The organism is Raoultella sp. T31 (assembly GCF_002806725.1).
Taxonomy (GTDB): Bacteria; Pseudomonadota; Gammaproteobacteria; order Enterobacterales; family Enterobacteriaceae; genus Klebsiella; species Klebsiella electrica.
Genome location: NZ_PIBO01000012.1, coordinates 1 through 57,671 on the forward strand (window position 1 = coordinate 1; position 57,671 = coordinate 57,671).

Genomic DNA, 57,671 nt, shown 5'->3' on the forward strand with positions numbered 1-57,671 from the left:
GTAGATCATGCCGGCATTCTGTTTCTGAATGGCGCAGGATTTCGGGTCAGGGTCAATGCTCCCCGATATTGGCGCATGGACATCCAACAGCGCCGGTCAGAAAGATCGTAACACGGACTATACCGAGAACAGCCGTCAGGCGATGGCGGATATGGCGCGGACCACTCTGGAAAACAGCATCAATATCCCGCCTACCCTCGATAAAAATCAGGGGGAGATCATCAATCTGATCACCGGACAGGATATTGATTTCTCCGGCATCTATACGCTGAGGATGAAAAATGACCACTAAAAATATCTCCCTGGACCGCTATAAACAGCGATTTTTTGGTGATTTTCTGGTGCTTCCCGGCCTGACAGAGATCGCCGTTAATCGCCCGGGTGAACTTTTCACCAAAATTAACGGTGTCTGGGAACAGCACGCCGTTCCGCTGGATTATGAGGGCTGTTCCAACTTCGCAAGATGCCTGGCAAAGCATCACGGCGACAATATCGAAGATATCAAGCCGGGGCTGTCGGCCACACTGGAATCCGGCGAACGCTGTCAGATCATCGTCCCCCCGGCCTGCGAGCGTGACACTGTGTCCATCACGCTGCGTAAACCTTCACAGGTCCAGATCCCGCATCAGGACTATATCGACGCCGGGTTTTATAACCGGGTGGCAGGCACGGAAAAAACGCTGACGCACGATGAGGAATTAGTGACCTTATATCACGCAAAAGATATTCCGCGCTTTATGGAGAAGTGCGTGGAGTACGGTAAAACCATCGCTGTGGCCGGGGAAACCAGTACCGGGAAAACCACCTATATGAAGATGCTGATGAGTTATATTCCCCGCAGCCTGCGTATCACTACCATTGAAGACAACCCGGAAATTACCTTCTTTATTCATAAAAACTACGTTCACCTTTTTTATCCGTCGGAATCGGCATATGAAAAAGGGGCAATTGTGACGTCCGCCATTCTCCTGCGCTGGAATTACCGCATGAATCCCGATCGCATATTATTAACCGAAGTGCGCGGTGGTGAAGCCTGGGATTTTCTTAAAATCACCGGCTCCGGCCATGAAGGCAGCATGACTTCTGTTCATGCCGGTTCGGCAAGGGAAGCGGTGGACGGGTTTATTACCCGCTGCTATGAAAATCCGCAATGCGCCCGACTCCCTTACACCTTTATGTTACGCAAGGTACTGGACAGTCTGGACGTTATCGTGAGTATCGACCTGGACGGTAATGTACGCCGGATGAATGATATTTATTTCCGGCCACTGCACCGCAGCACCTTTTTTGAGGAGATGAAAGCATGATGAAGGTTATCAATATGCTGCTCTTTTCGCTGGTACTTTCGGGCTGTTCTTCACCCCCGCTACCGGTTCCTGTTGAATGGGATAAACCGGGTCAGTCAGTCAATACCGGTTTACCGCAGTGGCGTGACAATCCGGTTATTATTCCTTCTCCGGTGGTTAAAGATACATGGTTATTATCCATTCACGCACGGAATTTTAATGAGACACGCTGGACGCCCGCCGTATTTTACGCAGTCGCCCACTCTGCGAGTATTGTTGTTGCTGCACCATCAGGCGCAGAATTCTTTACGGCAAAAAACTGGCTGCGCCGGTATGGCGCAAAAGGCGTTATTGCATATCAGCCGGTCTCTGGTTGCCTGACATGCAGCGACACCCGAATTTATTTCTCACATTAAATACTCCCACCCTCTGAAATTCACCTTACTGTAAGGTATTAACCATGAAATATTCCGCTATTGTGGCGGCAGTGCTGTGCATTGCTGCCGGAATGCCTGTTTATTCTTTCGCTGCTGACCCGTGCGAAGTGGTGCTTTGTATGTACGGGAAAGCAACCGGAAACAGTGGAGGAAGCGAATGCCATTCTGCTGAACTAGCTTTCTTTAATATCATTAAAAAGAATAAACACGGACTTTTACCCAATCATACGCTCAATGCCAGAAAAGCTTTCCTGGGGGAATGCGCCAGCGCTGACCCTGAGGCGGTGAATAAAATCCTGTCCAGATTTGGCAGAGTCAGATGATAATAAAACCCCGGCCATTATTTTAATAAACCCCCTGCATACTGAGCCGGAAACACTTACAGTTCACCCAATTCAGTCGACCAATACCGGAGGACGAATTCACGGGGCGATATGAGAGGGCGAACATCTCAGGGCGATACCTTCAATACTGCATATGCGATTGAGCAATAGATTTTGTAATCTCAACCACCGCAAACCGGAAAAAGGCGAGCAGTCCTTGTCGTAAAGATAACAAATATATGCCAAGTAGCCCGCCCATCCGAAATTTCGCTGAGGTTATTAGCTGCGTGCTGCCATGGCCTCAATTTCCACACCGGCATCTTTTGGCAGGCGTGCCACTTCCACGCAGGAACGTGCCGGGAAAGCGGCGTGATGTTCGCGGAAAAAGGCTTCATACACCGCGTTCACCTGCGAAAAATGATTGAAGTCTTTGACAAAAATGGTGGTTTTAACAATATCCGCCACCTGCAGACCACTGGCCTCGATAATGGCCTGCACATTTTCCAGCGACTGCCGGGTTTGCTGCGCAATGTCCGTCGCCATCTCGCCCGTCACAGGGTTTAACGGGATCTGACCGGAAGTGAACACCAGGGCGCCTAAATCTACCCCCTGAACATAAGGCCCAATAGCGGCAGGCGCCTGGGGCGTTGAAATTGCTGGCATAGACCAACCTTATTAAAAAGTAGCGTTATTTTTGACCGGAAAGCTCCGTTGTACGACGTACCGCAGCCAGAACACTGCTTTGCAGGCCAGCGGCGAAATCACTTTTATTCAACTCGTATAAGCCATTAATGCCGACACCCGCCGGAGAGTTATTAATATCCATCAACTGGCGCGGATGGCGTCCGGATAACTTAAGCATTTCAACCGCGCCGACCAGGTTTTCCCACACCACCTGCGTGGACTGCGTGCGGGTTAACCCGGCAAGAACACCGGCGTCAGCCAGCGCTTCGACAAAGTAATAGACATAATTGACGCCAGCGACAGCAAAACCGGTGAAGACGTCAATCAGCCGTTCTTCCAGCACCATCACCTTGCCGAAACTTTCGAGGAACGGCATGACGGAGGCGCTGTTGACATAAGCATTAAACGCCACGCCGCTGTAGCCCAGCCCGGTATCCGTCAGCGTATTCGGGATGATCCGCGTAATCGGGCGCGACTCGCCCAGCATCAAAGACAGCTGGGCCAGCGTTACGCCCGCAATAATAGAAATGACCGACGTCTGTGGCGCTGCGTGCTGCTTAATCAGTTGTGCGACACCAGCAATATCATCCTGCGGACGAACCCCGATCACGATGTGATCCGCTGCGGCCAGCGTCTCGGGCAAATCTTGTGTATTGCTCAACTGATAGCGCGCTTTCAGCGTTTCGATTCGCGCTGGATCAATATCCGATAAGCTGACCTCGTCCGGGTTTAATGCGCCGTGTTTTAAGGCGGCGCGCAGAATTGCTTCGGTCATTTGACCGGCTCCAATAAAGTGGATATGGCTCATAGTGAATCCTCGGAAGTAACAGAAACAGTGCCCAATGACCTCTCCACCAGTGATACCCAAAGACCGATGCCTGGCGCGATAAGTTGGTCATTAAAATCGTAATGCGGGTTATGTAATGTTGCGCCCGGCGTTGGGCCATCGGCCCCCAGCCACAGATACGCGCCCGGACAGGCTTCCAGAAAATAGGCGAAATCTTCTGCTGCCATTGATGGCGATAACTGCGTGTGAACCTGCGTGATCCCGGGGACGTGGCGTGCGGCATCCGCCAGAATTTTTGCCTGTTGCGCATGGTTGACAGTTACCGGGTAACCATATTCCCAGCGAATGCTGCCACTGACGCCAAACGGCCCGGTGAGTTGTTCAACATACTCCGCCATCAGGGTCTGGCAGCGCGCTCTGGCGGCCTGGCTCAGGCAACGCAGCGTGCCGGACAAGTGCATTGTCTGCGGAACGACATTTATTGCTTCTCCGGCCTGCAGTTGCGTCACGCTGATCACGGCGCTGTCCAGCGGTGAGAGGCGGCGTGTGGTGATCGTTTGCAATGCGGTAATCAGGTGCGCACCGGCCAGCACCGGATCGGCACCTTTTTCCGGCATCGCTGCATGGCATCCCACGCCAGTCAGCGTGATAAAAAAATTGTCCTGCGAAGCCATCATCGGGCCTGCGCTCACGGCCACTTCTCCCACCGGAAGCCCCGGCCAGTTGTGCAGCGCATAAACCGCAGAAACGGGAAAGCGCGTAAAGATCCCTTCTTCCACCATCAAACGCCCGCCGCCGGCATTCTCTTCCGCAGGCTGAAAAATAAAGTACACCGTACCGTTGAATGCCCTGGTCTGGCTGAGATAGCGCGCCGCACCCAGTAGAATGGCAGTATGTCCGTCATGTCCACAGGCGTGCATCGTGCCAGGCGAGGTTGAGCACCAGTCAACAACATTGTTTTCCTGGATGGGTAAGGCATCAATATCAGCGCGAAGGGCTATTGCCGGTCCCTCGCCATTGCGAAGAACACCAATCACGCCAGTGCCTGCGATGCCGGTATGCACTTCAAGATCATATTCGCGCAGCAGGCTGCTGATTTTCGCGGACGTATGAAACTCTTGTAAGCCAATCTCCGGGCGCGCGTGGATCTCACGTCGCCAGATAATCGCCTGTTGAATAATCTCTTCGGGAATGGAGCGCATATTTCCTCTACATTTTCCCGGCGCAATGCCGCAGCATAACGCTGTGAATGGATTACCGGAACGCGTAATGCCCTCTGGTAGCTGATTAAATTATCGTTGTGACCCTGACGGAAAGAGCGTCTCAGGGCTTGCCAAAATAGATCCTCGCAAGCCCTTCTTTTGTCACTTCAACCGCGTGCTCGGCACTCAATGAAATATGTTGCTCAATCAGTACCACGCCTTTTTCTATATCCCGCTGACGTAAAGCCGCGATAATTTCGACATGCTCGTCATAGGCATTGTTCCGGCGTACGGGGGTTTCGAGATCGATGCGCCGGAAAAAACGGCTTAGCGAATTCAGGCTGTCGAGCATTTCATAGAGCCGGCTGTTATGGGAAATACGGGCTATTTCCATGTGGAAACGCTCATCGATTTCCGCGATCTTCGCCCAGTCCTGTTCGGTTTGCGCCGGGCGATGCTGGCTCACTTCCTCCCAGATAGCCGTGGTCGCCGCGATCTCTTCATCGGTTGCCCGCAGGCAGGCGAAACGAAAGGTCGATTGCTCTATCACCATTCGCACTTCATACAGTTCGCGGACACCTTCCGGCGTCAGGTCGCGGGAGTAAAAACCCCGGTTGGGGACAAAGTTCATAAAGCCGTCTTTCGCCAGACGGTTCAGCGCTTCCCGCACCGGGGTACGCGAGACCCCCAGCTGTGCCGCAAGCTCAACTTCATTCACCCGTTCGCCGGGACGAAAGTGGTAATCAATCGCCAGGCCTTTCACTTTCTCGTAGACCTTTTCCACACTGTCAGCGCTACGGGATTTCTTTTTAATAGCAACCACATTATCCCCTTAATTTACCGCACACTCAGCACGAAAATAAAAATGCTGTACAGGTTATTTCACGTAATATTTTTATAGATAGCACAGCGAAAAAAACAACTCAACACAAAAGTGAATACACTTTCGTTTCATTTTAATGTTACTGATTTATAAGTTGTTTTATATTACTTGTTGTCGTTGGTTCTTTCCGCACCATTTTACGGCAGCGTTGCACCAAAATGACTCAAAGTGTATTCACTTTTGCACGCACATGTTTTTATCAACCACAGTAAAAAACGAAAATGAAAGTTTCATGATGCGATTTTCATTATTTTCGATTCCCTTGTATTTATTCGGGAATTTGCATTTGTCTCGCCTGAAATAAGCACCTGATGTCGGGAACATCCAGGCTCCCTGGCATCGTCTTTGCTTAATGCACAAGTGTATGCACTTATATATTCACTTTAGTGCGCGCTTATTGGCATTACCAGACAGGCTTGTGCACGTTTGCGCAGGCGACAAAACACCGGCCTCAGAAGCCGGCAACAGCAAACCGGAGAACCAACATGAAAAATCGTTTTGGGCAGGGCATAACGCTGTCAACACTGGCAGGTATGACGTTGTTAGGTCTGGCGCACACGGCGCAGGCCGATGTGAACATTGGCGCGATTTTGCCCTTAACCGGCACCAGCGCCAGCATTGGTGAAGATCAGCGTCGTGGTATGGAACTGGCGGTTGAACAGGTCAATGCCCAGGGCGGCGTTAATGGTCAGCCATTACATGTGATCGTGGAAGATTCCGCCGAAAGCCCGGTAACAGGCCTGAATGCCGTACGTAAGTTAACCCAGGTTAACCATGTCCCTTTAGTAATGGGCAGTTTTTCCTCCAGCGTCACCATCCCGATTGGGCAATATCTGGTGAAGAATAACCTGTTGCACATCAATATTTCCGGCACCAGCACCGATATCCGCAAAATCGGCGCTACCTCCTGGAGCGTTATTGGCCTGGATTCCCTTTCCGCGAGCTTCTCGGCACAAGATGTGCGCCAGCTCGGTTACAGCAAAGTGGCCTTTATCGCCCCGGATGGCGCTTACGGTCAGGGGATGGCGGAGCAATTCACCAAAGCGTTTGAAAAAGAGGGCGGCAAAGTGGTCGCCAAAGTGCTCTATACCAGCGGTCAGCCTTCTTATCGCCGCGAGCTGGAGCAAATCTCCCGCGCCCATCCGCAAGCCTATGTCTATACCAGTTACGGCCAGGATGCCATTGTGCTGAACCGCGAGGCCTGGGAGCTGGGTCTGAATAAAACGCCCTGGTATGGCATGTATTTAACCATGGCCATTGAAGGTTCCCCGGCGCAGTACACCAACGGACAGGTTGGTATGGAAGTCGCGGGTATTGACCAGAAAGCGGCGAGCGGCAATGGCGCAAATTATGCTGAGCTGTACCAGCAAAAATTCCATGAGAAACCTCGCTCCGTGTACGGCAGCTATGCCTGGGATAGCGTGATGCTGGCGGCGGCAGCGATTAATAAAGCGCACAGTGCCGATCCGGCAGCCATGATCACGGCAATGAAAACCGTTGCGCCTGGCTTTACGGGTATTACCGGCACATTAAATCTCGACGCCGATAACCAGCGTCAGTCCCAGCCGTACCTGAAAGTGAAAGCGTTTAATGGCGTACCGGTTCCCCGGTAACGAGCCGCTTTATTTTGCCAGTTCACGCTACATCATCGGGGAAAAACCATGCTGCAGTTTTTGATTGATACATTGATTCGCACCGCGGATTTATCGCTGGTCGCGCTGGGATTAAGCCTGGTTTACGGGCTGGTACGGTTCGCCAATATCGCCCATATGCAATATGCCATGGTCGGTTCATTTATTACCGCCGCCGGGCTGCGCCTTGGCATGCCGCTGTCACTGGCAATCTTGTTTTCGGCAATAGTCTGCGGCATGTTGTCCATGATGTTGCATCACTGGGTGTACCAGCCGCTGCTGAAAAGCGGCACCGCTAACGCCATGATTGGCTCGCTGGCGGTATCGATGGTGCTGATTGCACTGGTTCTCGGGGTTGAGGGATCGGCCCCGGTGAATTATTCCCTGCCAGTGGGGGCGCTCTTGCAGGTTGGCGACACCCGCATCTCTTCCGACGAACTCTGGAGCCTTGGCGTCACGATTTCGCTGGTGGTGATGTTCAGCCTGCTGCTGTTTCGCACGCCGCAAGGCCGCGCTATCCGTGCGCTGGCGAGTAACCGGGATCTGGCGGCAGCCTCCGGGTTAAATGCCAGTGCCATTATCCACACCGTCAACCTGGTGGCCGGAATGCTGGCCGCCGTGGGAGGCAGCATGCTGGCAATGAACGCCAGCGCATGGGTTAACCAGGGCAATGATCTGATGTTGCCGGTACTCGCCGCCGCCATTCTCGGCGGGTTGGGAAATCCAATGGGCGCCATTTTTGGCGCGCTCCTTATCGCTGTAACCGAAACCCTCGTGACCAACATCGACTGGAGCTGGCTGTTCGGCGGCGACTTATTGTTTATCCCGGTGACCTGGGTGAACGCCTCATCGTTTGTGATTCTGCTGCTGGCGCTGTTGTTGCGCCCTTATGGCCTGTTTAACCGGGAGGTCCGCCGTGTCTGAGTTTTTACTGCATATCCTTTGCCTTGCCGGGATCTATGCCATCGTCGCGCTTGCCCTGAATTTACAGGCAGGTTACGCCGGTTTGCTGAATTTCGGTCATATCGTGTTTGTCGGAACCGGCGCTTATGCCATTGGTCTGGGAAGCAATTTTGGCTTGCCGCTGTGGCTGGTGATCCCGGCCGGGTTACTGTGTGCCATTGTTATCAGCGCGCTGATGACGCTGCTGGGCCGTCAGCTCACGGCGGATTACTGGGGCATTGCCACGCTGGCGCTGGCTGAAATCATCCGCATTGCGGTCGTCAATGAAGACCATTTGACAGGTGGCGCGCAGGGGATTGGCGGGCTGTCCGCGCCCTGGTCAACCGGCGATACCATCACCGATACACGTATCTTCGCGGTCATTATCCTGCTCAGCGTCATCATCGCCACGCTCGCCAGCCTGCGGATCGGCGCCAGCCGGTTTGGCCGGGCGCTGCGCCTGATGCGCGAGCAACCTCAATTAGCGATTTGTATGGGCTATGCGCTGCCGTGGCTGAAATGCCGGGCGTTAATGAGCAGCGCGGTGATGTGCTGTCTGGCTGGCATGCTACTGGCCTGGTACACCGACTATGTCAGCCCGGATTATTTGCTCTCTTCGGAAACCTTTCTTATCTGGAGCATGGTGATGATCGGCGGTATTGGCAATGTGCGCGGCGTGCTGCTGGGCGTATTGCTGGTAGAAGGGCTGTATAACTTTATCCCCTTTGCAAAAGACTATTTCCACATCAGCTCAGACCTGACCGGCGCTCTGCGCCTGGGGTTGGTGGGGCTGGCTTTATTACTCTGTCTGCTCACCCGCCCAGGCGGCCTGTTACCGGAAAAATTAAGGACTTTATCATGAGCCGTTTGCTTGAAGTGGCTGATGTCAGCAAAGCCTTTGGCGGCAACCAGGTACTGACATCCGTATCATTTACGCTGGAGAAGGGCGAAATTCTTGGCCTGCTGGGGCCGAATGGTTCCGGTAAAAGCACACTGCTTAACACCATTTCCGGGTTTACCCGGCCGGATGGCGGCAGCATCACATTTGATGGCCGCTCCATTTCTTGTCAGCCCAGCCACCGGATCATCCAGGCGGGCATTGCGCGCACCTTCCAGCTACCGGTCATGCCGGAAAAGATGAGCGTTATGGAAGTCGTGATGACGGCGGGCACTCGCCAGCACGGGTTATTCAACGGTCTGCTGGGGCTGGCTTCCGGGCGCAAAGCCGAACAGGAAGACAGAGCCCGCGCCCGCGAATTACTGGATATCTTGTTATTAACCAAAGTGAAAGACCTGCCTGCTGCGGCGCTTTCCGGCGGACAGAAAAAATTACTGGGCATTGCCTGTGCGCTGATGGGTAAACCGACGCTCCTGATGCTGGATGAGCCCATGGCCGGCGTGCACCCGAAATTACGCCAGGAACTGGTGGAAACGCTGGTCAGCCTGAGCCGCCAGGGCATTTCACTTTTGGTCATCGAGCACGACATGCATTTTATCAACACTTTGTGCCAGCGCTGCATTGTGCTGGATCGCGGGCAGATTGTCGCCAGTTGCCGCCCGGACGAACTGGCGCAGAACCAGCAAGTGCTGGAAGCCTACCTCGGACACAGCACCGCAACATTGCAGGAGGCAGAATGATTACCCTCGAAAACGTAGTCGCCGGTTATACCCCGGGGATTGATATTCTGCATGGTATTTCATTGCACGTTGAACAGGCGGAAATCGTGACTCTGCTGGGGCCAAATGGCTGCGGCAAATCCACCTTGCTGAAATCGATTGCCGGTTTTGTCTCGCCGCGCGAAGGGCGGGTTGAAATCGATGGCCGGGAAACGGCAAAAATTCCGGTGCACCGGAAAATCCGTGAATGCGCACTCGGTTTTGTCCCGCAACTGGACAACGTCTTCAACAATCTGACCGTGGCAGAAAACCTGCAAACCGGGGGGCAGTTTTTACCGCCCGGCCAGCGTAAACAGCGGATGGCGCAACTGGCGGAACATTACCCGGTATTACATAAAAAGTGGCAATCGCCCGCGTCCGCGCTTTCCGGTGGCGAGCGACAAATCCTAGCGCTCGCCCGCGCACTGATGCCCGAACCTGCCGTTCTGCTGCTTGATGAACCCTCGGCCGGGCTGTCACCGAAAATGCTGACGGAAGTGTTTAGCGCCATACAAACCATTCGCCGCCAGGAAAAAGTGACCATTTTGATGGTCGAGCAGAATGCCATGGAGGCACTGCACATTTCAGACCGGGCTTACGTACTGGCGCAGGGGAAAGTGGCGATGGAGGGCAGTGCGCGGGATCTGCTGGATGACCCCCGTATGCGCGAGCTCTATTTTGGCGGTCGTGCCGCCTGACAGGATCAATAAAAAGAGCAGAAGGAATACACCATGCCGATTACCCCGGTTATCGATCACGCGGTGATTAATGTTGATGAAGAGCTGGATCAGGCCCAATCCCTGTTCCAGCGGATGGGATTTCAGCTCAGTACGCGGGGGCACCATTCGATGGGCTCCAGCAACCATCTGGCCATCTTTGCCGATAACTATCTGGAACTTTTAGGTTATGAACCTGCCAGGCAGACAGACTCGCGAGGTTTATGGAACGTTGCGCCAGGCCTTGCCGGACTGGTCTGGAAAACCCGTGATGCACATGCGGTATGGCGCCATCTACAGCAATACCAACTCGATGGCGAACCACCGACCCGCTTCTTCCGCCCGGTGATACTGCCGGACGGCAGTCAGACTGAGGCCCGGTTCTGTATCTCGCGGATCCGCGCCAGCGCCCTGGCATACGGCTTCAGTTTTTTCTGCGAACATCAGACGCCGCAAGCTGTCTGGCAGCCCGCCTGGCAAGTACATCCTAATGGCGTACAGGCGCTGTCCGCGTTCGTTATTGCCTCGCCTCAACCTGAAGAGACGCTGGCGCTGTATCGTCAGTTATTCAGTACAGAGGCCCGTGCGGAAGATAGCGGCGGCTATGTGCTTGATTCAGGAACGTGCTGCCTGCGTATTATCACGCATCAACAAGCCAGCCTGGAGTTTGCGCTGCCGCCTGTTGCTGCGCAGACACCAGCGAAAATGGTGGCGCTCTGCTTTCAGGTGGCCTCACTGGAGCGGCTCAGGCGCTGCCTTAGCCAGGGCGATATTCAGTGGTGCGAGCACGGTGATCAGGTACTAGTGATGCAGCAGCAGGTACAGTGGCTGGCGATGCGCTTCGAGGATAAATAGGGGGTAGAACGACAATTTACATAGTAAGAAAGGATTATTAACGCTGAGAAACTCCGGCATTCTGGTAGCATAGGTTATGATCATGGTGAGTACTCTGAAAAAATGACAAAGGCTGGTATGCCAAAAGCAACGTATTGCCTGAGAATGATGTCATTAAAGTATAAGTGCTCAAGTGCTAATGCATTCTACCAGATGGTGGTCATTCTGGTGGTCTTGACAGGAAGAAAACTCTCCTTTAGCCTAAATATTAGCCAGTTACTGGCAAAGGCGATCCCAGTCAGAGGAGCCAAATTTAAGAAGCCCGCTTAAGGAAACTTAAGCGGGCTTTTTGCTTTTCAGCATCCTGGCGTTAACTCAAAATAGCATCCAGCCTGGCAAGCACTTCATTTACAACAGCGTCAGGTATACGTTCCAGCCGCTTGCCGTTCCGGGCAGCCATATCAATGGTTCTGGGCTGGTCGCAGCGAATAACGCCAATCGTTTTTGTCCCTGCCCCTTCCAGTGAAACGGTGAAGCCTGCCGTGCGAGCAAAGTTTCCGCCGCTGGTGACGGGAACCACTACCGGAAGCCGGGTCAGCTTGTTAAACGATGCCAGTGAAACGATGAGCACCGGACGTTTACCGCATTGCTCGTGACCGGCAATCGGGTCCAGTGAAACCAGCCAGATTTCCCCTCGGTCCATTTACAGGATCTCCTTGCCCACCGCAGGCGCATCAATCCATTCCCGATCCTCTTCGCTCATTTCGGCGTGCGGATCGCACTGCGCCAGCAGTTCCTCAAGCGAATAACGGGGCCGTTTCTGGGGTTCAATAATCAGGCAGCCATTATCAATGGTCATACCCACTTCGCTGTCCGTCGACAGCTCCAGCGTTTTCAGCACGGCGGGAGGAACCGCCAGCATGATGGATCCACCGACCTTTTTCAGACGAGTTGTATACATAGGGCACCTCCAAATATTATATTTTAATATAACATTCATGGCGGGAGGTGCGCAATTATTCATCAGATTCATGGTGATTTCCTTTGCGTAATAAAGCATGCAGACAGCCTTAATCCATCAGAGGACTGAGCCGGCTGTTTTCAAAGGCGGCATTGCCGGTAAAACGGCAACCATCCAGATACAGCAGGCGCTTCTTTCAGATCATGAAGCATTTCGTCCAGGCAGGAGCTTAGTGCGTAACAAAGAAGGCCGATAATAGAAAACTGTTTTTGTGGCTCAAAGGATTATCGCGGATCGGATAAACAAAATGCGGCGCAGCTTCCGTATCCTGCTGCGCCGGAGGGATATCAGCAGTAGCGCGAAGGCCTGATTTTTTCAGGCGCAACACCTAACGCTTCGGCAATCAATCTTTCACCTTTGGGCCAGCGGCGGGTAAGCGCATTTGCCAGCATGGAAGATGCCAGCCCCGCCTGACGCGAAAGTGCTGGCAGCGAAGTTTGCCGGCGCCGTTCGGGCCAATACTCGCCAGCAGTTGCGATAGACCAGCCTGCTGCAAGATATCGGTTAACGCGCCGACGCCAGCAAAAGAGAGGCCCCCGGAAAGCGCCACAGACAGGCCGTGATGCCCGGCGTTGATCGATTCCGCATCGCCCTGCGCCGCCAACGTCTGCTGAGATGCCGTCAATGAGGAAGGCGATGTTTCTGATAACATCATAATAATCAGTTAATTATCGTCAGATAACCGGGTCAATGGCGGGCTGAGATTGCTTTTCCAGCTCACGTACCAGAGGGATCACTTCCCTTCCGAAAAACTCGACCTCCTCCTGGAAATGCAGGAAAGCCAGCAGCAGCAAATTGACGCCAGAATGTTTGAGCGCAATGATGCGCTCTGCGATCTGCTGTGGCGTGCCAATCAGGTTAGTTTTAAAGCCGTCGTTGTATTGCACCAAATCGTCAAAGGTGGATTTGGCCCAGTTGCCCTCACCCTCCGGCGATGCGCTGCCGGCGTTTTTCACTTCATGCTGGAACCCTTTCACCGCCTCCGGATTGGCGTTATCAATAATTTCCCGCAGCACCGCCTGCGCCTCTTTTTCGCTTTCACGCGCAATAACGAAGCCATTAACCCCGATCTTCACCTGATGCTGGTTTTGTGCCGCCTTACGCTGGATGTCATCCACCTGTGCTTTGATGCCTTCAGGCGTGTTACCGTTGGTGAAATACCAGTCTGAAACACGTGCGGCCATATCCCGCGCGGCACGCGAACTGCCGCCCTGGAAAATTTCCGGCAGCGCCTCCAGCGGCTTGGGCTTGAGGGAATAATCGCGAAAGCGATAGAAATCGCCGGCAAAGGTAAAGCTGTCTTCCCGCCAGATGCCCTGCAGACAACGGATGAACTCTTCTGAGCGCAGGTAGCGCTCTTCGTGGTCAAGCCAGGGTTCGCCGATGGCTTTAAACTCTCCGCGGAACCAACCGCTGACGATATTAACCGCGATGCGCGGGCCGTACAGGTGACTGATAGTAGCAATTTGTTTTGCCGCCAGGGTGGGATTCCAGGGGCCGGGAAGCAAAGCGGCGATCACTTTCAACTTTTCCGTCGATGCCAGCAGCGCCTGGGAAAAAGAGACCGACTCATGCTGGTTGTCGGCCCCATAGCCGGCCGTAAAACGGATCTGCGTAAGCGCATAGTCAAAACCGGCGCGTTCGGCAATTTGCGCCAGTTTACGGTTGTAATCGATATCCCAACTGGTGCGCTGCGGAATATTACTGATCACTAATCCGCCCGACACGTTCGGTACCCAATAGGCGAACTGCAGCGGACGATTAGCTGGCTCTGAAATGGACATAGGACGCTCCCGTCTTTTATTGATGCATTCTCATATCCGCCATACAGCAGGTGCAGGCGAGTTGCTTTAGCCGCGAATTATCATTTTTCTATATAACTTTTCCTGCTTTATAAAAATAAAAAGACAATTGTTGGTTATAACGGTATTAGCAGAATCTATGCCAAAACAGACTGTGAGATAATTTCTTTAGAATCTGAATGTTATAAAAAATCGAGGGACGTTCCTGCTGCATTTGCAACATACTTAGTTACCCATATGTTGCAAATACAACTGATATACACCTGGCTGGAAGATAAATTTTATCCCGATGCTAGCCTGGCCGAAAGAAGGTCTGTTGCGAAGCGGCGTGAGAACGGCAGATCTTGCACATCCGCTGCCGTCTCGTTTGACACAGTATATTTTCACGACGCGAATTATTCTCACTTACAGTGGGGAAAAATCTTATTCGTCGACATTATACCCGCGCAGCCAGAAATCAACCCAAAACCAAAAAAATATTATAAATCAATTAATTACAACAACATCACATCAAATCATAAGCATAATAAACAGCAATATAATATGTGCGTTTTGTCATAGAATTCGCTTTTTAACAGAAAAACAGATTGATAATTCGCGTCGCGAAAAATAAGGTATCCATGCTTTCTACATGGTTTATCCCGTTTGTTGTTGTCTCATTTTTTACTTTTTCGCGGCCTTCGTTCCGCATTTTTAAACGTCAAGAGGATGTTCACATGCCTACCGTTACAGGAAAACGTCGTCCCCCGCCGCTGGCCATTGACGGGCCAGGCTGGGCGGTTTTTCCGCAGACCAACGCAGAAGGTTTGTCTGCCGACTCCAGTATGAACGAGCAAGGCCGCGCCGATAATCATTAAGGAAAATGACATGAAATCATTAAAAACAGGCCTGTTGGCAACCGCAATTGCTGGGTTAATGAGCAGCGGCACGGCCCTTGCCAGCCAGCAAACCGTCGACCAAATCAGTCAACTCAAGTTTAACTATACCATCGTGGATAACCACGCGGCGCTGCAGGGCGTTGACTGCGCCAGGCTGGGTGCGGACTGGGCGTCCTGTAACAAGGCCACCATCAGGCTGACCAATGATGGCGAGGCGATTACGGGTAAAGACTGGGCGATTTACTTCTCCAGTATTCGCCGGATTCTGAGCGTGGATAATGCCCAGTTTAAGGTTACGCATATCATCGGCGACCTGCACAAACTGGAGCCGACTGATAAATTTACCGCATTCCCGGCGGGGCAAGCGGTGGATATCCCGATTATTAATGAATACTGGCAGCTGTTCATGAGCGATGTGATCCCGCGCTGGTACGTCACGGCCGCCGATGCGCAGCCCAAAGTGATAGCCAGCACCGATACGGAAGATCTCAATCAGATTGTCACGCCCATTAGCGGTGATTTGTGGAAAAGCACGCCAGCCGACAACAATGTCCTGATGACCGCCGAAGTCCGCTTTGAGAAAAACAGCGATGTGAAATTGCTGAATGCAGCGTCTCTACGCGGCCAGATTGTGCCAACGCCGCGGGTGGTTAACGTGCATAGCCGGGATGTTGATCTGAGCCACGGGGTTAAGCTGGATCTTTCTGCGCTGCCGCAGCCGTCAGCAGAGGCGATTACTGCGCGCTTCGCCCTGCTGGGGCTGAAAACCGATCAAGGTTACCCGGTACGTAGCGAGATTTCTGTGGCCTCTTTCCAGGGTCAGGACGCGGTACCGGGAGCTTATACCCTTAAGATTGACGAAAAAGGGGCGCAGGTAACAGGTTACGATCGGACCGGGGTATTCTACGGCCTTCAGTCCATTCTTTCGCTGCTCCCGGCAGAGGGGCCGATGAAGATAGCCGCTCTGGAAGCCAGAGATGCGCCGCGTTTCCAGTATCGCGGTTTATTTATCGACGTTGCGCGTAATTTTCACAGTAAAGCGGCTATTTTGCGGGCACTGGATCAGATGGCTGCGCTGAAGCTGAATAAATTCCATCTTCATCTGAGCGACGATGAAGGCTGGCGTATTGAGATCCCCGGCCTGCCTGAACTGACGGAAGTCGGAGGAAAGCGCTGCCATGATTTGACGGAAAAAACCTGCCTGCTGCCGCAACTGGGGTCAGGCCCGGATAGCAGCACGCACGGTAGCGGTTGGTTCAGTCGTGCGGATTACATTGAGATACTTAAGTATGCCAAAGCACGACAGATTGATGTCATCCCGGAAATTGATATGCCCGCGCATGCCCGGGCGGCAACGATATCGATGGAAGCGCGCTACGACCGTCTGATGAAAGAAGGTCAGGAGAAAGCAGCGAATGAATTCCGTCTGCTCGATCCTGACGATACTTCTGTCACCACCGGGGTTCAGTTCTACGATCGCACCGGTTACCTGAATCCGTGCCTGCCATCGTCTCTTCGTTTTGTCGATAAGGTGATTGGCGAAATCCAGAAAATGCACCAAGAAGCGGGACTGCCGCTGACGACCTGGCATTTTGGTGGCGATGAAGCGAAAAATATTTATCTGGGCGCCGGATACACCGATAAAAACAATCCGCAGGAAGGTAAAGGGCAGATTGACCAGCACAAACAGGATAAACCGTGGGCAAGGTCGCCGGTGTGCCAGGCAATGCTGAAAGACGGCAAAGTAGCCGATATTGAACATCTGCCGAGCTGGTTCGCCGTGGAGGTCAGCCAACTGGTCAACCAGCATGGTATTGAGAAGATGCAGGCCTGGCAGGATGGGCTGAAGCACGCTCAGGGCGCGGCCGATTTTGCCACCAAAAAAACGGTGGTCAATTTCTGGGACACGCTGTTCTGGGGCGGTGCGGCGTCGGTTAATGACTGGGCGAACAAAGGTTACGAAGTGGTCATTTCCAACCCGGATTATGTCTATCTGGATCACCCTTACGAAGTGAATCCTCAGGAGCCAGGCTTCTACTGGGCAACGCGCTTTAGCGATGAGCGTAAGATCTTCGGATTCACCCCAGATAACCTGCCACAGAATGCGGAAACGTCACTCGATCGTGACGGTAACCCGTTTGAAGGCAGGGCAGATACAAACTGGCCGGGAGCGTATGGCCTGTCGGCTCAGATATGGAGCGAAATCGTCCGTACCGACGAAGAAATGGAGTATCGCCTCTTCCCGCGGCTGTTCTCCGTTGCCGAACGCGCATGGCATCAGGCGCCATGGGAGCAGGATTACCAGAAAGGGAAAACCTATAAAGCGGGCGTGACGCATCATGTTGATGTGAAAGCGCAGAACAAAGACTGGACTCGCTTCGCGAATATCCTGGGCCACCGGGAGCTGGCCAAGATGGAAAAAGCCAGCATAGCGTTTCGTCTTCCGGTACCGGGGGCGAAAATCACCCAAGGCAAACTGGAAGCGAACACCAGTTTCCCAGGGATGGTTATTGAGTACTCCACCGATGGCGGCAACAGCTGGCAACGTTATGATGACAATGCGCGGCCACAGGTGCAGGGCAAAGTGAACGTACGTACCGTCAGCGCCGATGGTAAACGCTTTAGCCGTATCGATACCGTCATGTAACGGGTTAATAACCGGTGAGGATACTCACCGGTTTCTTATGGCCTGCGGGTAATCGATACATAAATTCCATAAAGCCTCAACATCCGCTCAAGACCCAATAAACGAATGACATCGGTCCATCAGGCGATATATTTTGCCACTGATAAAATAGTCCCCCCCCCCCCCGCTAAAGCCCGTTTAATACGCGATCAGCTAACGACTAGCTTTTATCCTGCACAATAAATTCACCTCCCGCACAAAATAAAAACCCGACCTCTCCCATATCATCCCCCTGAACTATTAAGCATCTGCTGCATCGTTAATCTTTGCCGTAACTTCAACAGCCAACGAAAACCGGTGAATGCCGGGCGATATGACCTTATCATTTGTGAAGCCAGCTGCGGAGCGCCCAGGATAAGATTTTTTCACATTTTCAAATGTGCACTTCATGTTTCATCAGATTAAATCACTACACAATTTCGGCCCTCAACACCAAGATACTCCGGCAAACTAGAAAGCGCTGTGCGTTTATTTTAGTTGCACTGATGTTGCAATTTAAACCGACTGTTGTTTTATGCGTTAACCCTTAGCATACGTATAAAACGAAGCGTTAATTCCAACATTAAATTTAAAGGAAGAAATTACACTCACCAACCTAATACATGTAGGTTGATTATTTTTCTAAAGGATATTTTGCAATGAAAAAAAGTTTGATGTTGATCCCTGTTACTGCGATGTCTCTCCTGATTAGTGCACACGTATCTGCTGCTCCTAATACAGTGACTTTCCTCGGAGAAGTCACCTCTCAAACCTGTACCGTGGCAATTAACGGCAACACAGTTAGCCCGGTCGTTCTGCTGGCTGCCGTTAATAGCTCTGAGCTTACTACTGCGGGTAGCGTTGCGAAACCGACCACTTTCGATATCAGCGTAAGCGGTTGTACTGCTAACCCTGCGGCAGCAACGACGATTTCCAGCCGCTTCGCGGGTAACAGCATCACTGCTGGCGGTAACCTGGGCAACGTAGCAACCGGGACGACTGCGGCAACGAATGCTGACATCCAGATTCTGGATACCGCTGCAGCACCTATCAACTTTACCACTCCCTTCACCGCATCAGGCGATCTGACTCTGCCGATCGGCGCAACCAATGCTTCGGCAACCTACACCGCGCAGTACGTCAGCGAAGCCGGCGCCGCCACCCCAGGCGCAGTGCAGGCCTCCATGCAGTACGCCGTTAGCTACAACTAATCAGGCGTTAAATCAGGGATTCAATATCTCTTAATCGATATTTAGATAAATTAAGACCAGGGATGGTCTTAATTTATTCTTTCCGGGTTGTCAGAAAATAATTTCCAACAGGTGGCTGATATGTCTCGCTTACAATGGCGTAGCATTTTCTTATTTATATTATCCCTCTATTTTTGTCAGTCAGCATTTGCCAGTGTGGTCATGACCGGCTCGCGGGTAATTTATCCCTCTGACGCCAAGTCCGTTGATCTAAAACTTAGAAATGATGATGATTTTCCTTATGTGATTCAGGCCTGGTTCGACAGCGGAGATCCCTCCTCTACGCCTGAAACAGGAAAGGCGCCCTTTATTGTCACACCGCCAACGTTTCGCATAGCGGCAAAAGAGGGGCAAGTATTACGCGTTTTCTTTACGCCAGATAAACCGTTGCCGCAGGACCGGGAGTCTGTTTTCTATTTCAACTTCCTGCAGGTCCCTCCGGCAAACATCGGCGGTGATAAAGGCAACAAAATCGTTTTGATGTTGAAAAACAGAATGAAAGTGTTTTATCGGCCAGCGGGTTTAAAAACCAACCCGAAAATGATTTTCGACTATCTGACGGTCAGCAACATATCAGCAAATAGCATCCGGGTTACTAATACGTCCCCCTACTACATCTCATTAAGCAAGGTTAGCGTCAACGGTGTTAACGCAAAGTATAAACCACCGATGATTGAGCCTTTTGCTGCAGTAGACATTGCGCTTAATGCCGGAAAGGTGACTGACCGGAGTGCTAAGGGAATAGAGATCGGTCTGGTTAATGATTATGGAGCAACGGTAAGCCATGTATATCCAATTCAAAAATAAGGAAGTTTATTTTCGTCTTGCATTAATAACCTGCATGATTAAAGCCTCTCTGTTTTCGCATTCGGCCTTTGCGGAAGAGTATCGTTTTGACAACAATTTACTCGCTGGTTCAGGGTTTGCTAAAGGTATCAGCCTGGAAAAATTCAACGATACTGAGGTTATCATTGCGCCGGGGCAGCAGAATTTAGACTTGGTACTCAATGGTATTAAAATCAAAAGCCAGGTCCCGGTTAAATTCCAGAAGGTCAATCCGACCGACAAAAGCGCGCAGCTGTGCCTTGATGCTGAGCTAATCAAACTGTTACAGCTAAAAATCCAGCCCGCCTCCCTTCCCAATGTCCAGTGTTTAACTTTAGCGGATATTACCCGGCAGGGAAGCTGGCGGATTAAGCCGTCAACGCTGTCGGTGGAATTTTCCATCCCACAAATTATGCTCAACCGACAGCCTCGCGACTATATCCCGGTTGCCGAATGGGATGCCGGGGCGCCGCTGCTATTTTTACGCCATAACACCAGCTACACCCGTAATATTCTGCGTAACATTAACTACAGCTATCTGTGGAGTATGATCAACGCCGGCGCAAATATGGGGATGTGGCAATTACGTCACCAGGCTAATCTGCGTTACATGCAGAGCAGCATTGCCGGCAGTGCCTATAAATGGAACTCGGTGAGAACCTGGGTACAGCGCCCGCTGCCCGCCATTTCCAGCGAGCTGATGGTCGGTGATACCTATACCGACAGCGCCATGTTTGGCTCTATCGCTTTTAATGGCGTCAAGCTGTATACCGATCAAAGCATGTGGCCACAGGGTAAACTGGGCTACGCGCCCGAGGTCCGTGGCGTGGCAAATACCAATGCCCGGGTTTTGATCCGCCAGGCGGGCAATATTATTTACGAAACGCAGGTTCCCCCAGGCCCCTTTCTGATCGACGACCTCTACAACACGCGCAGTCAGGGCGATATAGAGGTGCAGATCATTGAAGCCGATGGAAAATCGTCCTTCTTCGTTGTGCCTTACGCCGCCGTACCGGGCTCCATGCGTCCGGGCAATATGAGCTATCAGTTTGCCGCAGGTAAAGTCAGGAATTATTACTCCGTACAGAATGCCTTCACCGAAGGCGTATTGCAGTACGGGGTGAATAACCGTTTTACCGCCAACACCGGCGCGCGATTTGCTAACAATTATCAGGCATTGCTCGCCGGCGGCGTTTTCGCCTCTGAACTCGGTGCCTTATCGCTCAATACAACCTGGTCACATGCACAGGTGGAAAATAATCAGTCCAAAAGCGGCTGGCGAGCCGAGGCGTCATACAGCAAAACCTTCCCGAGCAACACCAATATAGTGCTGGCAGCTTACCGCTATTCCACCGCCGGGTACCGCGATCTCCAGGATGTTCTGGGCGTGCGGCGCCAGCAACAGCACGGTGATAATTATTACTCCGACACGCTTAAGCAACGTAACCGCTTCACCGCGACGTTAAGCCAGAACATGGACGACTACGGTACTCTCTCGCTCAGCGGCAGCAGCACCGACTATTACAACAACCGTTCGCGCATCACCGAGCTACAGCTGTCCTACAACAACATGTGGAAAAAACTCAGCTACAACATCAACGTCGGCAGGCAGCGTTCCAGCTGGAGTAACACAAATTATATCCACAGCGTCAATGACGCTGAATATGATTCCAGTCGTTATCAGAAATATACCGAGAACGTCATTTCCATCGGTTTTTCCATTCCGCTTGACTGGCGTGACTCTCGCTCGAACGTGTCGTTCGACATGACGAAGAACAAAAATACCCGAACGGCGATGACAACGCTTTCCGGTTCCGCAGGTGAAGAAAATGATTTCACCTATTCCTTGTACGCCAATCATGACAAGTACACCGAACTGGAACAGGGCCGAAGCCATACCATGCGCTGGGGCGTGAATGTGCAGGAGCGTACCCGCTCAGGAACAATGCGCGCCTCCTATGCTCACAGCGGTAAAGATCACCAGCTGGGGCTGGGAACCGCAGGTACCCTGGCGCTGCACAGCGGTGGCGTAACCTACGGTCCGTATGCCAGCGATACCTTTGCTCTGGTTGAAGCCAAAGGCGCCAGCGGCGCGCGAATTAACAATGCGCAGGGAGCCAGAATTGATGTCTTCGGCTATGGGATTGCGCCTTCTCTGGCGCCGTACCGCTACAACACCATCAGCATTGACGGTAATTCCCTGGACCAGAACGTCGAGCTGGAAGGCGGAAACGTACGCGTGGTCCCGGTGCGGGGTGCGGTGCCGAAAGTGGCATTCAATACTCTTGGCGGTACCCCTGCCCTGATCGCGGTCATGATGCCCGATGGCTCTCCGGTACCGATGGGCGCGGAGGTTCAGGACCGGGATGGGAAAAACCTCGGAATGGCCGGCCAGAATGGACAGGTCTACGCGCGCCTGCCTGATGCCTCCGGAACCTTATTTATTCGCTGGGACAACAAGCAAACCTGCCGCGTCAATTACCAGATGCCCGCGCGGAATCAAGCATCAGGCAATAACTTCATCCATTTAAATGGCATCTGCGTACAGTGAGATAACACATGAAATTTCCAGTCATTCAGTTAAAACACGGCCTGATTGCCATAGCCATGATGACCAGTGCTCCTTGGGCCCATGCAGTGTGTTACAAAGTTACGGGTATAGGTACATTAACTCAGCATATCCCCCAGGAAGTCGCCAATATGGGCTTCACTGCATCGCCCTGGGGGGGCGCATTTAATTCCGCCGCAGCACGGATTCAGTTTGGGGTGATCTCCATAGGAACCGGTACTATATCATTGGCACCACCCGGCACAGTATTGGCCAGCGCAAACCTGAATTTTATTGATTCCGCCTTGAGTACCCCCTACGCAGCCAACCAGATTGTATTCAAGTGTGCTGTAGAGGATGCGGACTCACTCTATGAAATGTACGCCCTACAGGGCGATTCCACTTTTTATGGCGAATATGCGGTTAATGATGTGGAGGATGGTTATGCCACGCCAGCAGCAAATATCGCCTATCGAATCACTAATACGAAAACCGGACAGCGTTACATCAATACCTGGCGAGAACGGAAGCTAGACAGCACTGATTATATTACCATGGGATCCTATATCTATATTCCAGCCTCTATGTTTGGCAATGCGATTTTTGAACTGATTAAAACCAATGATAATGGCTCTGGTGCAATAGCCTCACGTAATGCATTTAATAGTATTGCATCCCCACAGGGTTTCGTGGCGCTAAAAGGACCAGGAATGAATACCAATTTGGTGGTATCAGCAGCAGCAAAAGCAGCACCACCTTCCCCTCTCAACACATCTGCAGTATGGAGCATGAAAAATGGTAGTACCACGGTGATATATGGCAACACCTGTAAAGTCAAAGATTTTGACCAGACTGTGAAGCTGCCCCCTATAAGCGTGTCAGAACTCAGCTCCGGTAATACCAGCACCAATACTTTTAATGTCTCGCTGGAATGCGACGATGGTGCGCTCTCAGGGACAGATACGAACTTCGCTAAACCACCTGTCGCTATGGGTTTTCTGGTCACCCAGGCAAGCGCGCTTAGCTATGCACAATCGTTAGGCCTTAAGAATAGTTCCGGAGGCATCAGCCATTTGCTGGACGATAACTATGGTGTCAGCGGCGTCGCTTCTGGCGTCGGTATCAGGATTTATTCTTTAAGCGGGTCCGGCCCTCATTCCGTTCTGAATCTACTGTCCAGTAATGGGACTACGGGAACAGGTAACGCGGCCGGTTGGTATGGCTTTACCACTCTGCTTGACGACGTATCAGGCACGACTAGTAGCGGAGGGAAAACATATGGAGGGGCGTTCCTGGCCTCACTTGAGCATCTCCCGGGGCAATCGATAACAGCAGGGTCAGTCAGTGCGCAAGCTCAAATATTTGTCAGCCTTCAGTAGGTTTTTACAGACCACTGCGCTGCTGCTGAGTGCCAGTTATGCAGCAGCCGTGGTCAACAGCACGCAAAGCCGTCTGGTATTTAATGAAGATAGCGTTGCGGAGACGCTGGTGCTGGTAAATTCACACAGGGCACCGGCATTGGTTCAGGTCTGGATCGATGACAACGATCCTCTCGCTCTGCCGGAGAATATCAGCACCCCGTTGGTTGTGGTCCCGCCTGTCTTTAAGCTGGGGCCAGGAGAATCTCGCAACCTACGGGTCATGCTGTCCTCCCGCCAGGGACTACCAACCGATCGCGAACGTGTCTACTGGCTGAATATCTATCAATTTCCACCTAATACGGAATCTGATGGTGCAAAGGTTAATAAAGTTATATTGCCTCTGCGTATCCGCTTAAAGGTATTTGTTCGCCCACACGGGCTAAAAGCCCCAGAGGAAGAGCTCGGTAAGTCTCTTACATTTACTTTTAAAAATGACGGAAAACAAAACCAGACGATGACGATTACTAACCCAACCCCCTACAATATAACATTGGGGGGGCTTAGCCTGGGAGGTAACCCTTTGATACCAAAAATGATTGTACCTAAATCATCCATTGATATTGCGGTCCCACCGTCCAGTAACCGCCGACAGTTAAGCTGGTCAGTGATTGACGATTTCGGCGCCCAAAAAACGTACCAGCGACAATTATAAATATGCAAGCGTTCACCTCCGGTTGCTGACTCATATGACCGGAGGTAATCGCATATCCTGTAAACCGTTATTAAACCCAACATACCTGAAGCGACTGAAGAAAAGATCATGTTTACGACACTTAACATCGCATACTTTCATAAATATCATATGCTTTATGATTTAATTGCCTCATTTATTCAACGAGAAATGAAAGTCCATCACTTGCAGTTGCACCACCACCCTGATCCAGTATCGCTTTTAAACGCAATTAAAGGAAAAAGTATTGATCTGGTGATTATTAATTCAGCAAGTATTTTCGACGGTTTCTTTCGCGAAACGGAGATCAGAAAAATGCTTTCAGCTCTCTCGAAGAACAAACATATTACTACAATTTTTTTTGCTCAAAATTTGAAGCCGATGTTCCTGAAGAAAATATCGGAAACGGGAGTGAGTATTATGCTCAGTGCCCATGACTCACCGCATGAACTGATTGCCGCACTGATGAACAAACTCAAACTTGCCAGGCCCGAACCTTACATTTCATCCACCCTCGAGACGCAGTTACAACAGGTGAATGATGAACTGACAGCCAAAGAGTGGGAAGTCCTCAACCTGATAAATCAGGGATATTCTCTTTCAGAAATAGCATCCAAAAAATGCCGGGCAATGAGCACGGTCTCAACTCAGAAACATAAGGCGATGAATAAACTTAATCTCACTAATGAAAATGAGTTATTGCGTTTTTTACAACAAAACGCGTTTTTCAATTATTAATTATTCGGAACATCATGTTTAAAAAAATATTCATTGCGCTTGTCGGGGGATTGTTTTTTTCAGGTGATGTCTGCGCACTCTCTCTCCAGCAATCGCTTATTGCGGCCAATAACTATAATGCTGAAATTAATGCTGCGCGGAGCTTACATGACGCAGATGGTCAGAAAAAATATCAAGGATTCTCCGGGCTATTGCCAGTGGTCACGCTCAACGGCACCTGGAATAAAACGGATCAGCCAGATGCCACCTATTCCGCAGGGGTCACCCGCCATAATTACAGCCTTAATATCACGCAACCACTTTTTGATGTCGCCAAATACGCCACATGGCGCAAAAGCCTGGTTATTAGCGATCTGGCAGATGTTAACTATCTGATCGCCCAGCAACAGCTAATCAAAGATGTCATCACCGCATGGTATGAGGTCCTGTATCAGCGCAGCGTGCTGGAAACCAGTCTGAAAGCTCAGACTGCCTTTGATGCCCAGTTAAAACACTCTCAACAGGCGCTTAAACTGGGTGATGGCACACATATTGATGAAGCAGAAGCACAGGCTAACTATGATAAATCCACCGCTGATGTACTGTCCGCAGAAAACGATCTGCATGATGCCAACACGTTATTTCAACAATTAACCGGGCTGGATGCACAAAATATACCCGGACAAGACATGGACTGCCTCCGGTTCAGAGGCTCGCTCAATCCTGAACAACTTAAACAAATGGCCGCAACGAAGAATCTCGATGTCCTGGCGGCAATACAGGCCATAAACAGCAGTAAAGTCGATATCGTCGCTGCGACCGCTAACCACTTACCTGTCATCACTTTCCAGGCTGGCTACGGTAAAAACTGGAGCCGCGCAGAGAATAGTAATGCTCTCGATGACCTATTCGGAAGTACGGCGAAAACCGACAACACAACGTTCGGTGTCAATATTTCCATTCCGTTGTTTACCGGGGGCAACCATATTTCACAAAGCCTCGAAGCGGCCTACCGGTTTGAACAGAGCAAAGATTTATTAACCGATGCGCGCCGTAAAGCCGAACAGCAAACTATTCAGGCGGCGTTGGGGTTAAAAAACAGCGAGGCACGGATTAAAGCTTATCAACGCACCGTCAGCTCTTCGGCAAAACGCCTCTCATCAACGCGCTACGGGAGGGAAGTCGGGCAGCGCACGCTGATCGATGTCTTCAATGCGGAGAAGGAATATTATCAGTCTATTCAGTACCTTGCGCAAGCTCACAATAAATGGATCCAGTCAGTCATCCAGCTAACCGCCGCAACAGGCACTCTCGATTATGAAACCGTAAAAATCTTTAGCTGTGGCTCAGCGTGAACGGAAAATAACTCATGAATAACGATTTGTTTCGCAAAGAATCTCTTGATGCCAAAAAAACTAAAATACTGGGTTCTGTTGCTTTGTATTGCCCGCCTTTTCGCTGGCTTATCATCGTGATAATCAGCACGCTGGTCGCCATGATGATCGCGTTTTGTATTTTAGGCAGCTATACAAAACGCGAAACCGCCAGCGGAGTGCTGGTTCCCGAAGGCGGTATGATGAACATCACGACGATGACCTCAGGTATGGTCACCGCTCTTCCCGTCAGCGAAGGCGACAGTTTAAAAAAAGACGACCACGTCGCCACTGTTTCGTCAGAAATATCCACCCGATTTGGTCAGACACGTGAAATGATCGCTAGTCAACTTGAACTACAGAAACAGGGTCTCAACAATCAATTGGTTAACCTGGAACAGCTAAATAACGAGACGTTGACGTCGCTTAAAGAAAAAGAAATTCTGCTGCAGCAGCAAACCATTGAACTGAACACAATCTACCGCCAGAGAACGCAGCAAATTGCACTCGCGAATACACAGCTTAGCAAAATCAAAGCAATGCGTGCACAGGGTTACGCTTCGAATTCTCAGGTGGAACAACAGCAGAATCTCTCGTTAGATGCCAGCATTCGCTTGCAGGATGTCGTCCGCCAGCGCATCGATGTCGCGCAGCAACTGGCTCAAACTCGCCAGCTGCTGCGCGAGCAGCCGATTACCTATTATCAGAAAAAGAATGACATCCAGCAGAAACTTTCAGATATCACACAATCAGTGATGGAGAATGAATCACGACGTGCGATTGACTTGCGGGCCCCTGAAAAAGGTACCGTTAGCGCTGTGTTGGTCAAACAGGGACAAATCATCAGTTCCGGCCAAACTATCGCCCTTCTCCTGCCGGACAATGCCCGTTTACAGGCGAGAATTATGCTCAGTAGCCGGGCGATTGGCTTTATCACCCCCGGTCAACGGGTCGTTTTACGCTACCAGGCTTTCCCGTGGCAAAAGTTTGGTCAGCAATATGGCACGGTAACGGAGATATCTAGATCGGCACTTTCGCCGCAAGAAGTATCGAGCATCACAGGTGATAACCAATTTAAGGAGCCCATGTATCAGGTTAAGGTGACCCTCGATCACCAGTCCGTCCGAGCGTTTGACCGGCAGGTCAGCCTGAGAGCGGGTAGCAGCGTGGACGCCGACTTCATCGTGGACAAGCGGCATATCTACGAATGGGTTCTTGAGCCACTGAATGCCCTTAGCAAACAAACTTCATTATAAATTCAAAATGTTAATCAGGTTGAGCATGGACTTTTTACATAAACTAAATTTGTCGTTTCGCCATAAGTTGCCCGTACTGCGCCAGACCCAGGCAGCAGAATGCGGCCTTACCTGTCTCGGGATGATTGCCGGATATTTTGGTCACCATACTGATATGGTCAGCCTGAGACAACGCTTTCCAACCTCTCTGAAAGGCAGCACGCTTTCCGATATTATGTCAGTGGCGCAAAAAATGGGGATGAACTGCCGCGCCGTTCGGCTTGAGCTCGACGAACTGGGAAAACTACGTCCACCCTGTATATTGCACTGGGATCTGAATCATTTTGTGGTACTAAAAAGTGTCAGAGGTAACCAGATCATCATCCATGACCCCGCCCGTGGCGCACGTAAAGTGCCAATGGATGAAGTCTCACACTCCTTCACCGGTGTAGCGCTGGAGTTATTCCCGACCGCAACATTTGAACACAAAGATGAGAAACAAACGATCTCAATGCTGGGATTAATCCGTAATGTATCGGGTATCGGTACAGCCTTCGTCCAGGTCGCCCTTCTTTCGCTAGCGCTGGAGTTTTTCGGCATTGTTTCGCCATTTTATATGCAATGGGTTATCGACCAGGTGTTAATTTCCGCTGATCGCGATCTCTTGACACTACTCGGTGTGGCTTTTATTAGTATTACGCTTTTCCAGAACATTATCAGTGCTCTACGTTCCTGGGTCTCCACCTGGTTTTCCAGCATGCTCAGCGTGCAATGGTCCAGCAATCTCTGCACACATTTGCTGGGTCTACCTCTGAATTACTTTGAAGAGCGCCATGTCGGAGATATTCTGTCACGCTTCGGTTCAATGTCGGCAATTCAGAGCACTCTGACGGGCCGCTTTATCTCCTCTATTTTCGACGGTGTAATGTCTCTGGTTACTCTGGCAGTGATTTTCACTTACAACTCCAGCCTGACCTTTGCTGTCATCAGCCTGTTCCTGTTCTACGCGCTGATCCGTTGGGTTTCATTCCGCCCTTTTCGTCAAGCTAATGAAGACCAGTTAATGGCTTCAGCCATTGCACAGTCACAACTTCTCGAATCCATTCGCGGCGTCCAGGCGATAAAACTCAATAACAAGCAGGAATTGCGAGTTTCCACTTTTACTAACGAAACTGTAGAGTCCACGAATAAAGGCATCATCACGCAGAAACTATCTATTGGTTTTAATACATTACAATCCATCATTTCTGGAGCAGGAAAAATCATTCTGATCTGGTTGGCTGCCGTCCAGGTACTAGATGGTAACTTCACCAGCGGGATGTTAATTGCTTTTATCTCTTTTTCGGATCAGTTTATATCCCGTTCTTCAGGTTTCATTAACGCCTTGATTGAATTCAAAATGTTACGCTTACACGGTGAACGCATCTCAGATATTGTGCTGACTGAAAAAGAACAAAATATGGTAAGCCACGTGGCGTTGCCAGAAGAAGATGGGCCAATAAAGCTTGACATTCGCGACTTATATTTCCGGTATTCAGCTACAGATACCGCGATTTTTACCGGCTTCGATCTATCCATTCAGGCAGGTGAATCCGTAGCCATTATCGGCCCATCTGGCCAGGGAAAAACGACCCTGGCGAAGATTTTGTTGGGATTGCTTAAACCTGAAAAAGGCACGCTTTATGTCAATGATATCGATCACATCAAACTCGGTATGGTCCATTATCGCGATCTGATTGGCAGCGTGATGCAAAGCGATATTCTGTTCGCCGGTTCCATCATGGATAACATCAGTTTCTTTGATGCGGACCTTGACCAACGACATGTAGAAAAAGTAGCTCGTATCGCCCAGATCCATGAAGACATTATAGCAATGCCAATGGGTTACAACAGTATGGTCGGTGACATGGGGTCATCACTTTCTGGCGGACAAATCCAGCGCGTCATTCTGGCGCGGGCTCTGTACCGCAAACCGCGTCTACTCATCCTTGATGAAGCCACCAGCCATCTGGATGTAGCCAAAGAAAGTGCGATTAACGTAGCGATCAAACATATGGCAATGACGCGTATCATAATCGCCCATCGGCCGGAGACCATTTTAAGCGCTGACAGAATCATCCAGATATGCAACCACGGAGTCGTGGAGGTCTCTAGATCCGACTTTATCAGGCTGGTCAACACGTCACAACCATTACTCGGGGCAGTCTAAGCCTCAATTCTACACTCAATCAGGAGAAATCATGAATAACCGCTTAACCTGCCTGGAAGGCACACTTGATTTTGAAGAGGAAATCCATACGCAGTCTATCAATATCATCGCCTTTCGCCAGGGACAGGTGATTAATATTAATCGCGATAAACTATTACCTGGACAAACTTTTTCAGCACATATGTCATTGCAGTTAGATAAAGCGCAAAAGATTTTTAATCAGTTCAGCTTTGTTAAAATGGATGAGTTTAGAGGAGATGCTTTTTTTGCCGAAACCATACAAATCATTTTCACGTTTAACGCTGGTAATAATAAGAAAGTATGGCAGGTCACGTTTGCTACTTGTTCTAATGGTGGCGAAATCATGAACTTCACATCAGTTTATCCTGACGAAGAGAGCATGCACAGCGAAATAAGTAGGCTCTGGCATTGCGTACAGCACTTTGTGTTATCGACAAAAAAGCAGAACTGAAGAAATTTTAATTTTACTCCTTTTTGTTGGTTAATAGACAATTATCCAGAAAGGTAAAAATAGAAGTATTTCTATATACTTCACGATATCTAAAATGCAAAATTAACACCTCGGAAAGCATTGAGGTTTTCCTGCTTATCCGAGGATCATGGTCATTTTCACAAACTATTGTAAATGTATTAATTAAAGACAAAGGAAAAATAAATGCGTGAATTAAGCGTAATGGAAGTTGAAGCTGTTTCCGGGGCCGGTTTTTGGGACGCTATCTCCAGCTCTCTTTTAGCTGCAGCCGGTTTCGGGTCTGCTGGAGCAATCATTGGCGGCATGCACGGTGGTGATGGCGGCGGTATCCTGGGGGTTGGCACAATCGGTCAGGGTGTGGGGATGGTTGCCGGCGGTCTGATGGGTGTTGCCGCTGGTCTGGTAGGCGGGTTTATCGTTGGCTGGAATGATCCAAACGTCGTGACCAGTCTGGTGACTCAATTAGCCAGCCAGATTAGTAATAATCTGTTCTCTTAATAAGTCACATACTACCTCCTCTGAACTGCACCCCAAAAGTTGGCTACCCATCGAGTAAGGGTGCAGTTTCCTTCCCCCGCTGGAGTTATCCCCGCTAAAACCGACACGGTTAATTTATAACTCGCAGCGAACTTCTGTACTCTCTCGGGAACGACATTCTCAGCCCTTTACAGGGATGCAAGTTATTATATCTTCCATCCATTCCGTCAGCCATCCCATTGCTCTCCGGACTGCGTACTGGCGTCGAACACACGATGAACCCGAGTGAGGCGGCGTATTTCGGAGCCATCTCAGCACCAGCGCGTATCTGGCTTAAGTGTCACGACGTTGCCGGTATGACAGGACTCTGGTTTTTTGCGGCCTGATTTTGCCAGCAACAGGTTATTTGCCTGCATGATCCGATAAATGCGTTTGGGGTTAACCCGTCAGTTTTATTTCCTCAAAGCACGATTGAAGTGCGCAGTCACGAGACGACAGCCGTTTGTCGCCCGCTCGCAGAGGATAAATGGCACCAGTCGAACGCTATCATCTTTGCTATAGCGTGCAGCCCGGTGCTGGCGCTTCTCTAGCAACCGTTCATAAAGATTCGAACGCGATACACAGAGCACTTCGGCTATTCGGATGAGGGGGTATCGTCCGGTGGCAGCAATGGCATGCACGATATCAACTTTTTGCCTGTGCTATCTCAAGCGCGTCCCGAAGGATTTTGGCTTCCATCGTTTTGCGTCCCGGCATTTGTTCAAGCTGTTTGATTTTTTTCTCCAGCGCTTTGGCCTCAGAGACGCTGGCCACCTCGTCGCCAGCGGCGATCGCAGACTTCCCACCATCGTTCATGAGCCGTTTCCACGTAAAAGAAGACTGGGTATGATGCCATATTGCCGAGACGTTGTAGCCGGACTGCATGGCGGGCGCAACAAAACGGACTTTCTCTTCGGGAGTATAACGACGGCACTTTTGCTCGCCAGTGATCACTTCCATTCTTTACACAGGACATCCTAAAACTATTCAATTCACAATATGGCCCCTGCGAAATTAATTTTTAAACAGAATGATAAACAAACACCTGCAATCGAAGAAGAATATCTATTGTATAAAAGCCAGTTCACTCGTCATTCTTACATCATTATTCTTTTAGTTATAAACCACATTATTACAAATATATGTTGGAAGAGTTGAAACCATAAACAGATAGTTTTTATTTTTTTGTTTCTCAATTCGTATATGCATCTCCTTCCCAGGAAAAACAAAAAAATCAGGCTCATATTTACTCAACCAGTCATCACTAACATTGTCATCCGGAAATTTATTATTACTTTGCGAATTTAAAAAATAGACACCACCATGAATTTTCGTTGTAAACGATACTTTTCTGTTAAACTTTTTACCCGGTTCTGTTCGTGAGCGACCATTAATGCTAGCCATACCAAAGCCACCATCAAACATAAACCCCAGAGAAATCTCGATAGTTTCACTGGAATAATGTTGAGAAAAACTGGCTATACAAGAGAATTTTCCCGGCGTATCTTTACTCCATAACAGGTAAATAATAACTGTGATAGCAGCGGTTGCAAAAAAAAGTAAAAGTACTTTCAGCTTATGGCTCAATTTCACTTATTGATCCTCAAAAAAATAATCAGAAATACAGCTATTTGGTTCGTTCATCTGCCTGTCACAGCGAATAACGAAGGTTCTCGGCAGCATAGGAAAACGGGTAACATATACCCATGGATAATTTGTGCAGTTATCCAGGAACTGGCTGGCTCTTCTGAGAGCGATAGAACGCTCTTTATCAGTGGTGATGCCGTCCGAGAGATAGATGTGACAACCCTCGATGGTTCTCAGGAAATCGTAGTGAGAAAAGTACTGGTTTTGCCCTTCAGCATAACGACTCACCGCGATATATCCTGCCAGAAGAAGAATAATCGACAGCAGTGCGCCAACTATTATGCCTGGCAACCGGCGACGACATTCTGTTTTTCTCTCTGTGTCCTGCCGTTCCGGGAGGAGTACCTCTTCTTTATGGGTTATCAGCGCGTCGACATCATCCTCAGATGACGGCGGAGGTTGCGTTTTAAGTTTCTTATCCAGTTGAGTCTCAGCAAAAGAGAGACTGTGAGAAGGCATAGGGCTGGTTTCAACCTGCTGTTCAGAGGTTAATTTTTTAATATATACACCGCTGGCCAGTGTTAACCCCACTCGCGAAATCGTCACAACCAGCTCTTCATCAAGGCCCGTTTTTTTAAGGCCTTTACGCAGAATAGAAATATTTTGATAAAATGTATTAGTAGATACCTGCATACCACATTTTGTCCAGACAATATCCAGAAACTCTTGCTGGGTGACGATACTGCCAATCCTTTCAATAAGCAGCAATAAACACCGACTGGCCGGTGAATTTAAGATAATAACATTGTCATGATTATTAAGATCGCGCAACGTACTGGTTGCCGGATGAAACTCAACGGTTCCATTTATTATGTAACGGTTATGCATACGTTTACGTCAAAGCTCCGGGTAAAATTCAGGAATTGCAATAATCCGTTACGTACAACAATCCCGTCAGAGATTATTTTATTGTTCAGATAACGGATTACAGGACATCCTGATACAACATGACTCACGATGAACAGATGAAAACAATACCACTAACACTAATACAGTTATCATTAATACAAATTGCTATGCATTTACCCTGCGCTGTCATCTGACAAGCAAAAAATCACAGTGCAATACGCAATTACACTTCATCTGTCATTTGGCAAATAAAAAAACACAACAGATATTTCTCTTAATAAATATTAAAACAATCTCAGTATAATCACACCATCAACAGGCGGACTAACTGTTTTTAACCGACGGATACTCGATATTTGATAGGTAAAACAAATCATCAAGAATATAGTTATTGTTGTTATATTTCATATGGCAATTAATAGAATTATTAATTCAGATTTCATTAAGATAATTTTATAAATAATCATCATTAAGGTGATTGATTTTCATGCTTACTTTTACATGCATTGATCCAGATCAATGACCTGGCCATTACAGAACAAAACAAACCAATCAGGATTTTTTATCTTTCCTGAAAGCACCGCCCGCCGCTCTCACACGAAAGCGCCTCCCCATTCCTGAAAAAAATCGGGATATAAGGCGTCTGCCATCATGATTCCTCCCGGCGAAATAAGAATATTCCCTGCTTTGAAAGGGTATGCTGGCGAAGTCAGGTTTTGCTTGTATTTTTACTGCGATGGGTTTTGCTGCCGGTTTTCGTTTCGCTCACCGTTCAGCCCGTTAGCGACAGAGACGATACCGGACAGAGGAACCCTGTTTAAGAAGCCCACTTAAGGAAACTTAAGCGGGCTTCTTGCTCTTCTGCTTTGATCTCACATCAATGGGTGACAGCCGCGCGACGCTAGCTGCCGATATGGCCTGGCGTTCCGGCCTCGCTGATATTGACCGGCATTCCGGAGCGTCGTTCAAGGGCCTGTTCCGCCCGAAGCACATTGACGCCCGTTCCTTTTACAAACTCCTGCATGCCGGTGGTCATGGGTAACGGTACTTTTCTGTCAGATTCGTATTCTGCACGGTTACGCGACAGCGGCTCATGCACTTCAACCCAGCGGCTACCGTCCGGCTCTTCGGTAAACTTCACCGGCTGATCGATAATCTGCACGCGGGTGCCAACCGGGACATTGTCGAACAGATATTTGATATCGTCATTACGCAAGCGAATGCACCCCTGACTGACGCGCAGCCCGATACCAAAATTGGTATTGGTGCCATGAATCGCGTACAGCCTGCCGATATAAATCGCGTACAGTCCCATCGGATTATCCGGCCCGGCCGGAACAAACGCCGGCAGACTCTCGCCTCTGCGGGCATATTCACGCCGCGTATTGGCCGTTGGCGTCCAGGTCGGCGCTTCCTGCTTACGTTCTACGGCCGTGACCCAGTTGCGCGGCGTTTCACGCCCCGCCTGGCCGATGCCAATCGGCAAAACTTCAACGCTATTGCCTTCCGGCGGGTAGTAATAGAGGCGCATTTCCGCCACGTTGACCACAATGCCTTCGCGAACCGTGGCAGGCAAAATCAGCTGCTGCGGGATAACCAGCGTGCTGCCCGACCTCGGAAGAAAGACGTCAACGCCGGGGTTCGCTTCCAGCATGTTGCTCAGCCCCTGCCCGTATTGCGCCGCAAAGGTCTCCAGCGGTTGCGTATTGTTATGCGGTACGGTAATCAGCTGCGGGCTTCCCACCAGGCGGCTTCCTTCCGGCGGCAGCGGATAACTGACAGCCAGCGCACTCTGGCTTGAGAGAATAATGAAAAGAGAGCACAACCATTTCACACGCCGCACCATTTATTTCCCTTCCTCAGTCGCGACAATCGTGAGTGCATTATAGCGTTTTTCTCACCGCCTCGTGGCAGCGGAGCGCAGTTCCTTTATCCGCCACCGCGATAATATGTTAGATCTGATAATCAATCGCCACTTCTTCCGGTTCCATGGCCTGGCGTTTAATCTCATCCAGCGACAGTCCGGCATTGCACAACTCGATAAACCGCCAGACATAATTGCGCTGCAACTGCCCGCGTTTTAGCCCTAGCCAGACGGTATTGGCATCGAAAAGGTGCCGGGTTTCGAGGCGGGTAAAGGTGTCTGATTCCCGGGCATCGCCCGATTGCTCCGCCACCAGCCCGACGCCAAGCCCGAGCTCAACATAGGTTTTAATGACATCGGAGTCCTGTGCGCTAAGGACAATATCCGGCATCAGCCCTTTACGATTAAAGGCTTCATCAATACGCGAGCGTCCGGTGATGCCCTGTCGATAGGTAATCAATGGCCAGCGAGAAATGGCTTCCAGGGTTAAAGGGGTAGTTTGTACCAGCGGGTGGTCTTTCGGCACCAGCAGGCTGTGATGCCAGCGAAACCAGGGAAAGGCCACCAGCGTCGGATCGTTACTCAGGCGTTCACTGGCGATACCGATATCCGCGCCACCGTTATGCAACAGCGCTTCAATCTCCTGGGGGGTTCCCTGAATCAGCTCCAGCCGCACATCGGAAAAGAGCTCGCGGAAAGCTTTGATTACCGGCGGCAGACTATAGCGCGCCTGGGTATGAGTCGTCGCAATCGTGAGCACGCCGGACGCATCGTTGGTAAACAAGTCGGCCAGACGGCGGACATTGCTGGCTTCATTGAGGATACGTTCCGCAATGGATAAGAGCGCTTTTCCCGGCTCCGTCATCCCCAGCAGGCGCTTACCGCGGCGGATGAAGATCTCGATCCCCAGCTCTTCTTCCAGTTCACGAATATGACGACTCACGCCCGATTGCGATGTGTAAAGCATATTTGCGACTTCCGTCAGGTTGTAATCCTGACGGGCCGCCTCACGAATAATTTTTAGTTGCTGGAAATTCACCCTTTCCTCCGGGCTATCAGACATAACATATGCACTATTGTTAAAGTCTGTTGTCCTTACTAACAAATAATAAAAACCAGCAACTTATTTCTTTCAGGAATATAGATTAACTCACCAGCAACAATTCACGATTTTCCAGCGATGGACGACTCACCAGCGAAAGTAAAATCTCTTTCACCGCCTGCGCCTGCGGCGACAGGCTGCCTTTCGCCGACATGTTCAGAGATAAAGACAGGCTCATCGAAGGCGTACTGATCCGCGCCATCCAGCCGTTGGCCGCCCCGCACAGCGAACGCGCGGCGGATTCTGGCAGTACGGTGACGCCCATTCCGCTGGCGATCGCCGCAGTTAGCGTCGTAATGGATTCTATTTCGCCGATAATCTTCGCCGATAAACGACGCAGCGTGAAAGCTTCCGTCACGCGCGCACGGACTGCGCTGTAATCACGCGGCAGGAACAGGTTCATCTCCGCCACCGCGGTCAGATCGACGCTCTGGCCTGGGCAATCGCGGGTTCCGACCAGATAAAGATCTTCTTTCAGCAGAGGCTGGCTGATGATACCAGCGACCGGCGAGCGCTCGTAAAGCACGGCCATATCCAGCTGGCCGCTGAGCAGTTTATCGTTAAGGACTGTTCCGCTACTTTCCTGCAGGTAGACCATCACTTCAGGTAGCTCATTGCGCACCGTCTGCAGCAGCGGCATGGTAATGGCAGAAGCCGCGGTCCCCGGCGCAAGGCCAATCGAGACCTGGCCGCTGAGCGTATGACCCACGTTATTTACCGCCAGTTGCGCCTGCTCGCACTGGCGCAGGATGGTGCGCGCATGGGTATAGAGTATCTTCCCGGCTTCGGTCGGCGTCACGCCGCGCTTTGTCCGAATCAGCAGCTGCTGGTCCAGTTCGCCTTCCAGGGTCGCCACCTGCTGGCTCAGCGCCGGTTGTGCGATGTGCAAGACTTCAGCAGCCTGGGTCAGACTGCCGATATCGACGATTTTTACAAAATACTTCAGTCGTCTTAAGTTCATTTTGCCTCCTGTAAGGAAAGCCAGTACCAACGCTGGCTATTGAGTTACAGAGGTTTTGCAATTTGCTTGCCAGTTTTTTCGCATCAGTGCAAAGGCCGCGCCAGGCGGCGTGATAAGCGATTCTGATAGCAATGGAGGATTTATTTGCCCGGTAAGCGGATTACGCTATGCCCCATTAGAGGTATACCCGCACCATAACGGTGCGTATTGATGGAAAATCGCGCAAGGGCACCCCCGCTGCTGAAATTGTCAGCAATCAAACACATTACGGTGATTCTGTCTTTGACAAGGCCATGCGCCGCCGTTAATATGCGCCCCGTTCACACGATTCCTCTGTAGTTCAGTCGGTAGAACGGCGGACTGTTAATCCGTATGTCACTGGTTCGAGTCCAGTCAGAGGAGCCATATTTAAGAAGCCCGCTTAAGGAAACTTAAGCGGGCTTTTTGCTTTTCAGCCCGGAGGGCATCTCTGTACGATTTTGATTCGTCAGGTCAGTGTGGCAATTATTCCCGGTATATTTTTATTTTAGCTCCAGCATCGGGAAAAACGGGTAGTCAAATCCTGAACCAGGCGAGTTCGCTCCTCCCTGAGCCTCTTACCGACGCGAACATCCCTACTCTGCGGATTAAGGTCCTTAAAGTCCCCGATTCCCACGATCTGGATGTGGCTCACTCCGACATGACAAGATAGGGAGCAATGCTCGCTAATTTCTCCCGGGTTTCCGTCAGTTCGCGTTCCGGTGTAGATTGCGCGATGATTCCCGCCCCCGCCTGTATCCAGCAGCGCTGGCTATCCTGAAATACGGAACGCAGAACTAGCGCCGCATCGAAGCGCGTATCGTCCAGCAGCAGGATTGCGCCGGAATAGAGCTCTCGCGGCGTCTTCTCAATTTGCATAATCGCGTTCAGAGCAGCATTTTTAGGGATACCTGAGGCGGTAATCGACGGAAATAGCACGGTAAACGCATCCCAGGCATCCTTGTTTTCTGCAAGCTGACCGCTCACGCCAGACCCCAGATGCTGAACGCTGCCGCGCTGGCGAACCGACATTAAATCTTCAACCACCACGCTGCCCGGCTGGCAAACGACCTCCAGTTCTGCAATCGCTTCTTTGACAGAAAGTATGTGCTCAAGCACCTCTTTACTGTCGTGGAGCAACTCGACCTCTTTGGCCTTATTGTGTTCCGGGCTTCCCATACGATCGCGGGTGCCCGCAAGCGGTTCAGTGACCACTTTATTGCCCATCACTGACATCACCAGTTCCGGGCTAAAGCCCAGCGCCTCGCGCCCTTCCTGACGGAACATAAACGAACGCGTGGGCGTGTTTGCCTGCCGCCCGTATAACAGCGTGGCGGACATATCAATCCGTGATGGCAGGGGAATGGCGCGCGAGACAATCACTTTGACATACTCGCCACGGCGTATCTCCGCAACGGCGCGGGCAACTTGTTGTTTATACGCCTCACCATTGAGGGCGGTATCCACCGCCAGTGGTGCGTTCTGCGTCGTTGTACCAGCCTCTTTCACCCACTCGCACAGACGTCGGCACCCGTCAGCGGAGTCCGCATAAACGGTGACATTTCCCTTTTCAAAAATAAGTTCTTCACGGGGAACGGTTAACGTCAGCAGCGGCCACTCGCCGGCGTCGAAGGCAATCCCCCGCACATACGCCGCAAAGTTGAACCCAACCTGCCCATATACCCGACGCCCTTGCACCTGCGGATGCGCCATAAAACGACGCGCGCAGTCGACAATGGAGTCCACCGCCCATTTTTGCTCCCCGGCATCATCAATGAATGTCGCCTGCGTTCCGTCGGCATTAATGTGCAACCGTGCCAGGCATCCTTTACCTAAATACCAACAGGGTTGACGCTCGTAGACATAGCACTCTTCTTCTGCGAACTGGCGTAAGACGCCAGAAATCGTCGGCAGCCATTGTTCCTCTGGTAGCGCCAGGTGTAAAAATTCACTGATTTTCATCCCTTACCTCTCTGTGTTATTCCCGGTTCAATCAATTGCGCTGATCATCAGTTTGCTTGCCGAATGCAGCCGGATATGGGCAACCCACGCCGCCAGTAACGTGAATATCCCGGCAAACAGGAAGCAGGCCGCATAGCCAAAATGTTGGGCCACAATGCCGCCGACAACGCCAGCCAGAATGGCGATTGCCGCGTCAGTACATTGAAAGAGGGTGAAGTCGACGCCGGCCTGTAAGGGTGATGAAAGCGACATCAGCGTGGCATAAAGACAGACCAGCGCGCAGGCCAGCGAAATGGACTGGACAATGACCAGACACTGGAGGATCGGCAGCAGCAGATGACCCGGCGCCATCATCAGCGTCATCACCACCGCCAGCAGCGCGATCCCCTGGACGCCATAAGCCGTCAACAGCGCTCTGCCGGGTGAGGTATATTTCATCAGCAATCCGCCGGCCAGCGTTCCTGCTATGCCCGCTGCAATATTGCCGCCGCTGAACAGCGCGCCCAACGCGGACATGCTCAACCCATGATCCAACAACAGCGGCGCCAGAAGAGGCAACACAAACCGCATGCCTGAATTCAGCATCAATACCAGCAGTAAGCCCAGACGCGCCTGTCTTCGCCTTAGCGCATAACCTAACGCCGGAACATGCGGGACAGTCACCGTTCGCGTCGGCTCCGTAATGCGCCACAGCGGGAGTGACAACACCATAATCAGCAGCGCCATGATCAGCATGGCGACAGGCCAGCCGGATGCCGCCGACAGCATCAGGAACACCCCGCCACCGCACATCATCCCCAGATAGCTACCGCCAACCTGCACGCTGTTTCCCCAGCCGTAACCCGCGCGAGTCAGTTGATCGACGCAAAAGCCGTCGCTGGCGATATCAATGGTGGAGGCGACCGTACCTGCCACCATAAACAGAACAAATAACGCCACGATTTGCGTATCAGGAAATCCCCCTTCTCGCCCAAACCAGCCAATTGCGGCGGCAAGCGTCAGGATCGCCGCCAGCGCGACCTGACCACGCAGGATTAACAGGCGGGAACGGCGCTGCGGGCTATCGGGCGGAAGCCGCCAGCGTTCGATCCACGGCGCCCAAATAAACTTCAGCGCCCAGGGCAGCATGAACAGCGTTGTCGCACCGGCCAGCGCCAGCGATCCGCCAGCAACGCGGACCAGCGCGGGTAAGGACTGCATAGACAACGCCGATACCAGGCTTTGCGTCACATAGATGCCAGCAATCGCAAAAATCACCCGTCCGGTCGTCAACGGTTTCACCTGCGGCTGAACATCACTCATGCTCCGACTCCTCCATCGCGCAAACCCCTTCGTCGCGCCACGCGCGCGCGGCCATTTGCGCTTGCCACAGCGCCTGATAACGTCCATGACGGGAGAGCAATTGCGCGTGAGTGCCCTGTTCAACCACGTGCCCCTCTTCCATCACCAGGATGTTTCCCGCTCCGGCGATGGTGGATAAACGGTGGGCGATAATAATCACCGTCCGGTTGTGAACCAGGTTATCGATAGCTTTCTGTACCGCCAGTTCGCTTTCAATATCCAGCGCGGCGGTCGGTTCATCAAGAATGACGACCGGCGCATTTTTCAATAACGCTCGGGCAATGGAAATCCGCTGGCGCTCGCCGCCCGATAACTGCCCCCCCATCTCACCCATTGGCGTCAACCAACCTTGCGGAAGACGGGAAATAAACTCAAGGCACTGCGCCGCGCGAGCGGCTTCCTCCACCTCCTGCTGCGTCGCCTGTGGGCGCGCGATACGGATATTCGCCAGCAGCGTGTCATCAAACAGCCAGACATCCTGGAAAACAACAGAAATCAGGCTATTGAGCTGTTCTGGCCTCAGGCGGCGAATATCGACGCCGCCAATAGAAATCTGCCCTTGCTGCGGATCGGCATAGCGCATTAACAGTTTAGTGACCGTGGTTTTGCCTGCGCCGGAGGCACCCACCAGCGCGCTCATACTGGCTGCCGGGAACGTCAAAGAAACATTATTAAGCGCGTGACCGTCGCCTTCTTCGTAGCGATAGCTGACATGATCAAAACGGATATCGTAACGTTCCGGCAGCTCGCTTTGTTCTGTGACGGGAAGCGGCGCAATCGCCATAAACTGCTCAATCCGCTGGAGGGCGCTGGCGATCAGTTCCACGACCGAGGTGTAGCTGATAAACATCGCCATCGGTTCTGCGAAGCGCATAATCATCGCGACGGCGGCAATCAGGAAGGCGAGGTTCAGGGTCCCCGTCACCACCCAGACGATCCCGGATAACACCACCACCTGCAGACCCAGCTCGACGACGCTGGCGATCAACATCGTCGCGCCAGCGCTCTGACGGTGAGTGCGGGTCTGTACGTTTTCCAGCGCATCGAAATGCGCCAGCAGCGCCCGGCTTTTATCGGCATCGCTACCGCAGGTACGCAATACCATCATCCCCTGAGCAAATTCAACGATATCACCGCTCAGTTGCTGATGCGCTTTCCCCAGCATCTGCATCTGTCGCCGCATCGCCGGACGGCGCCAGTAATAAAACGGCACCAGCAGAGGGAAGACCAATAGCATCACCAGCCCCAGCCGCCAGTCTATCCACAAAGTCGCCAGCGACGCCGTCAATGGCGTAACAAGGGTGAGTAACAAAATATTGGCTATCGCAATAACATAATTAAGGTTTTCATCCACGCTGCCCAGCAGCAAAGCGTTCATTTCCCCTGCCCGTCCGCGCTGGAGTTTCTCCAGCGGCACGCGGCGTAATTGCTCGCCCAGGCGCAGACGTAACTCATGGGTAGCCTGCGCCAGATGGCCGCGGTATTCAAAGCCCAGGCCATACCAACGTAGCGCCAGCGTCACAATCGCGGCAACGCTGAAGGCCACTGCCCAGTTGAGAAGTGACGGTACATCCCCCCGTAACAGCGCATCAATGATCGGATAAAGACAGGCAAAGGCGATCCCCTGCATGAATGCCGCCAGCAATAGCGCCAGCATACTGCGCCGCAGCATCCCGGCCTGGCTGCCAACGCTGGAGATAAGCTGACGCCAGATGACGCGCCAGGCCAGGTTATCCGCAGGATTATTGTCTTTCATTTTCCACTCCCTCTTCCTGTACGCCACCCGGTACCCAACGCTGCGCCTGCTGATAGTGGTGCCAGAGCCGTTGATACAAGCCGCCCTGTTCCAGGAGTTGCGCATGGTTGCCCATTTCCCTGAGCCGCCCGTCGGAAAACAGCAATATCACATCAGCCTGAGTCACCATTGAGAGGCGATGCGCGACCATGATGACCGTCCGGCCGCGCATCGCCGCCGCCAGCGCCTTGATAAGCGCGGCTTCGTTTTCCGGGTCAGCAAACGCCGTCGCCTCATCGAGCACCAGGATGGGGCGGTCCTGCAAAAGCGCCCGGGCGATGGTGATGCGCTGTCGCTGACCGCCGGAGAGAAATACCCCGCGCTCCCCGACTCGCGTGTTGTACCCCTCTGGCAGTGCGCTAATAAATTCATGGGCCTGCGCCACCCTGGCCGCCGCGACCACCGCCTCCAGCGGCGTATCCGGCGCGCCCAGACGAATGTTATTGGCGATTGTGTCGGCAAAAAGGAAGTTGTCCTGAAACACAAAAGAGAGTTGCTTCATCAGGGTGTTCGTCTGCATATCGCGAAGATCCACGCCGCCAATACGGATATGGCCTTTGTCGGGATCGGCGTAACGCAGCAGCAAGCGTGCCACGGTGCTTTTCCCGGCGCCGCTTGGCCCGACCAGCGCCACAATTTGCCCGGCAGGTACATGAAAGCTCACCTCCTGCAACGCGGCATCAGCCCGCGCTTGCGGATAATGGAAGCTCACCTGCTCAAAGGTAATACTCGCCTCTTTCGGCTGTTGGTCAGATAGCGGCAGCGATAACTCCGGCATTGCGAGAACCTGATAAATACGCTGAATGCTTAAACGCGTTTGCGCGACCAGGTTATTGAGCATCATCATTGGCATCACGGCTTCGGCCATTCCGCTGCCGAGCAGTAAAACGGCCACCCACGCGATAAAGTCGAAACCGCCATAGTGCAACAGGCCGTATCCCGACCAGATCAGGACAAATAAGGTCGGGAGAGGATTCAGAATCGAGAATGAAAAACGTGCTGAAAAACCGGCTTTGCGATACCAGGTTTGGAGCACGCCAACCCACTCTTCAAGGGCATGTTGGTAGCGCAAAAAACTGCTGCTGCCGCTGTCAAACGTTCTCACTACGGGCATGGCCTGCACGAACTCAATAACCGCCGCGCTGACTTGCTCGCGCGCCTGATGATAACGCTGGGCCAAATCTTCCGAACGCTGGCGGGCGAGCACGAGAACAACCGAGCCAAACGCCAGTACCCCCAGCGTCGCGATAGCCAGCCGCCAGTCCAGCCAGAACAAGATAACGATAGTCGCCAGCGGCATGATGACCGCGCGGGCGTAGAGCGGCGTGCTGTCAGCCACAAAAATATGTAACGACTTCACATCATCCAGCATCACTTTCGCCACTGATCCGCTGCTCATTTGCTGTAACGCGCCAGGCGAAAGCTGCAATGCTTTACGGGCTAACCTGCTGCGCAGAATGTTCTCCAGATGAAAAGCCGCGTAATGAGAGATATTGAATGCCTGCAGGCGCAGGACAAAAGTCAATACCACGCAGCCAATCAGGCCACTCAGCGGCCAGACAGGAATCGCGTCAGGCGTCGCGCGGATGTCGCGCAGACTCCACGCCAGAAAAAGGAGCGCTCCCAGGCTGGTTAATGCCGCCAGCCCCGCCAGCGCCATCGCTAAAATAACCTTCCGGCGAACCGGTGTAATCACCTGCCAGAGCGGAAATCGGGATAGCGATTCAGTATTTGATGATTGAGATGACATGGGAATGGCTGAATTTCCTGATGAATTTTTACGCACACCAAAAACGACAATTCACAGTGGCGTTCTGATAATTAATGTGAATAATAACCATTATCAATTACTCATCTACCCCATTCGGTTCTATTTTTACCCTAAATAGTTCGAGTTGCAGGAAGGCGGCAAGCGAGGGAATCCCAGAAATTTATAGAAATCATTGACGGGGGGGCGGGACAAATCTGTCTGGAACAGAGTTGAATGCCGTGTCGCGGCGGCCCGTCAGGGTGAGGCTCATGAATGAGCCGAGTAACCCAATCAACGCACATGCAGCTTGAAGTATGACGGGTATATACCCGCATTGGACTAAGCCACAGGGAGATAACCAGGTCATGACGGAGTCACCACAAACGCAATCTGAAATCTCTATTCATCAGTTGGTAGTCGGGAAACCCGTAAAGGATGGCAATATTCCTGCCCAGTGTGAATTGCTACGCTGTTCGTTGCAGGAAGGGATGGATATTTTGCTCTGGAGGGGGAATTTTGCGCGGCCTGAGACGTTGCAGCTACATGACGATCTGGGCAGGATTAACTTCTCGTGCATTCTGGAAGGCACATCTCACTTTGCTATCCAGGGTCTCAGACGCCATACCGACTGGGAGCTTGCGCGTAATCGCCATTACATTACCCATACGCCCGGCTGCCGCGGTAGCGCCTCCTATTGTGGCCGCTTCGAGAGCATTACGCTCTCCTTCAGCCCTGAAACCCTCGCGCTGTGGGTGCCGGATATTAGCGCGGTCATTAAGAAGAAGATCGACTCCCACTGCTGCTGTCAGCAGCAGCGTTGTAATGCTGAAACCCACTTAACGGCTCAAGCCTTGCGTCACGCGCTGATGCGGATGCACAGCGGCTTCAGTCATGAACAAAAGCCGTCGACGCTTTGGCTACAGGGACAAAGTCTGGTGATGCTCAGTCTGGTGCTGGATGAACATCGCGAAGACACCGGTTGCCTTTCCTGCCACTTCAACCCAATGGAACGCCAGAAACTGCTGCGGGCGAAGGATCTGCTGCTGGCAGACCTGACGCAAGCACCGGGTGTCGCAGAGCTGGCCAGAGAGTCCGGTCTGAGCGTGCTCAAAATTAAGCGGGGGTTCCGCGTTCTGTTCAACAACAGCGTCTATGGTCTGTTTCAGGCAGAACGCATGCAGGAAGCCAGAAGACGCCTGGCCAATGGCAATACCTCGGTCATGACCGTGGCAGCCGATCTGGGCTATGCCAACGCCAGCCATTTCTCTGCCGCCTTCCAGAAACAGTTTGGTGTTACCCCTTCGACCTTTAAACGCGTGATGTAATCGGGGTTGTCTCCTCATCAATTCCTCCCTGACAGAGGCCCGGATATCCCATCCGGACCTCTGCGCTTTCTGCCTGCCGCCAACCCGAAACGGGCATAAATAAACCCGTTTCGGGTAGCACTCAATTGTTAATAATTATTATTCTCATGTAGACAATGCTTTTTGGTAAGACGTGCCATCAGGAGGAAGAATGATTTCTGGCGCACCCTCTCAGGATTCGCTGTTACCGGGCAACCGCCACACGGCTGATTACCAACAATTACGCGAGCGGCTCATGCAGGAGCTGAATTTAACGCCGCAGCAGTTACATGAAGAGAGCAATCTGATCCAGGCAGGCCTGGATTCAATCAGGTTGATGAGGTGGTTACACTGGTTCCGTAAAAAAGGCTATCGCCTTACCCTTCGCGAACTGTATGCCGCCCCCACGCTGGCCGCATGGCGCCAGTTAATGCGCAGCCGTAGTGTTGAAAAACCGGACGACGAAACACCGCCGGACGAAACCGCCTGGCCGAAGATGGCTGAAAGTACCCCCTTCCCTCTGACGCCGGTACAGCACGCCTACCTGACGGGCCGTATGCCGGGACAGACGCTTGGCGGCGTCGGGTGCCACCTGTATCAGGAGTTTGCAGGCCATTGTCTGACGGCGTCGCAGCTGGAGCAGGCCATCACGACCTTGCTGCAACGCCACCCGATGCTGCATATCGCCTTTCGCTCCGACGGGCAGCAGGTCTGGTTGCCGCAACCTTACTGGAACGGCGTCACCCTTCATGATTTACGCCATAATGATGCTGAAAGCCGCGAGGCCTATCTGCAAGCGCTACGCCAGCGCCTGAGCCACCGTCTTTTACGCGTGGAGATCGGCGAAACGTTTGATTTTCAGCTAACGCTCTTACCGGACAATCGCCACCGCCTCCATGTCAATATTGACCTGTTGATTATGGATGCCTCCAGCTTTACGCTTTTCTTCGATGAACTCAATGCACTGCTGGCCGGAGAATCGCTATCGGCTATCGACACCGGCTATGATTTCCGCTCGTATTTACTGCACCAGCAGAAGAGCAATCAACCGCTGAGTGACGAAGCGCGCGCCTACTGGCTGGCGAAAGCACCGACGCTTCCTCCCGCGCCTGTCTTGCCGCTGGCCTGCGAGCCCGCCACGCTACGTGAAGTCCGTAATACCCGGCGCCGCATGATTGTCCCGGCAAAACGTTGGCACGTCTTTAGCCAACGGGCTGGCGAATATGGCGTCACGCCGACAATGGCACTGGCGACCTGTTTTTCCGCCATTCTGGCTCGCTGGGGCGGCCTGACGCGTCTGCTGCTTAACATCACCTTATTCGACCGCCAGCCGCTGCACCCGGCGGTTGACGCAATGCTTGCCGACTTCACCAATATTCTTTTGCTGGATACCGCCTGCGACGGCGATACCGTCAGCAACCTGGCGCGGAAAAACCAGCTGACGTTTACTGAAGACTGGGAGCATCGCCACTGGTCCGGCGTCGAACTGCTCCGTGAACTCAAACGCCAGCAGCGCTACCCCCACGGCGCCCCGGTGGTATTTACCAGCAATCTGGGGCGTTCCCTCTACAGCAGTCGCGCAGAGTCACCGTTGGGCGAGCCTGAATGGGGCATCTCGCAAACGCCGCAGGTCTGGATAGATCATCTGGCGTTCGAGCATCAAGGCGAGGTCTGGCTGCAATGGGACAGCAACGACGCGCTGTTCCCTCCGGCCTTAGTCGAGACGTTGTTCGACGCCTACTGCCAGCTGATTAACCAGCTCTGCGATGACGAAACCGCCTGGCAAAAGCCGTTCGCCGATATGATGCCCGCCAGCCAGCGCGCGATACGCGAACGGGCCAACTCCACCGACGGCCCCATTCCCAAAGGCTTGCTGCATGAAGGCATTTTCCGTATCGCTCTGCAACAGCCGCAGGCGCTGGCGGTGACGGACATGCGTTATCAGTGGAGTTATCGTGAGCTGACAGACTACGCCCACCGTTGCGCGGGCAGGTTAATTGAGTGCGGGGTTCAGCCCGGCGACAATGTGGCTATCACGATGTCGAAAGGCGCGGGACAACTTGTTGCCGTTCTGGCCGTCCTGCTGGCCGGTGCGGTTTACGTTCCGGTTTCGCTGGACCAGCCCGCCGCCCGGCGCGAGAAAATCTACGCTGACGCCAGCGTCCGGCTGGTGCTCATTTGCCAGCACGACGCCGGCGTCTGGTCAGACGCGATACCCGTCCTTGCCTGGCAGCAGGCCATTGAGGCGAAGCCGATCGCCAACCCGGTGGCACGCGCCTCCACGCAACCGGCCTACATTATCTACACCTCCGGTTCTACCGGCACGCCGAAAGGCGTAGTCATTTCGCACCGGGGAGCGCTCAACACCTGTTGCGACATCAATACCCGCTATCAGGTTGGCCCCGGAGACAGGATGCTGGCGCTGTCCGCCCTGCATTTTGACTTATCGGTTTACGACATTTTTGGCGTGCTGAGCGCCGGTGGCGCGCTGGTTATGGTGATGGAAAATCAACGGCGCGATCCTCACGCATGGTGTGAGCTAATCCAACGCCATCATGTCACGCTCTGGAACAGCGTCCCGGCGCTGTTCGATATGCTGCTGACCTGGTGTGAAGGTTTCTCCGACGCCACGCCGGAAAATCTGCGCGCGGTGATGCTTTCCGGCGACTGGATCGGTCTTGCGCTCCCCGCCCGTTATCGGGCCTTCCGGCCGCAAGGACAATTTATCGCCATGGGCGGCGCCACCGAGGCGTCGATCTGGTCTAACGTCTGCGAGGTTAAGCAGGTCCCTGACCACTGGCGTGCCATCCCTTACGGTTTTCCTCTAACCAACCAACGCTACCGGGTGGTGGATGAACAGAACCGGGACTGCCCTGACTGGGTGTCAGGTGAATTATGGATTGGCGGCATCGGGGTCGCGGAAGGCTATTTCAACGATCCCCTGCGCAGCGAGCAGCAATTTTTGACGCTCTCCGGCGAGCGCTGGTATCGCACCGGCGATCTCGGCTGCTACTGGCCAGACGGCACAGTAGAGTTCCTCGGTCGTCGTGACAAGCAGGTCAAAGTCGGAGGATATCGCATCGAGCTGGGCGAAATAGAAAACGCGCTCAGCCAGCTGACGGGCGTGAAACAATCAACCGTGGTGGCGGTTGGCGAAAAAGAAAAGACGCTGGTGGCATATGTTGTTCCTCAAGACGAGGATTTTTGCGTTACCCATCATCGAGACCCGGCACTACCGCAGGCATGGCACGCGCTTGCGGGCGCATTGCCCTGCTGCACGCTCTCGCCAGAGATATCCGCCGAACAGGTCGCCGATTTCCTTCAGCATCGGCTGTTAAAACTGAAACCGGGTCAAACCCCTGGCGCCGATCCACTCTCCCTGATGAACGCACTCGCTATCCAGCCACGCTGGCAGGCCGTGGTGGAGCGCTGGTTAGCATTTCTCGTTACGCAACAGCGCCTGAAGCCCGTAGCTGAAGGGTATCAAGTCTGCGCTCATGAAGAACGCGAGGATGAACACCCGCATTTCAGCGGGCATGATGTCACCTTAGCGCAAATTCTTCGCGGCGCCCGCGACGAACTGTCATTACTGAACGATGCCCGGTGGTCGCCGGAAAATCTGGCCTTCGACCATCCGGCCAGCGCCCGGTATATTCAGGAACTGGCGACAATTTGCCAACGGCTTGCGCCACGTTTACAGCGCCCGGTACGCCTGCTTGAGGTGGGAACCCGCACTGGCCGCGCCGCAGAATCGCTGTTAACACAGCTTAATGCTGAACAGATTGAGTATGTCGGGCTTGAGCATAGCCAGGAGATGCTGCTGAACGCCCGGCAGAGGCTTTCTCCCTGGTCCGATGCCCGGCTGCTCCCCTGGAATACAGACACGCTGGCGGCGCACGCCCACTCGGCGGACATTATCTGGCTTAACAACGCTCTGCATCGTCTGTTGCCAGAAGACCCCGCTCTCCTGGCAACATTACAACAGCTTGCCGCCCCCGGCGCACTGCTCTACGTGATGGAGTTTCGTCAGTTAACGCCGTCTGCCCTGCTCAGCACGCTCCTGTTAACCGATGGGCAGCCGGAGGCTTTGCTGCATAACAGCGCCGACTGGGCGGCATTATTTACCGCCGCCGCTTTCAACTGCCAGCATGGCGATGAGGTCGCGGGGTTGCAACGCTTCCTCGTGCAATGTCCTGATAGCCAGGTGCGTCGCGATCCTCGTAAACTTCAGGCCGCCCTCGCCGAACGCTTGCCGGGGTGGATGGTGCCGCAACGAATTGTCTTCCTCGATGCCCTACCGCTGACGGCTAACGGGAAAATTGACTATCAGGCGCTGAAGCAGCGTCATACCCCGGAAGCGGAAAACCGGGCCGAGGCGGATTTACCTCGGGGCGACATTGAAAAACAGGTTGCCACCCTCTGGCAACAACTCTTATCGACTGGCCCCGTCACCAGAGAGACCGACTTCTTCCAACAAGGCGGCGATAGTTTGCTGGCTACCCGTCTGACCGGGCAACTCCGTCAGGCAGGTTACGAAGCGCAATTAAGCGACCTGTTTAATCAGCCCCGACTGGCAGATTTTGCCGCCACGCTGCGTAAAATCGACGTTCCTGTCGAACAACAATTTGTCCGCTCCCCTGAAGAACGCTACCAGCCCTTTGCGCTTACCGACGTGCAGCAGGCTTACCTGGTGGGGCGTCAGCCGGGCTTTGCCCTGGGCGGCGTCGGCTCTCACTTCTTTGTTGAATTTGAAATTGCCGAACTGGACATCACCCGGCTGGAGGCGGTCTGGAACCGATTAATCGCCCGCCACGATATGCTGCGCGCCGTTGTGCGTGATGGTCAACAGCAGGTTCTCGCACAGACGCCCCCTTGGGTAATACCCACGCACACCTTCCATACGCCTGAAGAGGCGTTGCGGGTACGGGAAAAACTGGCGCATCAGGTACTCAATCCCGAAGTCTGGCCGGTATTCGATCTCCAGGCCGGATTTGTGGACGGGATGCCCGCCCGCCTGTGGCTATGTCTGGATAACCTGCTGCTGGACGGGCTGAGCATGCAGATCCTGTTGGCGGAGCTGGAACACGGCTATCGCTACCCGCAACAGTTGCTTCCGCCGCTGCCCGTCACTTTCAGGGATTATCTGCAACAACCCTCGCTACAGTCGCCCAATCCAGATTCTCTGGCCTGGTGGCAGGCGCGGCTTGATGATATTCCTCCGGCGCCTGCGTTGCCGCTGCGCTGCTTGCCTCAGGAGGTTGAGGCGCCGCGCTTCACTCGCCTGAACGGTGCCATGGACAGTGCGCGCTGGCGTCGTCTGAAAAAACGGACGGCTGACGCACACCTCACCCCATCGGCCGTGCTGTTGTCCGTATGGTCAACGGTTCTCTCTGCATGGAGTGCGCAGCCTGACTTCACGCTTAACCTTACGCTTTTCGACAGACGACCACTGCACCCGCAAATCAACCAGATCCTCGGCGATTTCACCTCGCTGATGCTGCTGAGCTGGCATCCCGGCGAGAGCTGGTTGCACAGCGCGCAGTTACTGCAGCAGCAACTGAGCCAAAACCTCAGCCACCGCGATGTGTCGGCAATCCGCGTAATGCGTCAACTGGCGCAGCGGCAAAACGTGCCCGCCGTTTCGATGCCCGTCGTCTTTACCAGCGCGCTGGGCTTTGAACAGGATAACTTCCTTGCCCGGCGCAATCTGCTCAAGCCAGTCTGGGGTATTTCCCAGACGCCGCAGGTCTGGCTCGATCACCAGGTTTATGAGTCCGAAGGCGAACTGCGCTTCAACTGGGATTTTGTCGCTGCCCTGTTTCCTTCGGGCCAGGTGGAACGCCAGTTTGAACAGTATTGCGCATTGCTCAACCGGATGGCCGAGGATGAAAGCGCCTGGCAACGGCCGCTTGCCGCGCTGGTGCCCCCCGCTGAGCACGCGGGGCAACGCGCAGAGCGCCCACAGCGCGTATGCCCTGAGCACGCTCAGCCACACGGTGCGGCGGACGAGCGCACGGTCAGCCTGATTTGCGACGCCTTCCGCGAAGTGGTTGGCGTGCCTGTCACACCAGTTGAAAACTTCTTTGAGGCGGGCGCAACGTCGCTGAATCTGGTGCAACTGCACGTTTTATTACAGCGTCACGAATTTTCCACCCTGACGTTGCTGGATCTCTTCACCCACCCTTCTCCTGCCGCCCTGGCTGATTATCTGACCGGCATCGCCTCGGTGGAGAAAACCCAACGCCCTCGCCCTGTTCGCCGTCGTCAGCGACGGATATAGCGCGAAGCAAACTGATTTTCCCCGGAACGCTATCGTGCATGCATGGCGTTCCATTGACTTTGTGAATCTTAGGAAACGGGACCGATTATGGATAACTTGCGCTTCTCTTCTGCGCCGACAGCAGATTCCATTGATGCATCGATCGCTCAACACTTCCCGGACTGCGAACCTGTCGCGGTTATCGGCTATGCCTGCCATTTTCCTGAATCGCCGGATGGCGAAACGTTCTGGAAAAACCTGCTGGAAGGTCGTGAATGCAGCCGACGCTTTGCGCGCGAAGAGCTTCTGGCCGTCGGTCTGGAAGCCGCCACCGTTGACGATCCTCATTACGTCAATATCGGTACGGTTTTAGAAAATGCCGATTGCTTCGACGCCACTCTGTTTGGCTATTCACGACAGGAAGCGGAATCGATGGACCCGCAGCAGCGCCTGTTTTTACAGGCGGTCTGGCATGCGCTGGAGCATGCCGGTTATGCCCCCGGCGCCGTCCCGCATAAGACCGGTGTTTTCGCCTCTTCCCGGATGAGTACCTATCCCGGTCGTGAGGCGCTGAACGTGACTGAAGTCGCGCAGGTAAAGGGCCTGCAATCTCTGATGGGCAATGACAAGGACTATATTGCCACCCGCGCCGCCTACAAACTCAATTTGCACGGTCCGGCACTCTCAGTACAGACCGCCTGCTCCAGTTCGCTGGTTGCCGTGCATCTGGCTTGCGAAAGCCTGCGCGCAGGTGAATCCGATATGGCGGTTGCCGGCGGCGTGGCGCTCTCTTTTCCCCAGCAGGCGGGCTACCGCTACCAGCCCGGGATGATTTTTTCTCCCGATGGTCACTGTCGTCCTTTTGACGCCTCAGCGGAAGGTACATGGGCCGGTAACGGTCTGGGTTGCGTGGTTTTGCGTCGCCTGAGAGATGCGCTGCTGTCAGGCGATCCGATTATCTCGGTGATCCTCTCCAGCGCGGTTAACAACGACGGCAACAGAAAGGTCGGTTATACCGCCCCTTCCGTCGCAGGACAGCAGGCGGTCATCGAAGAGGCGTTAATGCTGGCGGCCATCGACGACAGGCAGATCGGTTACATTGAAACGCACGGCACCGGCACACCGCTGGGCGACGCGATTGAAATTGAAGCGCTACGCAACGTCTACGCGCCACGTCCGCAAGAGCAACGCTGTGCGCTGGGTTCCGTGAAAAGTAACATGGGCCACCTGGATACCGCAGCGGGTATTGCCGGATTGCTGAAAACCGTTCTGGCGGTAAGCCGCGGCCAAATTCCGCCAATGCTGCATTTTCACGCGCCCAACCCGGCGCTTAAGCTTGAAGAGAGCCCCTTTACCATACCGGTGTCGGCGCAGGCGTGGCAGGACGAAATACGCTATGCGGGCGTCTCCTCCTTTGGTATTGGTGGCACCAACTGCCATATGATCGTCGCCTCGCTGCCCGATGCGCTCAAAACGCGCCTCCCCAATGCCGATGGCGACAGAAAGAGCACCGCGCTACTACTCAGCGCCGCCAGCGACAGCGCGCTGCGGCAACTGGCGACCAATTATGCCAGGGCGCTGGCGCAAAATGCAGATGCCAACAATCTGGCCTTTACGGCCATGCACGCGCGCCGTCTCGATCTTCCCTTCCGCCTGGCGGTGCCATTAAACCGTGAAACCGCCGCTGCGCTCAGTGCCTGGGCTACTGATAAATCGGGGCCGCCTGTTTACAGCGGCCACGGCGCCAGCGGTAAGCAGACATGGCTGTTTACCGGGCAGGGTTCGCACTGGCGCACGATGGGTCAGGCAATGTACCGACATTCGACGGCGTTTGCCGACACGCTGGATCGCTGTTTTTCCGCCTGTAGCGAAATGCTCACGCCATCACTGCGGGAAGCGATGTTTAACCCCGACTCGACGCAGCTGGACAATATGGCCTGGGCCCAGCCGGCGATTGTCGCGTTTGAAATCGCAATGGCGGCGCACTGGCGCGCTGAAGGGCTAAAACCAGACTTCGCTATGGGTCATTCCGTCGGTGAATTTGCCGCTGCCGTCGTCTGCGGACACTATACGATTGAACAGGTCATGCCACTGGTTTGTCGCCGCGGCGCGCTCATGCAGCAGTGCGCGAGCGGCGCCATGGTGGCGGTATTTGCAAACGAAGACACGCTAATGCCGCTGGCACGCCGCTTTGAGCTGGATCTCGCCGCCAACAATGGCACGCAACATACGGTATTTTCCGGGCCGGAAGCCCGTCTCGCGGAATTTTGCGCCGCACTTTCTCAGCATGACATCAACTATCGTCGTCTGAGCGTAACCGGCGCCGCGCACTCCGCTTTACTGGAACCCATACTCGACCGCTTTCAGGAAGCCTGCGCGGGGCTGCTCGCTGAGCCGGGACAAATACCGCTTATCTCCACGCTCATCGCCGACGTCATCGATGAGTCAACGCTCAATCAGGCGGACTACTGGCGTCGACACATGCGCCAGCCGGTACGTTTTATCCAGAGTATTCAGGTGGCGCATGAACTCGGCGCCCGCATTTTTCTTGAGACAGGGCCTGATGCCCAGCTGGTTGCTTGCGGGCAGCGCGAATATCGCGATAACGCATACTGGATAGCCAGCGCCCGACGTAGCAAAGAGGCGAGCGATGTCCTCAATCAGGCCCTGCTCCAGCTTTACGCGGCCGGCGTCGCCTTACCGTGGGCCGACCTGCTGGCGGGCGATGGACAACGTATCGCTGCCCCCTGCTATCCGTTTGATACCGAGCGTTACTGGAAAGATCGTGCCTCCCCGGGCTGCGAGCCTGCCGACGCAGCGCTGTCCGCCGGGCTGGCGGTGGCGAGTCGCGCCGCGACAGCGCTCGATCTCCCCCGTCTGGAAGCGCTTAAACAGTGCGCCACGCGACTGCACGCCATCTACGTCGATCGGCTGGTTCAACGCTGTACCGGCGATGCCATTGAGCACGGCGTGGACGCCATGACCATTATACGCCGTGGACGTCTGCTGCCCCGCTACCAGCAGCTACTCCAGCGCCTGCTCAATAACTGCGTGGTCGACGGCGATTACCGCTGCGTCGACGGACGTTACACCCGCGCCCGTCCCATAGAGCATCAACAGCGGGAATCACTGCTGACGGAACTTGCCAGTTATTGTGAAGGTTTTCAGGCCATTCCCGATACCATCGCCCGTGCCGGCGATCGGTTATATGAAATGATGAGCGGCGCGGAAGAACCGGTGGCGATTATCTTCCCGCAAAGCGCCTCCGACGGCGTGGAGGTGTTGTACCAGGAGTTCAGCTTTGGCCGCTATTTCAACCAAATCGCCGCTGGGGTATTACGCGGTATCCTCCAGACGCGTCAGCCCCGCCAGCCATTGCGCATTCTTGAAGTCGGCGGCGGAACTGGCGGGACCACCGCATGGCTACTGCCGGAACTCAGAGGCGTTCCAGCGCTGGAGTACCATTTCACCGATATCTCCGCGCTGTTCACCCGCCGCGCGCAGCAGAAATTCGCCGACTATGACTTTGTGCATTACAACGAGCTGGATCTCGAAAAAGAGGCCCAATCTCAGGGTTTCCAGGCGCAGTCTTACGATCTTATCGTGGCGGCGAACGTGATTCATGCCACGCGCCATATTGGCCACACGCTCGACAATCTGCGCCCCCTGCTCAAACCGGGCGGACGCCTGCTGATGCGCGAAATCACCCAGCCAATGCGTCTGTTTGATTTCGTTTTCGGTCCGCTGGTCCTCCCGCTACAGGATATCGGCGCCCGCGAAGGTGAGTTATTCCTCACCACCGATCGGTGGCAACAACAGTGTCGCCGGGCCGGATTCAGCAAAGTGGCGTGGCTACCGCAGGATGGCAGCCCAACCGCCGGGATGAGCGAACATATCATTCTTGCCACGCTGCCGGGTCAGGCGGTTTGTGCAACCTCAGGCAGCGCGCCATCAGACCCGGTGTTGGGACAGGCGTTGACGGATAGCGCTGACTACCTCGCCGACTGGTCTGATTGTGCTGGTCAGCCTGAGCGGTTTAACGCCCGCTGGCAGGAGGCCTGGCGCCGGCTCTCACAGCGTCATGGCGATGATTTTCCCGGGGAACCGCCCCTCGTCACCGCCCCGGAATGGCTGGGGGACGTTCGTTTAAGCTGGCAAAACAACGCGTTTTCCCGCGGTCAGATGCGCGTTGAAGCCCGTCGTCCTGATGGCGAGTGGCTGCCGCTTTCACCCGCCGCGCCTCTTCCTGCCCCGCAAACGCATTATCAATGGCGCTGGACGCCCTGCAACGTCGCCAGCGTTGACCATCCTCTTACCTTCAGCTTCAGCGCCAATACGCTTGCGCGCGGCGACAAGCTGGCGCAATACGGCATCATCCACGATCCGCAAGCCTCTTTGCTCCTGATGGTTGTTGAGGAGAGCGAGGATACTCTGGCCTTAGCGGAGAAAGTGATGGAGGCACTTACCGCCAGCACAGCCGGTTTGATTGTGGTCACTCACCGCGCGTGGCGAGTCGAGGAAAATGAGGCGCTTTCTGCCTCCCATCATGCTCTATGGGCCTTGCTTCGTGTCGCGGCCAACGAACAGCCAGAACGGTTGATTGCCGCCATCGATCTCGCCGAAAACACCCCGGGAGAAACGCTGCATCGAGGGTTGAGCGCCGTCTCCCTCTCTCAGCGCTGGCTCGCCGCGCGGGGTAATACCCTCTGGCTCCCTTCACTGGCGCCCAATACGGGATGCGCCGCCGAATTACCGGCAAACGTGTTTGCTGGCGATAACCGCTGGCATCTGGTCACGGGAGCGTTTGGCGGATTAGGCCGTCTTGCCGTGAACTGGCTCAGAGAAAAAGGGGCGCGACACATCGCCCTGCTGGCGCCGCGCGTGGATGAATCATGGCTACGCGACATTGAGGGTGAGCAGACCCGCGTCTGCCGTTGTGATGTGGGCGATGCCGGACAACTGGCCACGGTTCTTGACGAACTGGCGGCCAACGGCGGCATTGCCGGGGCGATTCATGCCGCTGGCGTATTGGCTGATGCCCCCTTGCAGGAGCTTGATCACCCCCCGCTGGCCGCCGTTTTCGCGGTAAAAGCGCAGGCGGCAACCCAGCTATTGCAAACCCTGCGCAACCACGGCGGACGTTATCTTATTCTCTACTCCTCCGCTGCCGCCACCCTCGGCGCCTCGGGTCAAGGCGCCCATGCGCTGGCCTGCGGTTATCTCGACGGGCTGGCCCAACAGTTTTCCACCCTTGATGCGCCGAAAACGCTCTCTGTCGCCTGGGGCGCATGGGGGGAAAGCGGTCGGGCGGCCACGCCGGAAATGTTGGCGGCGCTCGCCAGCCGTGGCATGGGTGCGTTAAGCGATGCTGAAGGCTGCTGGCACCTGGAACAGGCGGTGATGCGCGGTACTCCGTGGCGGCTGGCGATGCGCGTTTTCATCGACAAAATGCCCCCGTTACAACAGGCTCTGTTTAACGTCGGTGCTACGGGAAAAACCGCGACGCCCGTCATCCCTCCTGCTGATGACAACGCCTTTAACGGCAGCCTGAGCGATGAAACGGCGGTGATGGCATGGCTGAAAAAGCGGATTGCGGTTCAGCTACGACTAAACGATCCGGCGTCATTGCTCCCTAACCAGGATCTGTTGCAACTGGGCATGGACTCGCTGCTCTTCCTTGAACTCAGTAGCGATATTCAGCACTACCTGGGCGTACGCATCAATGCGGAACGGGCATGGCAGGATCTGTCGCCTCATGGCCTCGCGCAGCTTATCT

43 protein-coding genes, 1 tRNA gene and 2 pseudogenes (1 of these 46 running past the window's edge) are annotated in these 57,671 nt (G+C 53.3%); 27 read left to right on the top strand and 19 right to left on the bottom strand.

Annotated elements, in window-relative coordinates; genetic code table 11:
• Positions 1-55: 55 nt before the first annotated feature.
• The 4 genes and pseudogenes from CWM52_RS10715 to CWM52_RS10730 form a co-directional block, all read left to right on the top strand.
• Positions 56-292 (top strand): annotated as a pseudogene (locus tag CWM52_RS10715) (TrbI/VirB10 family protein); the annotation flags it as partial.
• Positions 282-1,307 carry a P-type DNA transfer ATPase VirB11 gene (gene virB11, locus CWM52_RS10720; RefSeq protein ID WP_100684098.1) on the top strand — a complete coding sequence of 342 codons (1,026 nt, stop codon included), beginning with the start codon at positions 282-284 and terminating at the stop codon, positions 1,305-1,307. The pseudogene CWM52_RS10715 and the gene virB11, both read left to right, overlap by 11 nt.
• Positions 1,304-1,702, top strand: a complete 399-nt coding sequence (locus tag CWM52_RS10725; RefSeq protein ID WP_100684099.1) for a cag pathogenicity island Cag12 family protein — start codon at positions 1,304-1,306, stop codon at positions 1,700-1,702. The genes virB11 and CWM52_RS10725 overlap by 4 nt, the downstream gene beginning before the upstream one ends.
• A 44-nt stretch (positions 1,703-1,746) precedes the next feature.
• Complete coding sequence (locus CWM52_RS10730; protein WP_100684100.1) at positions 1,747-2,046, top strand: TrbM/KikA/MpfK family conjugal transfer protein; 300 nt, start codon at positions 1,747-1,749, stop codon at positions 2,044-2,046.
• Positions 2,047-2,325: 279 nt separating this feature from the next.
• Here the strand turns inward: CWM52_RS10730 and CWM52_RS10735 are convergent, their stop codons facing one another.
• From CWM52_RS10735 to CWM52_RS10750, 4 genes are all read right to left on the bottom strand, one after another.
• Positions 2,326-2,709, bottom strand: a complete 384-nt coding sequence (locus tag CWM52_RS10735; protein ID WP_100684101.1) for a RidA family protein — start codon at positions 2,707-2,709, stop codon at positions 2,326-2,328.
• A 25-nt stretch (positions 2,710-2,734) separates the two neighbouring features.
• Entirely contained in the window at positions 2,735-3,538 is an 804-nt protein-coding gene (locus tag CWM52_RS10740) for a pyrroline-5-carboxylate reductase family protein (protein ID WP_100684102.1), read from the bottom strand.
• Entirely contained in the window at positions 3,535-4,719 is a 1,185-nt protein-coding gene (locus CWM52_RS10745) for a M20 aminoacylase family protein (RefSeq protein WP_100684103.1), read from the bottom strand. The genes CWM52_RS10740 and CWM52_RS10745 overlap by 4 nt, the downstream gene beginning before the upstream one ends.
• A 121-nt stretch (positions 4,720-4,840) precedes the next feature.
• On the bottom strand, positions 4,841-5,542 hold the full coding sequence (locus CWM52_RS10750) for a GntR family transcriptional regulator (protein ID WP_007374552.1): 702 nt from the start codon (positions 5,540-5,542) through the stop codon (positions 4,841-4,843).
• A gap of 545 nt (positions 5,543-6,087) precedes the next feature.
• On the opposite strand from CWM52_RS10750, the gene CWM52_RS10755 reads away from it, so the two are divergent.
• Genes CWM52_RS10755 through CWM52_RS10780 form a run of 6 tightly spaced genes read left to right on the top strand, consistent with a single transcriptional unit; the run spans position 6,088 to position 11,402 of the window.
• Positions 6,088-7,215, top strand: coding sequence for an ABC transporter substrate-binding protein (locus CWM52_RS10755; RefSeq protein WP_100684104.1), 1,128 nt, complete (start codon positions 6,088-6,090; stop codon positions 7,213-7,215).
• Between the two features lie 48 nt (positions 7,216-7,263).
• Positions 7,264-8,157 (top strand): branched-chain amino acid ABC transporter permease, encoded by an 894-nt coding sequence (locus tag CWM52_RS10760; protein ID WP_100684105.1) that lies wholly within the window; start codon positions 7,264-7,266, stop codon positions 8,155-8,157.
• Positions 8,150-9,037 (top strand): branched-chain amino acid ABC transporter permease, encoded by an 888-nt coding sequence (locus CWM52_RS10765; RefSeq protein WP_007374556.1) that lies wholly within the window; start codon positions 8,150-8,152, stop codon positions 9,035-9,037. Before CWM52_RS10760 ends, CWM52_RS10765 begins: the two co-directional genes overlap by 8 nt.
• Entirely contained in the window at positions 9,034-9,813 is a 780-nt protein-coding gene (locus CWM52_RS10770; RefSeq protein WP_100684106.1) for an ABC transporter ATP-binding protein, read from the top strand. The genes CWM52_RS10765 and CWM52_RS10770 overlap by 4 nt, the downstream gene beginning before the upstream one ends.
• On the top strand, positions 9,810-10,529 hold the full coding sequence (locus tag CWM52_RS10775) for an ABC transporter ATP-binding protein (RefSeq protein ID WP_100684107.1): 720 nt from the start codon (positions 9,810-9,812) through the stop codon (positions 10,527-10,529). The genes CWM52_RS10770 and CWM52_RS10775 overlap by 4 nt, the downstream gene beginning before the upstream one ends.
• A 33-nt stretch (positions 10,530-10,562) precedes the next feature.
• Entirely contained in the window at positions 10,563-11,402 is an 840-nt protein-coding gene (locus CWM52_RS10780) for a VOC family protein (RefSeq protein ID WP_100684108.1), read from the top strand.
• A gap of 349 nt (positions 11,403-11,751) precedes the next feature.
• On the opposite strand, the gene CWM52_RS10785 is transcribed toward CWM52_RS10780, so the two are convergent.
• The 5 genes from CWM52_RS10785 to sfnG form a co-directional block, all read right to left on the bottom strand.
• On the bottom strand, positions 11,752-12,084 hold the full coding sequence (locus CWM52_RS10785) for a type II toxin-antitoxin system PemK/MazF family toxin (protein ID WP_100684109.1): 333 nt from the start codon (positions 12,082-12,084) through the stop codon (positions 11,752-11,754).
• Positions 12,085-12,342, bottom strand: coding sequence for an AbrB/MazE/SpoVT family DNA-binding domain-containing protein (locus CWM52_RS10790; protein ID WP_000288812.1), 258 nt, complete (start codon positions 12,340-12,342; stop codon positions 12,085-12,087).
• A gap of 229 nt (positions 12,343-12,571) precedes the next feature.
• Positions 12,572-12,730, bottom strand: coding sequence for a hypothetical protein (locus tag CWM52_RS26320; RefSeq protein WP_165785375.1), 159 nt, complete (start codon positions 12,728-12,730; stop codon positions 12,572-12,574).
• A complete protein-coding gene (locus tag CWM52_RS10800) occupies positions 12,690-12,881 on the bottom strand; it encodes a helix-turn-helix domain-containing protein (protein ID WP_100684110.1) in 192 nt (63 codons plus the stop codon). The genes CWM52_RS26320 and CWM52_RS10800 overlap by 41 nt, the downstream gene beginning before the upstream one ends.
• A gap of 195 nt (positions 12,882-13,076) precedes the next feature.
• A complete protein-coding gene (gene sfnG, locus CWM52_RS10805) occupies positions 13,077-14,186 on the bottom strand; it encodes a dimethylsulfone monooxygenase SfnG (RefSeq protein ID WP_100684111.1) in 1,110 nt (369 codons plus the stop codon).
• 734 nt (positions 14,187-14,920) lie between these two features.
• Here sfnG and CWM52_RS26325 point away from each other — a divergent pair.
• The 13 genes from CWM52_RS26325 to CWM52_RS10865 all read left to right on the top strand — a co-directional run bounded on the left by CWM52_RS26325 (position 14,921) and on the right by CWM52_RS10865 (position 30,986).
• Positions 14,921-15,061, top strand: coding sequence for a hypothetical protein (locus CWM52_RS26325; protein WP_165785376.1), 141 nt, complete (start codon positions 14,921-14,923; stop codon positions 15,059-15,061).
• A gap of 10 nt (positions 15,062-15,071) precedes the next feature.
• Complete coding sequence (locus CWM52_RS10810; RefSeq protein WP_100684112.1) at positions 15,072-17,729, top strand: beta-N-acetylhexosaminidase; 2,658 nt, start codon at positions 15,072-15,074, stop codon at positions 17,727-17,729.
• Positions 17,730-18,406: 677 nt separating this feature from the next.
• Complete coding sequence (locus CWM52_RS10815; protein WP_100684113.1) at positions 18,407-18,958, top strand: fimbrial protein; 552 nt, start codon at positions 18,407-18,409, stop codon at positions 18,956-18,958.
• 120 nt (positions 18,959-19,078) lie between these two features.
• Entirely contained in the window at positions 19,079-19,804 is a 726-nt protein-coding gene (locus CWM52_RS10820) for a fimbria/pilus periplasmic chaperone (RefSeq protein WP_100684114.1), read from the top strand.
• A 34-nt stretch (positions 19,805-19,838) separates the two neighbouring features.
• Positions 19,839-22,373 carry a fimbrial outer membrane usher protein gene (locus tag CWM52_RS10825; protein WP_227521283.1) on the top strand — a complete coding sequence of 845 codons (2,535 nt, stop codon included), beginning with the start codon at positions 19,839-19,841 and terminating at the stop codon, positions 22,371-22,373.
• An 8-nt stretch (positions 22,374-22,381) separates the two neighbouring features.
• Positions 22,382-23,749: a fimbrial usher protein StbD gene (stbD, locus tag CWM52_RS10830; RefSeq protein ID WP_100684116.1), complete on the top strand. Its 1,368-nt coding sequence runs from the start codon at positions 22,382-22,384 to the stop codon at positions 23,747-23,749.
• Positions 23,715-24,443, top strand: a complete 729-nt coding sequence (locus CWM52_RS10835; protein ID WP_227521284.1) for a fimbria/pilus periplasmic chaperone — start codon at positions 23,715-23,717, stop codon at positions 24,441-24,443. Before stbD ends, CWM52_RS10835 begins: the two co-directional genes overlap by 35 nt.
• A 108-nt stretch (positions 24,444-24,551) precedes the next feature.
• Positions 24,552-25,199, top strand: a complete 648-nt coding sequence (locus tag CWM52_RS10840; RefSeq protein WP_100684117.1) for a helix-turn-helix transcriptional regulator — start codon at positions 24,552-24,554, stop codon at positions 25,197-25,199.
• A 14-nt stretch (positions 25,200-25,213) separates the two neighbouring features.
• On the top strand, positions 25,214-26,533 hold the full coding sequence (locus CWM52_RS10845; protein WP_100684118.1) for a TolC family outer membrane protein: 1,320 nt from the start codon (positions 25,214-25,216) through the stop codon (positions 26,531-26,533).
• A 14-nt stretch (positions 26,534-26,547) separates the two neighbouring features.
• Positions 26,548-27,807 carry an HlyD family secretion protein gene (locus tag CWM52_RS10850; protein ID WP_100684119.1) on the top strand — a complete coding sequence of 420 codons (1,260 nt, stop codon included), beginning with the start codon at positions 26,548-26,550 and terminating at the stop codon, positions 27,805-27,807.
• 25 nt (positions 27,808-27,832) lie between these two features.
• A complete protein-coding gene (locus CWM52_RS10855; protein ID WP_100684186.1) occupies positions 27,833-29,995 on the top strand; it encodes a peptidase domain-containing ABC transporter in 2,163 nt (720 codons plus the stop codon).
• A gap of 31 nt (positions 29,996-30,026) precedes the next feature.
• Positions 30,027-30,467: a DcrB-related protein gene (locus CWM52_RS10860; protein ID WP_100684120.1), complete on the top strand. Its 441-nt coding sequence runs from the start codon at positions 30,027-30,029 to the stop codon at positions 30,465-30,467.
• A gap of 204 nt (positions 30,468-30,671) precedes the next feature.
• Positions 30,672-30,986, top strand: a complete 315-nt coding sequence (locus CWM52_RS10865) for a colicin V synthesis protein (protein ID WP_100684121.1) — start codon at positions 30,672-30,674, stop codon at positions 30,984-30,986.
• A 109-nt stretch (positions 30,987-31,095) separates the two neighbouring features.
• Here CWM52_RS10865 and CWM52_RS10870 read toward each other — a convergent pair.
• The 6 genes and pseudogenes from CWM52_RS10870 to nac form a co-directional block, all read right to left on the bottom strand.
• Positions 31,096-31,964 (bottom strand): annotated as a pseudogene (locus tag CWM52_RS10870) (hypothetical protein).
• A gap of 153 nt (positions 31,965-32,117) precedes the next feature.
• Positions 32,118-32,597 carry a hypothetical protein gene (locus tag CWM52_RS10875; RefSeq protein ID WP_100684122.1) on the bottom strand — a complete coding sequence of 160 codons (480 nt, stop codon included), beginning with the start codon at positions 32,595-32,597 and terminating at the stop codon, positions 32,118-32,120.
• Positions 32,598-33,479 (bottom strand): winged helix-turn-helix domain-containing protein, encoded by an 882-nt coding sequence (locus CWM52_RS10880; protein ID WP_100684123.1) that lies wholly within the window; start codon positions 33,477-33,479, stop codon positions 32,598-32,600.
• A gap of 922 nt (positions 33,480-34,401) precedes the next feature.
• On the bottom strand, positions 34,402-35,343 hold the full coding sequence (gene ldtA / locus CWM52_RS10885; RefSeq protein ID WP_165785378.1) for a L,D-transpeptidase: 942 nt from the start codon (positions 35,341-35,343) through the stop codon (positions 34,402-34,404).
• Positions 35,344-35,452: 109 nt separating this feature from the next.
• Positions 35,453-36,403 (bottom strand): HTH-type transcriptional regulator Cbl, encoded by a 951-nt coding sequence (gene cbl / locus CWM52_RS10890; RefSeq protein ID WP_100684125.1) that lies wholly within the window; start codon positions 36,401-36,403, stop codon positions 35,453-35,455.
• A 106-nt stretch (positions 36,404-36,509) separates the two neighbouring features.
• Positions 36,510-37,427, bottom strand: coding sequence for a nitrogen assimilation transcriptional regulator NAC (gene nac, locus CWM52_RS10895; RefSeq protein ID WP_100684126.1), 918 nt, complete (start codon positions 37,425-37,427; stop codon positions 36,510-36,512).
• 329 nt (positions 37,428-37,756) lie between these two features.
• Between nac and CWM52_RS10900 the strand changes: the two genes are divergently transcribed.
• Positions 37,757-37,832, top strand: a tRNA-Asn gene (locus CWM52_RS10900).
• A 264-nt stretch (positions 37,833-38,096) separates the two neighbouring features.
• Here the strand turns inward: CWM52_RS10900 and ybtS are convergent.
• Genes ybtS through ybtP form a run of 4 tightly spaced genes read right to left on the bottom strand, consistent with a single transcriptional unit; the run spans position 38,097 to position 44,203 of the window.
• Positions 38,097-39,407 carry a yersiniabactin biosynthesis salicylate synthase Irp9/YbtS gene (gene ybtS / locus CWM52_RS10905; protein WP_100684127.1) on the bottom strand — a complete coding sequence of 437 codons (1,311 nt, stop codon included), beginning with the start codon at positions 39,405-39,407 and terminating at the stop codon, positions 38,097-38,099.
• Between the two features lie 27 nt (positions 39,408-39,434).
• The gene (gene ybtX / locus CWM52_RS10910) at positions 39,435-40,709 is read right to left on the bottom strand and encodes a yersiniabactin-associated zinc MFS transporter YbtX (protein WP_100684128.1); all 1,275 of its coding nucleotides are present in this window, start codon (positions 40,707-40,709) and stop codon (positions 39,435-39,437) included.
• Complete coding sequence (ybtQ, locus tag CWM52_RS10915) at positions 40,702-42,504, bottom strand: yersiniabactin ABC transporter ATP-binding/permease protein YbtQ (RefSeq protein WP_100684129.1); 1,803 nt, start codon at positions 42,502-42,504, stop codon at positions 40,702-40,704. The genes ybtX and ybtQ overlap by 8 nt, the downstream gene beginning before the upstream one ends.
• The gene (gene ybtP, locus CWM52_RS10920; RefSeq protein ID WP_165785379.1) at positions 42,491-44,203 is read right to left on the bottom strand and encodes a yersiniabactin ABC transporter ATP-binding/permease protein YbtP; all 1,713 of its coding nucleotides are present in this window, start codon (positions 44,201-44,203) and stop codon (positions 42,491-42,493) included. Before ybtP ends, ybtQ begins: the two co-directional genes overlap by 14 nt.
• Positions 44,204-44,658: 455 nt before the next feature.
• Here ybtP and ybtA point away from each other — a divergent pair, with 455 nt between their 5' ends.
• The 3 genes from ybtA to irp1 all read left to right on the top strand — a co-directional run.
• Positions 44,659-45,618, top strand: a complete 960-nt coding sequence (gene ybtA / locus CWM52_RS10930) for a yersiniabactin transcriptional regulator YbtA (protein WP_100684131.1) — start codon at positions 44,659-44,661, stop codon at positions 45,616-45,618.
• A gap of 190 nt (positions 45,619-45,808) precedes the next feature.
• Entirely contained in the window at positions 45,809-51,916 is a 6,108-nt protein-coding gene (gene irp2 / locus CWM52_RS10935; protein ID WP_100684132.1) for a yersiniabactin non-ribosomal peptide synthetase HMWP2, read from the top strand.
• A gap of 87 nt (positions 51,917-52,003) precedes the next feature.
• A protein-coding gene (gene irp1, locus CWM52_RS10940) for a yersiniabactin polyketide synthase HMWP1 (protein ID WP_100684133.1) crosses the window boundary here: on the top strand, positions 52,004-57,671 show its 5' portion. Its footprint extends 3,824 nt past the window's final position; 5,668 of the gene's 9,492 nt are visible here — the first part of the coding sequence; the start codon lies at positions 52,004-52,006; the stop codon falls past the right edge of the window.

Bases quoted from the DNA above. Each gene is read 5' to 3' on its own strand.
- virB11 (WP_100684098.1), top strand. From the start codon at position 282: ATGACCACTAAAAATATCTCCCTGGACCGCTATAAACAGCGATTTTTT.
- CWM52_RS10725 (WP_100684099.1), top strand. From the start codon at position 1,304: ATGATGAAGGTTATCAATATGCTGCTCTTTTCGCTGGTACTTTCGGGC.
- CWM52_RS10730 (WP_100684100.1), top strand. From the start codon at position 1,747: ATGAAATATTCCGCTATTGTGGCGGCAGTGCTGTGCATTGCTGCCGGA.
- CWM52_RS10735 (WP_100684101.1), bottom strand. From the start codon at position 2,709: ATGCCAGCAATTTCAACGCCCCAGGCGCCTGCCGCTATTGGGCCTTAT.
- CWM52_RS10740 (WP_100684102.1), bottom strand. From the start codon at position 3,538: ATGAGCCATATCCACTTTATTGGAGCCGGTCAAATGACCGAAGCAATT.
- CWM52_RS10745 (WP_100684103.1), bottom strand. From the start codon at position 4,719: ATGCGCTCCATTCCCGAAGAGATTATTCAACAGGCGATTATCTGGCGA.
- CWM52_RS10755 (WP_100684104.1), top strand. From the start codon at position 6,088: ATGAAAAATCGTTTTGGGCAGGGCATAACGCTGTCAACACTGGCAGGT.
- CWM52_RS10760 (WP_100684105.1), top strand. From the start codon at position 7,264: ATGCTGCAGTTTTTGATTGATACATTGATTCGCACCGCGGATTTATCG.
- CWM52_RS10770 (WP_100684106.1), top strand. From the start codon at position 9,034: ATGAGCCGTTTGCTTGAAGTGGCTGATGTCAGCAAAGCCTTTGGCGGC.
- CWM52_RS10775 (WP_100684107.1), top strand. From the start codon at position 9,810: ATGATTACCCTCGAAAACGTAGTCGCCGGTTATACCCCGGGGATTGAT.
- CWM52_RS10780 (WP_100684108.1), top strand. From the start codon at position 10,563: ATGCCGATTACCCCGGTTATCGATCACGCGGTGATTAATGTTGATGAA.
- CWM52_RS10785 (WP_100684109.1), bottom strand. From the start codon at position 12,084: ATGGACCGAGGGGAAATCTGGCTGGTTTCACTGGACCCGATTGCCGGT.
- CWM52_RS10790 (WP_000288812.1), bottom strand. From the start codon at position 12,342: ATGTATACAACTCGTCTGAAAAAGGTCGGTGGATCCATCATGCTGGCG.
- sfnG (WP_100684111.1), bottom strand. From the start codon at position 14,186: ATGTCCATTTCAGAGCCAGCTAATCGTCCGCTGCAGTTCGCCTATTGG.
- CWM52_RS26325 (WP_165785376.1), top strand. From the start codon at position 14,921: ATGCCTACCGTTACAGGAAAACGTCGTCCCCCGCCGCTGGCCATTGAC.
- CWM52_RS10810 (WP_100684112.1), top strand. From the start codon at position 15,072: ATGAAATCATTAAAAACAGGCCTGTTGGCAACCGCAATTGCTGGGTTA.
- CWM52_RS10815 (WP_100684113.1), top strand. From the start codon at position 18,407: ATGAAAAAAAGTTTGATGTTGATCCCTGTTACTGCGATGTCTCTCCTG.
- CWM52_RS10820 (WP_100684114.1), top strand. From the start codon at position 19,079: ATGTCTCGCTTACAATGGCGTAGCATTTTCTTATTTATATTATCCCTC.
- CWM52_RS10825 (WP_227521283.1), top strand. From the start codon at position 19,839: ATGATTAAAGCCTCTCTGTTTTCGCATTCGGCCTTTGCGGAAGAGTAT.
- stbD (WP_100684116.1), top strand. From the start codon at position 22,382: ATGAAATTTCCAGTCATTCAGTTAAAACACGGCCTGATTGCCATAGCC.
- CWM52_RS10840 (WP_100684117.1), top strand. From the start codon at position 24,552: ATGTTTACGACACTTAACATCGCATACTTTCATAAATATCATATGCTT.
- CWM52_RS10845 (WP_100684118.1), top strand. From the start codon at position 25,214: ATGTTTAAAAAAATATTCATTGCGCTTGTCGGGGGATTGTTTTTTTCA.
- CWM52_RS10850 (WP_100684119.1), top strand. From the start codon at position 26,548: ATGAATAACGATTTGTTTCGCAAAGAATCTCTTGATGCCAAAAAAACT.
- CWM52_RS10855 (WP_100684186.1), top strand. From the start codon at position 27,833: ATGGACTTTTTACATAAACTAAATTTGTCGTTTCGCCATAAGTTGCCC.
- CWM52_RS10860 (WP_100684120.1), top strand. From the start codon at position 30,027: ATGAATAACCGCTTAACCTGCCTGGAAGGCACACTTGATTTTGAAGAG.
- CWM52_RS10865 (WP_100684121.1), top strand. From the start codon at position 30,672: ATGCGTGAATTAAGCGTAATGGAAGTTGAAGCTGTTTCCGGGGCCGGT.
- CWM52_RS10880 (WP_100684123.1), bottom strand. From the start codon at position 33,479: ATGCATAACCGTTACATAATAAATGGAACCGTTGAGTTTCATCCGGCA.
- nac (WP_100684126.1), bottom strand. From the start codon at position 37,427: ATGAACTTAAGACGACTGAAGTATTTTGTAAAAATCGTCGATATCGGC.
- ybtS (WP_100684127.1), bottom strand. From the start codon at position 39,407: ATGAAAATCAGTGAATTTTTACACCTGGCGCTACCAGAGGAACAATGG.
- ybtX (WP_100684128.1), bottom strand. From the start codon at position 40,709: ATGAGTGATGTTCAGCCGCAGGTGAAACCGTTGACGACCGGACGGGTG.
- ybtQ (WP_100684129.1), bottom strand. From the start codon at position 42,504: ATGAAAGACAATAATCCTGCGGATAACCTGGCCTGGCGCGTCATCTGG.
- ybtP (WP_165785379.1), bottom strand. From the start codon at position 44,203: ATGGCGCTGGCGGGGCTGGCGGCATTAACCAGCCTGGGAGCGCTCCTT.
- ybtA (WP_100684131.1), top strand. From the start codon at position 44,659: ATGACGGAGTCACCACAAACGCAATCTGAAATCTCTATTCATCAGTTG.
- irp2 (WP_100684132.1), top strand. From the start codon at position 45,809: ATGATTTCTGGCGCACCCTCTCAGGATTCGCTGTTACCGGGCAACCGC.